Origin of the sequence: Streptomyces sp. NPDC051020, assembly GCF_040683105.1 — a bacterium.
Taxonomy (GTDB): Bacteria; Actinomycetota; Actinomycetes; order Streptomycetales; family Streptomycetaceae; genus Streptomyces.
In genome coordinates, this window is the sequence record NZ_JBFBCG010000067.1 from 1 (window position 1) to 41124 (window position 41124).

A 41124-nucleotide genomic window follows, 5' to 3' on the forward strand; every position below is an offset into this window, starting at 1 on the left:
CACACCCGCACCCCGCTACCCAGTCGGCAAGAAACAGCGCAAAACGGATATGCCTAGACGCGGCGGGGCCGAGCAGCAGCCTTAAAGATCAAGCTTAGCTCCCGACGGCCACGCCGAACACCATGCCCAGCCCGTACGTGACCGCCGCAGCCGTACCGCCGAGCACCAGCTGCCGCAGCCCGCTGAACCACCAGCTGCGCGCCGTCACCCTGGCCACCACCGCGCCGCAGCCGAAGAGCCCGATGAGCGCCAGCAGCACCGCGGGCCACAGGGCGTGCGCTCCGAGCAGATACGGCAGTACGGGCAGCAGCGCACCCAGCGCGAACGCACCGAACGACGACACAGCGGCGACGAGCGGCGACGGCAGATCGCTCGGGTCGACGCCGAGCTCCTCGCGGGCGTGTATTTCCAGGGCCTGCTCAGGATCGCGGGACAGCTGCCGGGCGACCTCGCGGGCAAGTCCGGGCTCGACGCCGCGGGACTCGTACAGCGCGGCGAGCTCTTCCATCTCGTCCACCGGGTGCTTGCGCAATTCGCGGCGCTCGACATCGAGTTCGGCCTCGACGAGCTCTCGTTGCGAAGCGACGGAGGTGTACTCGCCCGCCGCCATGGAGAACGCGCCGGCGGCCAGGCCCGCCAGACCGGTGATCACGAGCGTCTGCTGGGACACCGAGCCGCCCGCGACGCCAGTCATCAGCGCGAGGTTGGAGACGAGCCCGTCCATCGCACCGAAGACCGCCGGGCGCAGCCAGCCGCCGTTCACATCACGGTGGGTGTGGTTGTCACGATGCGCCTCGTGCAGGACGGCGTCGGTCTCGATGATGGACACAGTTCTCCCCTTCTCCGGCAGCGGGATTCACTCGCTCCGCCCCCTCAACACCATCGAAAGTACGCACGAAAACAGCCCCCCGCCAGCAAGCCAGGCCGTACTTACCTGCCCTCTGACCAGGTAAGTACGGCCTGCCTCAGGAGAGGGATCCCGTCATCCGACTGGACCTTTTGTCACGCTTATCGGCCTTTGTCGGGCCTCCGTGTGGCACAGATCGGACAGGTACGAGAACTGGCTCGGTACGAGCGAAGGGTCGACGCGATGGAGTCGATTGCGGGTAATCCTGCAGAGCGGCGGACGGGCCGTACGAGCGCGGGCGGAACGAACGCGGGCAGTGCGGGCGCAGGCGGTGCGGCGGAGGCCGTACGGTACGACGCGGACACACCCGGCACGTGCCGATCGGCCCATGCGGACGATGCCGAGCGCCTCAACCGGGCCGACCGGGCCCGCGGCGCGCTCCTGGGGCTCGCCGTGGGTGACGCCCTGGGTGCACCGGCGGAGAACCTGCGGCCGTCCGAGATCCGGCGCCGCTGGGGCCGGATCGAGGGCTTCGTCAGCGACGACCCGGCAGGCACCGATGACACGGAGTACGCGATCTTCTCCGGGCTGCTGCTCGCCCGGCACGGTTCGGCGCTGACCGTCACGCATGTCGAGCGGGCCTGGCACCTGTGGATCGCGGACCTGGACGAGGGGCCGTTCCGCGGCGCCGGGTTCAGCGAGCGCGGCACGCTGGAGAACCTGCGCCGGGGTCTCGCCGCCCCGATCTCCGCCCAGCACCGGCACGCCTGGAGCGACGGACTCGCGATGCGGGCGGCGCCGTTCGGCGTGTTCGCGGCAGGCCGGCCCGCGGAGGCAGCGCGCCTGGTCGCGGTCGACGGCCGGGTCAGCCACGACGGCGAGGGCATCTACGGCGGCCAGGCGGTGGCGGCCGGAGTGGCCGCCGCGATGGTCGGTGCGGGGGTCGCGTCCGTGATCGCGGCCGCGCTGTCCGTCGTACCGATGGACTCCTGGACGGCGCGCTCGCTGCGCCGCGCGGTGGCGGCCGCCCAGCGCGCGTATCCCGACCGCCTCACCACGGAGCGGGCCGTGCGCTCCGCGGTGGTGGTCGGCGGATATCCATGGACGGATCTGGCTCCGGAGGCGGTCGGCCTGGCGTTCGGCGCGTTCGCGGCGGCGCGCGGCGATTTCCGTACGGCGGTGCTGACCGCGGTCAACATGGGCCGCGACGCGGACACGACGGCGGCCGTGGCGGGAGCGCTGGCCGGGGCACTGCACGGGGTGTCCGCGATCCCACGGATCTGGGGCGAGGCGATCGGGCCGGTCCGGGGCAGCTGTCTGCCGTCGATGCGGGGCTACCACGTCCTGGACATCGCGGAGCTGCTCACCCCGGACGAGACGGACGAGGCGGACGAGGCGGACCCGATGGGCGGGACCGGCGAGGCGGGCGGGGCAGTCGGCGGCGCAGGCGAACCGGCGGTGGTGGTGTCATGACCATTGCACGCAACACTCGCCGCACCAGCGACCCCGCCTCCCTCCCTGCCCAGCCCCTGCCGGGGCGCCGCGCCCGCATCGAGGGGCTGCTCCTCGGGCTCGCCTCGGGGGATGCCGCGGGGTGGCCGGCCGCGCGCCACCGGGCGGCCCGGATGCCGGAGTGGACCCGGCGCCTCACCCGGGAGCTCGACACCTTCGCCGAGCAGAACGCCACCACCACCCTGCCCGTGCCGATCGCCCTCAACCAGCCACCCGAGCCGCTGCGGCTCGGGCCGTCGGACGATGCCGAATGGGCCGCGTTCGCCGCCGGGACCGTGCTCGCCTCGAAGGGAGGGTCGCTGCACCACCTCCCCCCGGAGCGCCGGATGCAGGCCGCCATCGACCTCTCCTGGAACGCACTGGCCGCTGAGGTCGCCGCGGCTGCCGCGCAGGCGCCGGAGGTCGAGTCGGCGGTCCTCCCCCTGCGCGCCCGGATCTCGGTCCGGGCGGGGCTCGGCAATCTCGCCGCCGGGCTGCGGCCGCCCGCCACCGGCCACGACAACCCGCACTATTTCGACGACGCGGCCTGTGTCCGGGCCGCCGTGCTGGCGGTCGTCCACCCCGGCGAGCCCGGACCCGCCGCTGAACTCGCCGAGTTCGATGCCCGATACACCCAGGACGGCGACGGTGTGCACGGTGCCCGCGCGATGGCCGCCGCGATCGCCGAGGCGCTGGGCGGGGCCGATGTCGACGCCGTGGTGAACGCCGCACTCGCCCAGCTCCCCGACGGCACCGAAATCGCCCGCAATGCCGCCCACGCCGTCCGGATCGCCCGGGACTTCGTCGGCGAGGCGGCGGGCGCCTTCGCGCTCGTACCGGTGCTGGAGCATCAGATCGTCGATCATGTGTACAGCTATGGGATCGCCGCCGCCGAGACCGTGCCGGTCGCGCTCGCCCTCGCCACCGCCGCCCGGGGCGAGATCGCCCAGGCCATTCCGGCGGCGGCCTGTCTGTCGCGGGTCGCGGACTCGGCGCCCGCCCTGGCCGGTGCGCTGACCGGCGCGCTCGGCGGTATCGCCGCCGTCCCGGACGGCTGGCGCGAGGCCTGCCGCACGCTCGCCGGGTGTGCGCTGCCCCGACTCGCGGGCACGGATCTCATCGAACTCGCCGGGCTGCTGACAGACACGGAACCAACCCCTCCGGGTGGACAATTCGGGCATGACGCCCATGAAGCTCATGCCGCCTCCAGGGAACAGACCACCCACCGCGCTCGCCCTCGATGAACGAATCAGCGGCGCCCTCGTCGGCGCCGCCGTCGGCGACGCGCTCGGCGGCCCGGTCGAGGGCCGGTCCGCCGAGCAGATCGTCGAACGCCACGGCGGCCGGGTCACCGGTATCGTCGGCCCGTGGGACGGCGACGACTGGCGCACCGCCCGCCCCATCGCCCCGTACTACAAGGGCGACGGGCACGTCACCGACGACACCTTGATGACCCATGCGCTGGTACGGGTGTACGACGCCGTACGGGACCACCTCGACGCGTACTCCGTGGCCGACCACCTCGTACCGGAGCTGATCGCGAACCCCCGCTGGATTCCGGAGCTGCAGGCCGAGGCGCTGCCCCTGCAACGGGTCTTCCTCGCCGAGAAGTGGATCGTCGCCCGGCTCCACTACGGCCATGTCGATCCGCGCGAGGCGGGCTCCGGAAACATCGTGAACTGTGGTGCGGCGATGTACATGGCGCCGGTGGGACTGGTCAACGCCACGCATCCGCGGGCCGCGTACGCCGAGGCGCTGGACCTCGCGGGCGCCCATCAGTCGTCGTACGGAAGGGAGGCGGCCGGGGTCTTCGCGGCGGCCGTCGCCGCCGCCTGCGCCCCGGACGCGACGCCCGCCACCGTCGTCGACACCTGCCTGTCGCTCTCCAAGGACGGAACCCGGGCCGCCATCGAGGCCGTGTGCGAAGTGGCCGTCCAGCACCAGGACTTCGAGACGGCGCTGGCACCGCTGCGCGCAGCGGTGGCCCCCTTCGACACCGTCGGACCCGACTACCGCGCCCCGTCCCTCGGCGCCCGCCGACCGTCCCGGCTGCACGCCATCGAGGAACTCCCGATCGCCCTCGGAATGCTGCTCGTCGCGGACGGCGACTACCGGCACGCAGTGCTCGGATCGGTGAACTACGGCCGCGACTGCGACTCGATCGCCACGATGAGCGGCGCGCTCGCGGGCGCGCTGCACGGCGAAGCGGCGATCCCCGCCACCTGGGTGAAAACGGTGGCGGAGGCCAGCCGCCTCGATCTGCACGCACCGGCGCGGACGCTGACGGACGTCGCCCGCGAGGTGTTCGTACGGGACACCGCCCGGCGGCGTGCGCACGAGGCGGCGTTCGCGGCACTGGCAGGCACGCCATGACCGTGCGGGTCACCTGGGTGCAGCCCGAGGACCTGATCGGGCACGAACTGCGCCAGGCGGCCGAGGACGGCCGGGACGCGCGGCACATCGAGCGCCGGTGGTACGCGGCGGGCGGCGCACCCGCCCCGGAGCGCGGGGGCGCATCGAAATCCCCCGCGCCACCCGCCCTGCGCGCGCTCGCCGAGCGCCTGCTCGACGAACTCGCCGGGCTCACCTCGCCGCTGCATGTCGACGAGCCGACGGATCTCGCCGCGATCCGGGCGGCCTGCCCGGACTGGCCGGCGCCCCGCACGGACCCTCCACCGGCCGGTACGGCCCTGCTGGAGGCGGCGTGGCTGGGGCGTGCGGCCGGCTGCCTGCTCGGCAAACCCGTCGAGAAGCTGCCCCTCGCGGGGATCCGTGCGCTGGCCCGGGCCACCGGGAACTGGCCGCTCACCACCTGGTTCACCGCGAAGGGCCTGCCCGCCGCACTGGCAGCCGCCCACCCCTGGAACCGTCGCTCCGCACCCACCTCGCTCGCCGAGAACATCGACGGGATGCCGGAGGACGACGACCTCAACCACCCGCTCCTGACCGTGCTGTTGATCCAGCGGTACGGGCCTTCGTTCGGTACCGCCGATCTCGCCCGGCTCTGGCTCGACGAACTCCCCGCCGGCCGTACGTTCACCGCCGAGCGGGTCGCCTACCGCAATCTGCTCGACGGCATCGAACCGCCGGAAACCGCCCGGCACCGCAACCCGTTCCGGGAGTGGATCGGCGCCCGGATCCGCGCCGACGTGCACGGCTGGACCCACCCCGGCGATCCGGCGGCCGCCGCCGAGCAGGCACACCGGGACGCGGTCCTCACACACACCGGCAACGGTGTGTACGGAGCGATGTTCACCGCCGCGGCGCTCGCCGAGGCAGCCGGCGGCGACGCGGACGTGCACGGCTGTCTGACGGCCGGTCTGCGCGTCGTGCCGCCCCGCTCGCGGTTTGCGCACGCGGTCCGCACCGGGATCGACGCGGCCCGTGGTGAGGAGGACTTCGACGAGGTCGTCGACCGGCTGCACGCCGAGTTCGGCGCGTACCACTGGGTCCATGAACTGCCCAACGCCGCACTGCTCGCCGCCGCCCTCACCCACGCCGACGGCGACTTCTCCGGCTCCATCTGCCGTGCGGTGGCGGGTGGTTGGGACACCGACTCGAACGGTGCGACCGCCGGTTCACTGACCGGTCTGCTGGCCGGCCGGCCCGAGGCGCTGCCCGGACGATGGACCACCCCACTGGGGAACCGGCTCGCCACGTCCGTCCCCGGATTCGACTCCATCGGCTTCGACGCACTCGCCGACATGACCCACCGGCTCATCCACGAGGAGGCACGCCGCCCATGACCGGCATCGCGGTGCTCGGCAGCACCAATATGGACCTTGTCGCCTATGTCGCACGGGCTCCGCAGCGCGGAGAGACCGTCACCGGACGGGAGTTCCGCACCGTCCCCGGCGGCAAGGGCGCGAACCAGGCCGTCGCCGCCGCCCGCGCGGGCGGCGACGCGATGATGATCGGCGCGGTCGGTGACGACGCGTACGGGGCGCAGCTGCGGTCCGGACTGGAGCACGCGGGCGTGGACACCGACCTGCTGCACACCGCGGAGGGCCCCAGCGGCACCGCGCACATCGTCGTCGACGACGCGGGCGGCAACTCGATCGTGGTGATCCCCGGCGCCAACGGCACCGTCACCTCCCTCGGCCCCGGCGAGAAGGCCGCCATCGCGGGTGCCGACCTGCTGCTCCTGCAACTGGAACTGCCGCTGTCCACTGTGCTGGAAGGGGCGCGGGTCGCCCATGCGCAGGGTGTGCGGACGATTCTCACCCCCTCCCCCGTGCAATCGCTGCCGGACGAACTCTTCGACGCCGTCGATCTCCTGATTCCCAATGAGCACGAGGCCGCCGCGCTCTCCGGGCGCTCCGAACCCCACGCGGCGGCGGACGTCCTGCTTCGGCAGGTCCCCGAGGTCGTCATCACGCTCGGCGCGAGGGGCTGCCTGTACGCGTCCCGGGGCACCGAAAAGATCCACTTCCCCGCGCCCGAGGTCACCGCCGTGGACACCACCGGTGCCGGGGACACCTTCGTCGGCACGCTCGCCGTGGCGCTCGGCGAGGGGCGTGCCGTGCCGGAAGCACTGGCCTGGGCGTCGTCGGCCGCCGCGCTCTGTGTGCAGAAGCCGGGTGCCTCGACCTCCATGCCGTACCGCAGCGAGATCGACGCCGCATGACCGCGCCCGGGGTAGCGCCCCTCACCGGTCTGCGGGTCCTCGACCTCGCCACGCTCTTCGCAGGCCCCCTCGCGGCCACCATGCTCGGCGACTTCGGCGCCGAGGTGATCAAGGTCGAACATCCGCGCCGGCCCGATCCGTCGCGCGGGCACGGCCCGGCGAAGGACGGCATCGGCCTGTGGTGGAAGCTGCTCGGCCGCAACAAACGCAATCTGACCCTCGACCTCTCCGCTCCCGGCGGGCGCGACGTCCTGCTGCGGCTGGCCGCGTCCACCGATGTGATCATCGAGAACTTCCGGCCGGGGACGCTGGAACGGTGGGGCATCGGCTGGGAGGAGCTGCACGCCGTCAACCCGCGGCTGGTGCTCACCCGGGTCACCGGCTTCGGCCAGTTCGGCCCGTACGCGCACCGCGCCGGCTTCGGCACCCTCGCCGAGGCCATGAGCGGGTTCGCCGCGATGACCGGGGAGCCCGACGGGCCGCCGACCCTGCCGCCCTTCGGGCTTGCCGACTCGATCGCGGCACTCGCCACCGCGTACGCCGTGATGGCGGCGCTGGCCGGGCGGGACCGCACCGGGAAGGGGCAGGTCGTCGATATGGCGATCATCGAGCCGATCCTGACCGTGCTCGGCCCGCAGCCGATCTGGTACGACCAGCTCGGATACGTCCAGGAACGCACCGGCAACCGCTCGCGCAACAACGCCCCGCGCAATACGTACCGCACATCCGACGGTCACTGGGTCGCCGTGTCCACGTCCGCCCAGTCGATCGCCGAACGGGTGATGCATCTGGTCGGCCGCGCGGAACTGATCGACGAGCCGTGGTTCGCCTCCGGCGCCACCCGCGCCGACCACTCCGACGAACTCGACGAGGCGGTCGGCAGCTGGATCGCCCGGCACACTCGCGATGACGCGATCTCCGCGTTCGAGAAGGCGGAGGCAGCCATCGCGCCGATCCATGACATCCGGGACGTGATGGATGACCCGCAGTACCGCGCCCTGGACTCCGTCACCGAGGTCCCCGACCCGGAGCTGGGCCTGCTGCGTATGCAGAACGTCCTCTTCCGGCTGTCCAGGACCCCGGGGGCGATCCGCTGGGCGGGCCGGCCGCACGGCGCGGACACCGACGAAATCCTCACCGAGCTCGGTCTGACCGATCCGGAAATCGCCGCACTGCGAGCGGGGAGCGTGCTGTGACGGCGACGGCAACGGTGCCTCTGACCTGGCTGTATGCCCCCGGGGACCGGCCGGACGTGGTGCGCAAGGCGCGCGAGTCGGGCGCAGACGTGGTGATCGTCGACCTGGAGGACGCGGTCGCGCCGGACCGCAAGGCGTATGCACGGTCCGCCACCGCCGAACTCCTCGCCGAACCGCTCGCCGTCACGGACGGGGTGCCGATGCACGTCCGGGTCCAGACCGAAACCGACATCCTGGCCCTGGCCGGACTGCCCGGCCTGGCCGAACTGCGGCTCCCCAAGATCACGCATGCCGCGACCGTCCATCACATCGCGGCTCTGGCGCCCGGCGTCGCGCTCTGTCCGCTGCTGGAGTCGGCGCTCGGCATCGAGCACGCGTACACGATCGCGGCGTCCCACCCCCAGATCCGCTCCATCGGCATCGGCGAGATCGATCTCCGGGCCGATCTGGGCGTACGGGACGACATGGGCCTGGACTGGTCGCGCAGCCGGGTGGTGGTTGCCGCCCGCGCGGCGGGGCTCGCCCCGCCGACCCAGTCGGTGTTCCCGGACGTCCTGGACCTGGACGGGCTGTGGCAGTCCTGCGTGCACGGGAGGGCGCTGGGGTTCGTCGGCCGGGCGGCGATCCACCCCCGGCAGCTGCCGGTCATCGAACGGGCATTCCGGCCGACGGCGGAGGAGATCGAGGCGGCGCAGGAGATCGTGGCGGCGGCACTGACGGACGCGGGTGCGCTGGCGCTGCCGGACGGCCGCTTCGTGGACGCGGCGGTGGTGGCCTCGGCCCGCCGGACGCTGGCGCTGGCGGAACGGGTGGGGTGACGGCGGAGAATCCAGCCCCTCCGGCGATGGAGGAGCGGGGGTCCGGGCGCACAGACCCTGGTGGGAAACAGCGAAAGGCCCCGAGCCGTTTCTGGTTCGGGGCCTTTCGTACAGATGGGTGGCGTCAGGCTTTCTTCGCTGCCTCTGCGGTGCCGTTCTTCTCCGGCACCTCGGCACCGGGCGCCTTCGCATCGGGCGCTTCCGCATCGGGCGCTTCCGCATCGCCGGCGCCGTCGCCGTCACGGTCCGCGTCACCGGCGGCATCCACGGCGGGCGCCGCGTCCTCGACGCCCTCGGCGTCCTCGGCCGCTCCCGGCTCGACGACCTCCTCGCGCCCTGGCCGTACCTTCGCCGAGATCACCATGTACGTCACCGCCAGCACGAACATGATGAGCGCGGTCCACACGTTCAGGCGCAGGCCCAGGATGTGGTGCGCCTCGTCGACCCGCATGTACTCGATCCAGGCACGACCCGCGCAGTAGGCCGCGACGTACAGCGCGAACGCCCGCCCGTGTCCGAGCTTGAAGCGGCGGTCCGCCCAGATCACCAGCAGGGCGACGCCCACGCACCACAACGACTCGTACAGGAACGTCGGGTGGTACGTTCCGGCGACCCGGTTGGGACCCTCGCTGATCTTCAGTGCCCACGGCAGATCCGTCGGCTTCCCGTACAGCTCCTGGTTGAACCAGTTGCCCCAGCGGCCGAACGCCTGGGCGATGGCGATGCAGGGGGCGAGCGCGTCGGCCCAGGCGGGCAGCGGGATCCCTCGACGGCGGCAGCCGATCCAGGCGCCGACCGCCCCGAGCGCGATCGCCCCCCAGATACCGAGGCCTCCCTGCCAGATCTTGAAGGCGTCGACCCAGTTCTGGCCGTCGCCGAAGTACAGCTGGTAGTCGGTGATGACGTGGTAGAGCCGGCCGCCGACGAGACCGAAGGGCACGGCCCAGACGGCGATGTCGGCCACCGTGCCGGCTCTGCCGCCCCGGGCGATCCAGCGCTTGTTGCCGAGCCAGACGGCGACAAACACACCGATGATGATGCAGAACGCGTAGCCGCGCAGCGGGATCGGGCCAAGATTGATCACGCCGGTCGACGGGCTGGGAATGTAGGCAAGGTCCATGGCAGGGTCGACGCTACCTTGCCGGGCGGGAGGTGCGGCAACCCGCCCGACAACTTCTGGGTAACGAGCCGGTCATCCATTCCCCACCCGTCCGACCCGGAGCCCACGTCCGCGGGGTGCCTCAGGAAACGGACGGCGACGGGGTGACCTTCGCCGGCTGCTTGCCCTTGTTCGCCTCGGCGACCCACTTCTTCAGGTTCGCCACGGTGATCGGTTCGTTCCCCTTCTTCGGGAAGATCGATTCACCGTTGAGGAGCGCTGTCGGCGTGCCTGTGAATCCACCCTTCTGGAACGCGGCGTTGGACTTCTGGACCCAGGTGTTGTGCGTGCCGTCCTCCACGCAACTGCGGAAGGCCGGCGTGTCGAGGCCCGGGACCTTGCCCGCCAGGTCGATCAGCTTGCTGCTCTTGCCGAAGGCATCGTCGGTCTCCGGCGGCTGATTGCGGTAGAGGACGTCGTGGTACGCGGAGAACTTCCCGACGTCCTGTGCGCAGGCGGCCGCATTGGCCGCGTCCAACGATCCGGTGCCGCCGAGGTTGCCGTCGATGAGCGTGGCCAGGTGGTACTGGACCTTGATCTGTCCGGTGTTTTCCAGCTCGTGGATCGTTTCCCGGAACGCATTCTCGAACTGGGCACAGACCGGGCAGCGGAAGTCCTCCCAGACCGTGAGCGTGGACGGGGCGTCGTCCACACCCACCTGGATGACCAGGCTGTCCTTGCCGGTCGCCCCCGACGGTGCGACCGCGGGCCCCGACTCGCTCGCCTTGTTGCCCTTGCCTCCCGAATTCGCGGCGATCACGCCGATGACCGCGGCCAGCGCCAGCACACCCACCACGGCGGCCGAGACGATCAGCGTGCGTCGGCGGCGCTCGCGCGCCTTCTCCTGCTCGCGCCGCTGGACGAGCTGGTCGCGCGCGGTCCTTTTTCCCTCTTGGTTCTTCTCGCTCACACCCGCAGCAACGAACCGGGGAGGCACGTGCGTGCCTCCCCGGCCCCAGGTCCACCCGTATGGATTACACCCGATATCAGCGCTTTCGAACGCCTTCGGCCAATTCGCCCGCCAATGAGCGGACCGCGGCGAGACCGGACGCCTCGTCGGGGGCGTCCAGGATCCGCTTGACGAAGGCTGAGCCGACGATCACCCCGTCGGCGAAGACGGCGACCTCGGCGGCCTGCTGGGCGTTCGAGACGCCGAGGCCGACGCAGACCGGGAGCTCGGTCGTGGCGCGGGTGCGCCGGACCACGTCCTGAGCCTGCTCGCCGACCGATTCGCGGGTGCCGGTGACCCCCATCAGCGAGGCCGCGTAGACGAAGCCGGAGCCGGCCGCGGTGATGGCGGTGAGGCGCTCGTCCTTGCTGCTCGGTGCGACGACGAAGACGGTCGCAAGACCGTGCTTGTCGGCGTGCTCGCGCCACACCGAGGACTCCTGGACCGGCAGGTCGGGCAGGATGCACCCGGCGCCGCCCGCCTCGGCGAGCTCGGCGGTGAACCGCTCGATGCCGTACCGGTCGATGGGGTTCCAGTACGTCATGACAAGGATCGGGACGCCGGTCGCCTCGTACGCCTCGCGGACCGTACGCATCACGTCGGCGATCTTCACGCCGCCGCGCAGAGCGATGTCGTCGGCGGTCTGGATGACCGGCCCGTCGAGCACGGGGTCGCTGTGCGGCAGGCCCACCTCGACGACATCGGCGCCACCGGCGACGACGGCCTTGACGGCCTCGATGCCGCCGTCGACCGTCGGGAACCCGGCCGGCAGGTAGGCGATGAGCGCGGCACGGTCCTCCGCCTTGGCGGCGGCGAGGGCGGCACTCAACAGCTTGATGTTGCCATTCACCTGGCGTCCTCCTCGATCTCGGCGTCGCCGTTCCCCGCGTCCGCCTCGACGGTCGCGTCCGCTTCGTACAGCCCGAAGTAGCGAGCCGCCGTGTCCATGTCCTTGTCGCCGCGGCCGGACAGGTTGACCACGAGGAGCCCGTCCTTGCCGAACTCCTTGCCGACCTCCAGGGCTCCGGCCAACGCGTGGGCGCTCTCGATGGCCGGGATGATCCCTTCGGCGCGGGAGAGCAGCAGCAGCGCCTGCATGGCGGCGCCGTCGGTGACCGCGCGGTACTCGCCGCGGCCGATGTCCTTGAGGTACGCGTGCTCGGGGCCGATGCCCGGGTAGTCCAGACCGGCCGAGATGGAGTACGGCTCGGTGATCTGGCCCTCGTCGTCCTGGAGGACGTAACTGCGCGACCCGTGCAGGATGCCGGGCTCGCCCGCGGTCAGCGTCGCCGCGTGCTCGCCGGTCTCCACGCCGTGTCCGGCGGGCTCGCAGCCGATCAGCCGGACGTGCGCGTCCGGGATGAAGGCGTGGAACAGGCCGATGGCGTTGGAGCCGCCGCCGACACAGGCGATCGCGGCGTCCGGCAGCCGGCCGGTCCGTTCCAGGACCTGCCGTCGGGCCTCGACGCCGATGACGCGGTGGAAGTCGCGGACCATCGCCGGGAAGGGGTGCGGGCCCGCGACCGTCCCGAAGAGGTAGTGGGTGCGGTCCACATTGGCGACCCAGTCGCGGAACGCCTCGTTGATGGCGTCCTTGAGCGTGCGGGAGCCGGATTTCACGGCGACGACCTCAGCGCCGAGCATCCGCATCCGCGCCACGTTCAGCGCCTGCCGCTCGGTGTCGATCTCGCCCATGTAGATGGTGCATTCGAGGCCGAAGAGGGCGCACGCGGTCGCGGTGGCGACGCCGTGCTGGCCGGCGCCGGTCTCGGCGATGACCCGGGTCTTGCCCATGCGCTTGGTGAGCAGCGCCTGGCCCAGCACGTTGTTGATCTTGTGCGAGCCGGTGTGGTTCAGGTCCTCGCGCTTGAGGAAGATCCGGGCGCCGCCCGCGTGCTCGGCGAAGCGCGGCACCTCGGTCAGCGCACTGGGCCGGCCGGTGTAGTTGACCATGAGCTCATTGAGCTCGGCGGCGAAGGCCGGGTCGGCCTTGGCCTTGTCGTACTCGACGGCGACCTCGTCCACGGCGGCGACGAGCGCCTCCGGGATGAACTTGCCGCCGAACGCGCCGAAGTAGCCCTCAGCGCTGGGAATCAGACCCTCGGGGTCCGGAATGAAGAAGTCAGATGACATCCGACGTGCTCCTCGTCATGGCAACGGGTGGGTTCACCGTATGCGCCGTCGGCAGAGCGCCGCCGCGACCGGAACGGTCGGACGGTTCGGTCGTACGTACGAGAGGGTGGTGGGAGTACGTCGGCCGGGGCTCGCTACAGCGCGGTCCCCGTGCGCCATCGCATGCCGTTGACCTGGCCGGGCTCGTCGCCGATCACGTACCGCACCCGCCGTCCGTGCACACGGCGCGCGGGGGCGCGACAGCCGCGGGGGCGGCAACCGCGCGCCAGCGGTGCGTGCGGGTCCCGGGCAGCCGTCACCATGGCCAGGCGCAGGCGCGGCCGGGTGCGGGGCAGGGGACGGTCGGCGGACATGGTGCGGGTCAGCCCCGTCCGTGCCGCAGGGCCGGGTGGGCGCCCGCGGCGACCAGGTCGGCGACTGCGGTCCGCGGGTCACGGCCGGTGACCAGGGACTCGCCGACGAGTACGGCGTCGGCGCCTGCGTTGGCGTAGGCGATGAGGTCGTGCGGGCCGCGGACACCGGACTCGGCGACCTTGACGATGCCCGCCGGGATCTCGGGGGCGACACGCTCGAAGGTGGAGCGGTCAACCTTGAGGTCCTTCAAATTGCGCGCGTTGACACCGATGATCTTCGCTCCGGCGTCGACGGCGCGCTCCGCCTCCTCCTCGTCGTGCGCCTCGACCAGCGGCGTGAGGCCGATGGACTCGGCGCGCTCGATCAGGGAGACGAGGGCCTCCTGGTCGAGGGCGGCGACGATCAGCAGGGCGAGGTCGGCGCCGTAGGCGCGGGCCTCCCAGAGCTGGTAGGAGGTGACGATGAAGTCCTTGCGCAGGATCGGGATGTCGACCTTGGCGCGGACGGCCTCCAGGTCGGCGAGCGAACCGCCGAAGCGGCGCTCCTCGGTGAGGACGGAGATGACGGACGCGCCACCGGCCTCGTAGTCCGCGGCAAGTGCGGCCGGGTCGGCGATCGCCGCGAGGGCTCCCTTGGAGGGGCTGGAGCGCTTGACCTCGCAGATGACGGTCACGCCCTCGCCGCGCAGGGCGGCGACTCCGTCCTTGGCCGCCGGAGCGCGCGCCGCGCGTTCCTTGAGCTCGTCGAGGCTGACACGCGCCTGCCGCTCTGCGAGGTCGGCGCGGACGCCGTCGATGATCTCGTCGAGCACACTCACGCGAGCGGCCCCCTTCCAGGACGGTGATGAGGGAACAGGATCAGCCATCTCGATGGTATCCGCAGGAGGGCCGAGGGCCCGCATCCGGCCGCCGAATGTCCCACTGGCTGGGCGTTCACGGCGCCAGTGCTGATCCGAACGGCAGATTCCGAACAACGGTGAAGATCAGCAGCACGGCGCCGATGCCCCACCAATAGGCCGGTGCGAGGTTGATCCGTACGGGCCTTCCTCTGCTCGCGCGGACGATCCAGACCACCCAGACGGCGGCGAAGATCGCGTAGCCGACGACGGCGAGAGCATTGGAGCCGAAGGCGGCGGCGATATCGCCGTGGGCAACGGCGTGGGCGCTGCGCAGCCCGCCGCAGCCGGGGCAGAACAGGCCGGTGACCTGCAGCATCGGGCAGACCGGGTAGTGGCCCGGCTGGTTGGGGTCGACGGCGCCGACATAGCCGAAGGCGGCGATGACGGCGCCCATGACCGCCACCGGGGTGGCGATCCGTCGGAAGGGTGATGCGGGCACGGGCGCCGGCGGGAAGGCCGGCGCCGGCTGACCGGGCGCCGGCACGAAGTCCGGCGCGGGCTGTCGACCGGACGGGCCCGGTGCGGCTGCGGGAGAAGGCGAGGCGTCCACCCGGCGATTGTCCCCGCTCACGCGGAAAGGCGCAGCCCGGCCCGGGCTGCGCCTTTCACCATGTTCCGGCCGGCGTCAGGAAGAAATCTGGGCCTGCCCGGCGCGCGCCCGGGCGGCGGCCATCTCGGGCGACTCCTTCGGCATGCCGAGGCCGGCGGCCTTCATCGCGAAACCGACGATTGCGCCGATGAGAATGATCGCGAAACCGGCCCAGAAGCCGAGCGGGTTGGCCGCGACCATGAAGACGCCTGCGACGCAGAAGCCGATGAACGAGATGATGACACCGGTCCAGGCGGCCGGGGTGTGTCCGTGGCTGCTGCCCGCCATGAGTTGCTCCTCGTTGGTGTTGCGCTGTGGGTATCGCTTGTATCGCTGTACGCAAAGCTGGTGGCGCTGTGCTGCTGTGCAGAAAGCTCAGGACCATTGTCCCGTACGCACGGGTACGGCGTGTGCTGGGGGTCGCACCCGGGGTGTGTCCCCCGGTCACGCCCCGCTCGCGCCGGGAGGTCCTTCAGTGCGTCGGGTCCTCGCCGCGGTCCAGGGCCTTCCACAGGTCCTCGGGCCGGTCCGGGTCCGGGGCGGTGCGGGGGGCCTTGCGGGGGCGCGGAGTGCCGTCGCGTTCGTACCGGCCCGACATGGTCGGCCAGAGCTTCCCGTACCGCAGGGCGAGCAGCCCTGCGATGAGGATCAGCAGTCCGCCGGCGGCGGTGACGTACGGCCAGGCGGTGTGGCTGAGGGCGTCGATGGTGGCGGACGTGTCGCCGGTGGTCTGCGCCGCCTTCTCGTCGAGGGCCGCACTGTCGGATGCGCCGAGGTAGGCGCTCAGTCCGGCACCGAGGCCGCTGAGGGCGAGCAGCCCGGCGACGAGCAGCCGGCCGGCGCTGCGGACGGCGAAGACGGCGACGAGGGCGGCCAGGCCGACGATGGCGAGTGCCGCCGGGAGTCCGGTGACGTCCTGGCCGTCGGCGGTCAGAGGCAGGGTGCCGCCGCCGACGGCGGCCTTGCCCTCGGCCCAGGTCTGGCCGGAGGCGAGAAGGACGACGGCGGCTCCGACCGCCCCGAGAAGCAGGCCGGCGGCCAGGCTGCGGCGGCTTCCCGTGGCGTCGGGTGCGGTGGCGGCCTGGGCACGGGGCTGGGGTACGGGGACAGCACTCACGTGCCCCACTATCCCTTACGGGTTCAGCCCGGGCAGCACATGGGGGGTGGGTGAAGGAGCGGGGTCTGGTGCGTGCAGCTGCAAGGCGGAGGAGGGAGGCAACGCGAAGGGGGCCCCTCCCATGCCTTTCGGGCCAAGGGGGAGTTGTCGACTGACGACAACGCCGCAGATGTGCGCACCAGGGCACGCGACGCCGCCCCCCATGTGCCGCTCGGGCTTCACCGTGCGTGGAGGCGGTTCGCCGTATGCACGGCGCGCAGGACCGCGGCGGCCTTGTTGCGGCATTCGGTGTCCTCGGCGACCGGGTCGGAGTCGGCGACGATTCCCGCTCCGGCCTGGACGTACGCGGTGCCCTCGCGCAGCAGAGCCGTACGGATCGCGATCGCGGTGTCGGAGTCCCCGGCGAAGTCGAGGTAGCCGACGCAGCCTCCGTACAGTCCGCGGCGGGTGGGTTCGAGCTCCTCGATGATCTGCATGGCCCGCGGCTTGGGGGCGCCGGAGAGCGTCCCGGCCGGGAAGCATGCGGTCAGGACGTCGAAGGCGGTACGGCCTTCGGCGACGCGGCCGGTGACCGTGGAGACGATGTGCATCACGTGCGAGTACCGCTCGATCGACATGAAATCGACGACCTCGACACTGCCGGGCACGCAGACCCGTCCCAGGTCGTTGCGGCCGAGGTCGACGAGCATCAGGTGCTCGGCGCGTTCCTTCGGGTCGGCGAGGAGCTCGTCGGCGAGCGCCTGGTCCTCCTGCGGGATGGCGCCGCGGGGCCTGGTCCCGGCGATCGGGTGGACCATCGCCCGCCCGTCCTCGACCTTGACGAGGGCTTCGGGACTGGAGCCCGCGACATCGAAGCCGTCGAACCGGAAGAGGTACATGTACGGCGACGGGTTGGTCGCGCGCAGCACTCGGTAGACGTCCAACGCGCTTGCCGTGCACGGGGTTTCGAAGCGCTGTGACGGGACGACCTGGAACGCCTCGCCGGCCCTGATGCGCTCCTTCACGTCGACGACGGCGTCCTGGAAGGCCTGGCCGCCCCAGAGCGCGGTGTACGGCGGGAGCTCGGACGGCGGAAGGGCCGCGGGGGTGCTCTCGACCGGGCGGGAGAGGTCCGCCTCCATGGCGTCGAGCCGGGCGACGGCGTCGGCGTACGCCTCGTCGACCCCGGTCTCCAGGTCGTTGTGGTTGATCGCGTTGGCGATCAGCAGGACGCTGCCGTCCCAGTGGTCGAGGACGGCGAGGTCCGAGGTGAGGAGCATGGTCAGCTCGGGGAGCTGCAGGTCGTCGCCTCCGTGCTCACCGATCCGCTCCAGTCGGCGCACGATGTCGTAACCGAGATAGCCGACCATGCCGCCGGTGAACGGCGGCATGCCGGAGTGCAGGTCGCGCGGGGTGTGCAGGGCCTCGACAGTGGCGCGCAGGGCGTCCAGGGGATCCCCGTCGACGGGGACGCCGACGGGCGGGGTGCCGAGCCAGTGCGCCTGCCCGTCGCGGACGGTGAGGGTGGCGGCGCTGCGGACGCCGATGAAGGAGTAGCGGGACCAGGTGCGGCCGTTCTCCGCGGATTCGAGGAGGAACGTGCCGGTGCGCTCGCCCGCGAGCTTGCGGTAGAGCGCGACCGGGGTGTCGCCGTCCGCGAGGAGTCGGCGGCTGACGGGGATGACACGCCGGTCGGCGGCCAGCTTGCGGAAGGTCTCGAGATCCATGGCGGCTGACCCTACTGTCCCAGCGGGAGTACGTCTGCGTCGAAGCAGGTCCGGTCACCGGTGTGACAGGCGGCACCCGTCTGGTCGACCTTGACGAGGACGGTGTCCGCGTCGCAGTCGAGGGCGACGGACTTGACCACCTGGATGTGGCCCGAGGTGTCGCCCTTGACCCAGTACTCCTGGCGGCTGCGCGACCAGTAGGTGCAGCGGCCGGTGGTCAGGGTGCGGTGCAGGGCCTCGTCGTCCATCCAGCCGAGCATGAGCACCTCACCGGTGTCGTACTGCTGGGCGATGGCCGGGACGAGGCCGTCGGCGCCGCGCTTGAGGCGGGCGGCGACGGCGGGGTCCAGGCTGCTGGCGGGCGGGGTGCTGGGCGCGGGCATGCTGGTCATGGGTCCCATTCTGCCGTGGCCGCGAGGGCGGTTCCGTGAGGCGTCCACTGGGCGGACTGCGGGACACGGTCGTACGCTGGCGGGCATGTCGACCCATGCGAAGCGCGAACGACTTCTGCTTGCCGACCTGTTGGAGGCGGCCGGTCCCGAAGCCGCCACCCTGTGCCACGGCTGGACGTCCCGGGACCTGGCGGCCCACGTCGTGGTGCGCGAGCGCCGACCGGACGCGGCGGCCGGGCTAGTGCTGAGCCCGCTGAAGATCCGGCTCGAACGGGTGCAGGCCGAGTTCGCCGAGAAGCCGTACGAGGAACTCATCCAGCTGATCCGTACGGGGCCGCCCCGGATGTCGCCGTTCGGGCTGAAGCAGCTGGACGAGGCGGCCAACACGGTGGAGTTCTACATCCACGCCGAGGACGTGCGCCGGGCGCAGCCCGACTGGTCGCAGCGGGAGCTGGACCCGGTCTTCGCCGATGCGCTCTGGTCGCGTATGGAGAAGGCGGCGCGGCTGATGGGGCGCAAGGCGCCGGTGGGTCTTGTGCTGCGCCGCCCGGACGGGCAGACCGTGGTGGCGCACAAGGGCACTCCGGTGGTGACGGTCACCGGCGAGCCGGGCGAACTGCTGCTCTTCGCGTCCGGGCGGCAGGACGCGGCCCGGGTGGAGGTCGAGGGCGACAAGGAGGCGGTGGCCCGGCTGCGGACGGCGGAGCTCGGCATGTAGGACGACGGTTCGCACGGCCGCCGGTGCCCGGCGGCGTGCCGTACGCGGCCCACCCCCCAATTGCCGGTCGGTCTCAGTGCGGCAGTTCCGCGCGGCGCAGTCGGGTGAACAGCAGGCCGACCACGGCCCCCGCCCCGCACAGCGCCGCGCTGACGACGAAGACCGGGCCGGTGCCCCAGGCGGCGACGGCCGCGCCGGTCACCGGGTAACTGAGCGGTGCGACGGCGTGGGTGAAGAGCGTCGAGACCGAGGTGACCCTCCCCAGATAGGCGGGGTCGGTGGCGGACTGCATCAGGGCCCCGCACAGCGACCCGCCCAGCCCGGCGAACAGTCCGACGAGGACGCCGACGGCGGCGGCGAGGGCCACCGACGGCACGTAGGCGAGCGCCCCGATGGCGACCGCCCCCACCAGCACGGTCAGGCACATGATGAGCCCGGCGCGGGGCAGTCGCCCGCGGACCGCGAGCAGCAGGGCCGCGGCGCCGGCGCCGATACCGAAGGCGGCGACGATCCAGCCCATGCCGGAGGCGCCCCAGCCGCGCTCTTTCGCAAGCAGGATCAGCCCGAGGTTGAGCGGGCCCGCGAAACCCAGCTCGCTGGTGGCGAGGCAGAGCACGAGCGGCCCGAGCAGTGGATGGCGCCGGATGTGGCGCACCCCATCAGCCAGTTCGCGCCATGCGGTGCCGGGAGATTCGGCACCGTCCTGGTCGGGCAGGGGCGCGATCCGTACGAAGACGAGCAGGGGCAGTGAGACGGCGAAGAGCACCCCGGCCGCGGCGAATGCGAGCACGGGTCCGCCGAGCGCCACCGCGACCCCGCCCAGCGGTGCGCCGACCACATTGGCGGTACGGGTGGCGAGTCCGCGCAGTCCCTGGATCCGGGCCAGCTGTCCGGCGGTCGTGATCCTGGGCGGCAGAGCTCCCACGGCGGGCAGGAAGAGCGCGTCGACCGCGCCGAAGACGAGTGCGACGGCGATCAGCATCCACAGGGCGGGCGAGGTGAACAGCAGGACGCCGGCCAGGCCCAGGACGACCAGGCAGCGCGTGGCGTCGCTGCCGATGACGAGACGACGGGGCCCGAACCGGTCTGCCAGGACTCCCCCGCCGAGCATCAGCACGGCCCGGGGTACGGATCCGGCGGCGAGGACGAATCCGGCCTGCGAGGCGGTGCCGGTGCGGGTGGCCGCCCAGGCGAGCGCCATGTAGTAGACGCTGTCGCCGACCATCGACGCGGTGTACGCGCCGAGCCAGCGCAGGACGTTGCCGTCGCGGTGGGCGGGGCGTTCGGGAGCGCTCGTGGCCGTGACGGTGACAGTCATGAGGGGCGTCCTCTCGGGTGGCAGGCTCAGGTCCGGAACGGGAATGAGTACAGGTGCATGGCGACGTTCTCGCGCCCTTCGGTGTCCCCCGCCTCGTCGCGGGCCCGGCCGGCCTCCTCGTACCGGTCGATCACCTCGTGCACCTCTCGGTTGAGCGCGGCCAGTTCGTCGGCGGTGAGCCGGGCCAGGTACTCGGAGCTGGAGGCGGCGCTGCGCCACTTCGGCGACCAGCTCTGGGCCGAGTCGAGGTAACGGCGGTACAGCTCGATGTGCTGGTCGAAGGAGAGCCTGCCGACAGCGGCATGCGTGGCGACCTTCTCGGGCGCGTCGCTGAAGTCTTCGTCGTGGAAGTTCAGCCCCTTCGATGCGGGCTGCCACCAGCGCTCGCGGCCGTCCTTGCCCTGCTGCTCGGCCTCCTCGATCAGGCCGTGGTCGGCGAGCTTGCGCAGGTGATAGCTGACCAGTGAGACGGCCTCGTCGACCTGCTCGGCGAGCTGGGAGGCGGTGGCTCTCCGGGAGATGTAGAGCGCTCGGTACAGCTTCATCCGCAGGGGGTGCCCGAACGCCTTCAAGGTCTCCAGATCCGAGACCCGGCGCGGTTCATTGCTTGCCATGCCCCACACCGTAGACAGGAAAGAAAACTTGCACAATATTTATTGCGCAATAAAAGTTGCATTGTTTCGTGCATGACTGCCACGATCGGACAGGTGACGGACCGCAGAACGCCGATCGCCGGACGGAACCGCATATCGGCTCCGTCCGGCGATCGATGACTCCGCGGTCAGCGGACCGGGAGTCCGGCTTCCCTGAGCGCGCCCTTGACCTCGGAGATCCGCAGGTCACCGAAGTGGAAGACGGACGCGGCGAGCACCGCGTCGGCGCCCGCCGCGATGGCCGGCGCGAAGTCCGCGAGCCGGCCCGCGCCGCCGGAGGCGATGACGGGGACGGTGACGTGTGTGCGGACCGCCGCGATCATCTCGGTGTCGTAGCCGTCCTTCGTGCCGTCGGCGTCCATCGAGTTGAGCAGGATCTCGCCCGCGCCCAGCTCGGCGGCCCGGTGCGCCCACTCGACGGCGTCGATACCGGTGCCCTTGCGGCCGCCGTGCGTGGTGACCTCGAAGGTGCCCGCGGGGGTACGCCGGGCGTCGACGGACAGGACGAGGACCTGCCGGCCGAACCGCTCGGCGATCTCACGGATGAGGTCCGGGCGGGCGATCGCCGCGGTGTTGACACCGACCTTGTCGGCGCCGGCCCGCAGCAGTTTGTCGACGTCGTCGGCCGTACGGACACCGCCGCCGACGGTGAGCGGGATGAAGACCTGCTCCGCGGTGCGGCGCACCACGTCGTAGGTCGTCTCCCGGTCGCCGCTGGACGCGGTGATGTCGAGGAAGGTCAGCTCGTCGGCGCCCTCGGCGTCGTACAGCTTGGCCATCTCGACGGGGTCACCCGCGTCGCGCAGGTTCTGAAAGTTGACACCCTTGACGACCCGGCCGTTGTCGACGTCCAGGCACGGGATGACACGTACCGCGAGACTCATTGCGCACCTTCCCGGTAGGCCTCGATCTCGACTTCGACGACCAGGCTGGGGTCGACGAAACCGGAGACGATGATCATGGAAGCGGCGGGACGGACGTCATCGAACAGCTCCTTGTGGGCGCGGCCGACCTCGTCCACGTCCCGGGCATGCGTGAGGTACATCCGGGTACGGACGACGTCCTCGCGGCCCAGCCCCACCTGCTTCAGCGCGTCGAAGGCGACCTTGAAGGAGGCGACGGCCTGCTCGTACGGGCCGCCCGCGGAGATCTGTCCGTTGACGATCGACGTGCAGCCGGCGACCAGGACCAGCCCGTTCGGCAGCTGCACCGCGCGGGAGTAGCCGAACTTGTCCTCCCAGGGGGCGCCGGAGGAGATGCGGTTGACGGAGTCGGTCATCCGGAGACCACCTGCAGCGCCTCTTCGAGGGTGAACGCCTTCGCATACAGCGCCTTGCCGACGATCGCGCCCTCGACACCGTCCGGCACGAGCGAGGCGATCGCCCGCAGGTCGTCCAGCGAGGAGACGCCGCCGGAGGCGACGACGGGCTTGTCGGTGGCGGCGCAGACGTTCTTCAGGAGCTCCAGATTGGGGCCCTGGAGCGTGCCGTCCTTGGCGATGTCGGTGACGACGTAGCGGGCACAGCCCTCGGAGTCGAGGCGCGCGAGGGTCTCGTAGAGGTCGCCGCCGTCGCGGGTCCAGCCGCGGCCGCGGAGCGTCGTACCGCGGACGTCGAGGCCGACGGCGATCTTGTCGCCGTGCTCGGCGATGACCTTGGCGACCCACTCGGGGGTCTCCAGCGCGGCGGTGCCGAGGTTGACCCGGGTGCAGCCGGTGGCAAGAGCGGCGGCGAGCGAGGCGTCGTCACGGATGCCGCCGGACAGCTCGACCTTGATGTCCATGGAGCGGGCGACCTCGGCGATCTGCGCCCGGTTGTCACCGGTGCCGAACGCGGCGTCCAGGTCGACGAGGTGCAGCCACTCGGCGCCCGCCCTCTGCCAGGCGAGGGCGGCCTGCAGGGGGTCCCCGTACGAGGTCTCGGAGCCGGACTCGCCGTGCACGAGCCGGACGGCCTGGCCGTCGCGGACGTCGACGGCGGGGAGGAGCTCAAGCGTGGTGGACATCAGAGTGTTCCGATCCAGTTGGTCAGCAGCTGGGCGCCGGCATCGCCGGACTTCTCGGGGTGGAACTGGGTGGCCCACAGGGCGCCGTTCTCCACGGCGGCGACGAACGGCTCGCCGTGGGTGGCCCAGGTGACCCGGGGGGCGCGGATTCTGGCGTTCGTGACTTCGAGGCTCCAGTCGTGCACCGCGTACGAGTGCACGAAGTAGAACCGGGCCTCGGGGTCGAGACCCGCGAAGAGCTCGGAGTCCTCGGGGGACCGCACGGTGTTCCAGCCCATGTGCGGGACGACCGGGGCCTTCAGCGGGGCGACGGTGCCGGGCCACTCGTCGAGGCCCTCCGTCTCCACGCCGTGCTCGATGCCGCGCTCGAAGAGGATCTGCATGCCGACGCAGATGCCCATCACAGGCCGGCCGCCGGAGAGCCTGCGGCCGATGATCCATTCACCGCGGGCCTTCTTCAGCCCCTCCATGCAGGCGGAGAACGCGCCGACGCCGGGCACCAGCAGCCCGTCGGCGTTCATCGCCCGGTCGAAGTCGCGGGTGATCTCGACGTCCGCGCCGACGTGGGCGAGGGCGCGCTCGGCGGAACGGACGTTGCCGAAGCCGTAGTCGAAGACGACGACCTTCTTCTTCTCACTCACAGGTCGCTCCCTCAGTCCCAGAGACCCTGGATCCGCATGACACCTGCGACCAGGCTCATCACGGATGCGAACCCGAGCAGCACGATGACGCCCTTGGGCATCTTCTGCTTCGAGAAGGAGTAGACGCCACCGGCCAGGAAGAGGCCGAGGACGATCAGAATGGTGTTGAGGCCGGTCACAGCGCGCCCTTCGTGGAAGGAAGAATTCCGGCAGCACGCGGATCGTGCTCACAGGCATACCGCAGGGCGCGGGCGAGCGCCTTGAACTGACACTCCACGATGTGGTGGGCGTTACGGCCGTACGGGACGTGGACGTGCAGGGCGATCTGCGCCTGGGCGACGAACGACTCCAGGATGTGCCGGGTCATCGTGGTGTCGTACGAGCCGATCATCGGCGCGATGTTCTCCGGCTCGGTGTGCACCAGGTAGGGGCGGCCGGAGAGGTCGACGGTGACCTGGGCGAGCGACTCGTCCAGCGGGACGGTGCAGTTACCGAAGCGGTAGATGCCGACCTTGTCGCCGAGCGCCTCCTTGAAGGCGGCGCCGAGGGCGAGGGCGGTGTCCTCGATCGTGTGGTGCGTGTCGATGTGCAGGTCGCCGTCGGTCTTGACCGTGAGGTCGAAGAGGCCGTGGCGGCCGAGCTGGTCGAGCATGTGGTCGTAGAAGCCGACCCCGGTCGACACGTCGACCTTTCCGGTGCCGTCGAGGTTGACCTCGACGAGCACGGACGTTTCCTTGGTGGTGCGTTCCACGCGGCCTACGCGGGGGCTCATCCGTCGTGCTCCTTCTTGGCGAACTCATTTACAAGCGTGCGTACCGCGTCGAGGAACGCGTCGTTCTCTGCCGGGGTTCCTGCGGAGACCCGCAGCCATCCCGGTACGCCGTTGTCCCGGACCAGGACGCCCCGGTCGAGGATCTGCTGCCAGGCGGTGTGGCTGTCGGCGAAGCGGCCGAACTGGACGAAGTTGGCGTCCGAGTCCGTCACGTCGAAGCCGAGGGCGCGCAGTTCGGTGACGATCCGGTCGCGCTCGCTCTTGAGCTGCGCGACGTATCCGAGGAGCGTGTCGGTGTGCTCCAGGGCGGCGAGCGCTGTGGCCTGGGTGACGGAGGACAGGTGGTACGGCAGCCGCACCAGCTGGACGGCGTCCACGACGGCCGGGTCGGCGGCGAGGTAGCCGAGCCGCAGACCGGCGGCGCCGAACGCCTTCGACATGGTGCGCGAGAGCACCAGGTTGGGCCGGCCCTCGATCAGCGGGAGCAGCGAGGGGTGGTGGCTGAATTCGCCGTACGCCTCGTCGACGACGACCATCGAGGGCCTGGCGGCCTGGGCGGCGTCGTACAGCGCGAGGACGGTGTCGGCGTCGACGGCGGTGCCCGTGGGGTTGTTGGGCGAGGTGATGAAGACGATGTCCGGCCGCTGCTCGGCGATGGCCTCGCAGGCCGCGTCGACATCGATCGTGAAGTCGTCCTTGCGCGGTCCGGAGATCCAGCCGGTGCCGGTGCCGCGCGCGATGAGGCCGTGCATCGAGTACGAGGGCTCGAAGCCGATCGCGGTGCGTCCGGGTCCGCCGAAGGTCTGCAACAGCTGCTGCAGCACCTCGTTGGAGCCGTTGGCCGCCCAGACGTTGGCGAGACCGACCTCGTGCCCGGCGGTGCGGGTGAGGTAGCGGGCCAGTTCGGTACGGAGTTCGACGGCGTCCCGGTCGGGGTAGCGATTGAGGTCGCGGGCGGCCTCGCGGACGCGCTCGGCGATGCGGTCGACGAGCGCCTCGGGGAGCGGGTACGGGTTCTCGTTGGTGTTCAGCCGTACGGCCACGTCGAGCTGGGGCGCGCCGTACGGGGACTGACCGCGGAGCTCGTCCCGGATCGGCAGGTCGTCGATACGGGTGGTGTTGCTGTTCGTCACTGCTGCGGAACCTTCCAGCCGCTGCGCTCGTCGAGTTCGCCTTCGGCGAAACGGGCCTTGAGAGCGGCGCCGTGGGCGGGGAGGTCCTCCGCCTCGGCGAGGGTCACGACATGGTGGGTGACCTCGGCGAGCGCGTCGCGCGTGTAGTCGACGATGTGGATACCGCGCAGGAAGGACTGCACGGACAGGCCCGAGGAGTGGCAGGCGCAGCCACCGGTGGGCAGGACGTGGTTGGAGCCGGCGCAGTAGTCGCCGAGCGAGACCGGGGCCCACGGGCCGACGAAGATCGCTCCGGCGTTGCGGACCCGGTCGGCGACGGCGGCGGCGTCGGCGGTCTGGATCTCCAGGTGCTCGGCGGCGTACGCGTCGACGACCTTGAGACCGTCCTCCAGATCGTTGACCAGGACGATCGCGGACTGGCGGCCGGCCAGTGCGGGCTCGATCCGGTCGGTGACGTGCTTGGTCGCGGCGATCTGCGGCTTCAGCTCGGCCTCGGTGGCGGCGGCCAGTTCCTCGGAGTCGGTGACGAGGACGGCGGCGGCCATCGGGTCGTGCTCGGCCTGGCTGATCAGGTCGGCGGCGACGTGCACCGGGTCGGCGGTGGAGTCGGCGAGGATCGCGATCTCGGTGGGTCCGGCCTCGGCGTCGATGCCGATGCGGCCCTTGAGGAGGCGCTTGGCGGCGGCGACGTAGATGTTGCCGGGACCGGTGACGAGGTTCACCGGGAGACATTCGGCCGTTCCGTACGCAAACATCGCGATGGCCTGGGCGCCACCGGCGGCGTACACCTCATCGACGCCGAGCAGGGCGCAGGCGGCGAGGATGGTGGGGTGCGGCAGGCCGCCGAACCCCTTCTGCGGCGGGGAGGCGACGGCGATGCCCTCGACACCCGCCTCCTGCGCCGGTACGACGTTCATCACCACGGAGGACGGGTAGACGGAGCGCCCGCCCGGCACATACAGCCCGACGCGCTCGACGGGAACCCACTTCTCGGTGACGGTACCGCCGGGGACGACCTGCGTGGTGTGCGTGGTGCGGCGCTGCTCGTGGTGGACGAGGCGGGCGCGGCGGATCGACTCCTCCAGGGCAGCCCGTACGGCGGGGTCGAGCCGGTCCAGCGCCTCGGACAGGGCCGCGGCCGGGACCCGGGTCGAGTCGACCCGTACGCCGTCGAATTTCTCTCCCCACTCGATCACTGCCGCTGAGCCACGATGGCGTACGTCCTCGCAGATGGGGCGCACCGTCTCCAGAGCGGCTTCCACGTCGAACTCGGCTCGGGGCAGCAGGTCGCGCAGGTCGCCGCCCTCGGGAAGGGCATTGCCGCGCAGATCGATTCGAGAGATCACACCCCAATTCTCTCAGACCGCCTCCGACGGCAGTTCGCCCGTATCACTGGCTGATACATGCCCCGGCCGTCACGGCCGACTACTCCCGGCCACTCCTGACCGCCGGCGTTCACACCGTCACCCAGAGGGAACACACAGGGAATAAGACCGACCGGCATGCCGGTCGGTCTCACAGCTGCAAGCGGAAGGGGCCCCGGTGACCGAACCGCAGGACAGCGAGATCCCGGACAGCCTCGGCGTGGCGGAACTGGGCATGTGGCGGGCGTTCCGGAACGGCAGCACCTACGATTTGCGCGCCCGCGACCCGATGCGGGACGACCCGTTCGCGCCGACGGCCTGGGGCGCCGAGCGCAGTGTGGACGCCCGTGTGGTCGCCCGGCTGCTGCTGAGCGGGCCGCCCGCCCGGCCGGGACGGGTCGCCGCGCTGAAGCTCCGGGGCATACGGATCACCGGGACCCTCGATCTCGCGGGCGGACGTGTCGCTCCGTACGTGGAGCTGACGGGCTGCCGCTTCGAGGAGGAGGTGGTGCTGCCGGAGTGTCACTTCACGACGTTGCGGATGGTCGGCTGCGCGATGCCGCGGCTGGAGGCAGCGCGGCTGCGCACCGAGGGCGATCTGCATCTGCCACGCTGCCGGATCGAGCGCGGGATCCGGCTCACCGACGCTCATATCGGCACCGACCTGCTGTTGAACCAGATCGAGCTCGGGGCCGACCGGCAGGGCCGGGCGCTCGCCGGGGACGGTCTGACGGTCGCGCAGGACCTGCAGGCGGAGATGGTCGAGACACGTGGCGAGCTGAGTCTGCGTGGTGCGAAGGTCGGCGGTTCGCTGAGTCTGCGCGGCAGCCGGCTGCGGGCGGGGCGTGGCCGGCGCGCACTCAACGCCCCGCAGCTGACGGTGGAGCGGACGCTGTACATGACCGAGGCGTGGGTCAGCGTCGACACGGGGAACCTGGGCACCACTCCCCCGTACGGCATCGTCATGGCCCAGGCCCCGGCGCACGGCACCCGAGCGCAGGTCTTCGAGTGCCGCGGCGGGGTACGGCTGGACGACGGGCGGTTCGGTGACGCGGTCGACCTGCACAAGGCCAGGTTCGTGCTGGCGCCCCCCGAGGAACTGTCGCTGCGCCGGATCGTCACCCCGGAGCTGCGGTTCAACGCGGAGCGCCCGGAGGAGGGCCGGGTCGTGCTCAACGGCGCGAAGGTCGTCACGCTGATCGACGTGTCGACCAGCTGGCCGGGGCCGGGCGGGCTCGCGATGGGCGGTTTCGTCTACGAGAACCTCGTCCCGTACGGGCACTTCCCGCTCTCCCGCCGCCTGGATTGGCTGGCGGCGGCGACCCCCGAGTACGTACCGGAGCCGTACGAACGGCTGGCGACGGTGCTGCGCAACTGCGGGGAGGACGCGGACGCCCGCGAGGTGCTGCTCGCCAAGCAGCGGCGCCGGCGCGAGACGCTGCCGCCCGCCGCGAAGCTGTGGGGGATCCTGCAGGACTGGACGGTGGCGTACGGCTACCGGCCCGGGCGGGCCGCGGTGTGGATGGCGGTGCTGTGGGCGGCCGGGACGGTGGCCTTCTCGCAGTACGAGCCGGCGGCGATCAAGCGGGACGAGCACCCGAAGTGGAACGCGGCGCTGTACGCGCTGGATCTGCTGGTGCCCGTGATCAACCTCGGGCAGGACGGGTACTGGCGGATGGAGGGCGGCTGGCAGTGGGCGGCGGCCGCGCTGGTGCTGCTGGGGTGGATATTGGCCACGACGGTGGCGGCGGGCGCGTCCCGGCTGCTGCGCCGCGGCTGACCGGGCACGGCCGGGACGGGCCGCCCTCGGCCCGCAGACAAGGGCCCGGCGGACACTCCGACGACCGGTCTCCCCCGGCCGACCAGCACGGACACCAATCCGGAGCGGAATAATCAAGCCAGATTCCACCCCATCCTTTACATTTTATTGACCCCGCTCAGAGCAACCCAGGCACTCGGCACCAAAGCTTCACAGTGCCCCTCTGGCGCCGCCTCGACCAGCGCTTTTCAATGATCTGCACCATGTCATTCCTTCGCGCCCTGCTCCGTACCGCGCGCATGATCAGGCACGCGCCACAGCTGTCCGCCGGACTGCCCGCGGACGATGAGGTGCTGCTCGACGCCCCCGACGAGCGGCTCTCCCCCGCGCTCGTCGCCGCCGCCCTCGGAGAGTACGAGCCGGCCGCCAAGCTTCTCGCCACCACCCGGGACGCCGCCGAATGGGAGAACCGCGACCGTTACCTCGGCCGGCTCGTCACCTTCGCCCGCCACCGCGACAGCTGGCTGACCGACTGGCTCGCCGCCGCCCCGCACGACCCGGACGCACTGCTCGTCAAGGCCGAACTGGCGGTCCGGCGGGCCTGGGAGTCGCCGGCCCGCGCCGAGCAGCTGCGCGGCGTGGCACCACAGATCACCGCGGCGGCCGAGAGCGATCCGCGCGACCCGGTGCCCTGGCGGCTCGCGCTCGACCACGCCCGCGGCACACATGCTCCGCACACCGCCTTCGAGGCGCTGTGGGAGCAGGCCGTCCGGCGCTCCTCGCACCACTACGGATGCCATGTCGCGGCGCTGCAGTACCTCTCCGCCGCCTGGTTCGGCTCGCACCGCGAGTGCTTCGACTTCGCCGAACAGGCCGCCGAGGACTCGCTGCCCAGCTCGCTGGTGCAGGCGCTGCCGGTGCGGGCCGCGTTCGCGCTGCTGAGCGCCGGCTCCGAGGCGCGGACCACATCGATGCTGGAGGAGCGGATCGACAGGGCCGCGGATCTGGCGATCGCGCTGTCCGCCACGTACGAGCCGGGGGATCCGTGGCCGGCCGAGGTCCGCAATCTGCTGGCGTACGTACTGATCGTCCGGGGTCGCTGGGAAGAGGCGCTGGAACAGTTCCGGCTGATCGGACCCCATGCGACGTCGTTCCCGTGGTCGCCGGTCTCCGACGATCCGCTCGGCCAGTTCCTGGACGCGCGGGACGGGGTACGCCTCCAGGTGGCATCCGGGATGCCTTTGCGGTACCGGGCCGACCACGGCGGGTCGCGCGGCCATTACGCTTGACCGTTGTGACCACCGCTCGTCTGCCCCTCTTCCCGCTGAACGCGGTGCTGTTCCCCGGCCTCGTGCTGCCGCTCAACGTCTTCGAGGAGCGGTATCGCGCCATGATGCGCGAGTTGCTGAAGTCCGATGAGGACGAACCGCGCCGCTTCGCCGTCGTGGCGATCCGCGACGGCCGCGAGATCGCTCCCACCGCCGCCGGAATGCCGGACGCCACCACGGTGCCCTCCGCCATCGAGCGCGGTCCCGCGGACGGCTTCGGCCCCGACCCGATCCAGACGTTTCACCGGGTCGGCTGTGTCGCCGACGCGGCAAAGATCCGGGAACGCGCGGACGGCAGCTTCGAGGTCCTGGCGACCGGCACCACCCGGGTCAAGCTGCTCTCGGTCGACGCGAGCGGCCCCTACCTGACGGCCGAGGTCGAAGAGCTCGCCGAGGACGCCGGCGACGAGGCGGGCGCGCTCGCCGAGGGCGTACTGCGGGCATTCCGCAGCTACCAGAAGCGACTGGCCGGAGCGAGCGAGCGTTCCCTGACGACGGGCGCGGAACTGCCGGACGACCCGTCGGTCGTCTCGTACCTGGTGGCCGCCGCCGCGGTCCTCGACATCCCGTCGAAGCAGCGACTGCTGCAGGCCCCGGACACGGCGACGCGCCTGCGCGAGGAACTGATGCTCCTGCGCTCCGAGACGGCCGTCCTCCGGCATCTCCCGTCCCTGCCCGCAGTCGACCTGACCCGGGCACCGACCCACCCCAACTGATGCGAGGACCCTGCCCCGTGGCAAAGAAGCCGAAGAAGCACCAGCAGTCCGGCTCCGGCGGCACTCCGGCGACGGTCGCCCTGACTGCGGCGGGCACCCCCTTCACGACCCACTCCTACGAGCACGACCCGGCCTCCCCTTCGTACGGTGAGGAGGCGGCGGAGGCGCTGGGCGTCTCCCCCGACCGGGTCTTCAAAACCCTGGTGGCCGACGTGGACGGCACCCTGACCGTGGCGGTCGTCCCGGTGGCCGGCTCCCTGGACCTGAAGGCCCTGGCAGCGGCGGTCGGCGGCAAGCGGGCCGCGATGGCGGACCCGGCGGCGGCGGAACGCACGACGGGCTATGTACGGGGCGGCATCTCCCCCCTGGGCCAGCGGAAGCGGCTGCCGACGGTGCTGGACGAGTCGGCGCAGTCCCACGAGACGATCTGCGTATCGGCGGGCCGCCGCGGCCTGGAGGTGGAACTGGCCCCGACGGATCTGGCTTCGCTGACGGGGGCGGTGTTCGCGGCCATCGCCCGGGCGTAGCCCACGCGGCCCCGGGGCACTCTCAGCCCAGGGGCAAGCGCGGCCCGGGGGCGCTTCCCATCCCAGGGGCGTTCGCAACCCCAGGTCACTTCCGGCCCGACGTCACATCCAGCCCCGGGGGCGCTTCCAGCTCAGGGTCACATGCAGCCCCGGGGCACCTCCAGCCCGGCGTCCCCTCCAGCCCGTCCTTCGATTGAGGACCGGGGTCCGGGGCAGAGCCCCAGCAGCGGGAAGGGGCGGGGTGGGCTGAGGCCCCGCGCAGCGGCCCTACCCCCGTAGCCCCACCCGCCCCGCTCCCTACGGCTCCGTCGGAGGCGGCGGCGAGGACGAAGGCGAGGACGGAGACGGCCCCGCCGAACCCGCACCCCCCGGCCCAGCCCCCGGCACCTCCCAGACTCCCCACTCCGGCTCCGGATCCCGCGGCCCGAACGCCGCGGTCAGCGCCAGATGAACGACCATCGCCGCCACCGACCAGGCCAGCAACGCACCCTTCGCATGCAGGTCGAGCGGCGCATCGAACACCACGCCCTTGCCGACCTCCCGTGCATGGGCGACCACATCACGTTCCGGTCCGAGCCAGACGCCCACCCCCCAGGCCACCAGCGACCCGAGCAGCCCGCCCAGGGCGAGCCCCACGACCAGCGCGATCCCGCCACGCCGGCGGAACCAGAAGGCCAGCGCCGCGGACACCGCCCCGAACGCGAGCGCGAGCAGCACAAACGTCCCGTCGCTCCCGATCGCCTCCTCGCCCTCGCTGTCCTTGAGGAAGACCGCTTGACTGTCGGAGATCAGCGGCACCCGCGGCGAGAGCCACAGCCACAGCAGTCCGAGCCCGAGGCCGGCCACCGTCAGCAGGACGACGACGACGGCCGCCCGCCGCAGATCCGCCCGCGGATCGCGCTCCTCCTGAGACCCCAGGAGAGTCCCGGGACCGGAGCCACCGCCCTTCGGCGGCGTCTGCCAGGAGTCATGGGGCGAAGGCTGGTCGGGCGGTGTCAGAGGTGCGCTCACCGTGCCATCGTGCCAGGCGCCCCCGTGCCGCGCCTCACCGGACCGCTGCCCTGCGGTACGCCCAGGTCGCCACGGCCAGTGAGAGGACACCGACGACGGCGCAGACGGCAAGATCGAGGACGACGACCGCCCAGTCGGGATGCGCGTCGAACGACCGCGACAGGGCCTCGACCCCGTACGTCGAGGGCAGCAGATCGCGCGCCCAGCCGATCGGCGCGGGCATCCGGGCGGCCGGCAGCACCCCCAGCAGCAGCGCCGCCGACATGCCGAGCTGTCCCAGCAGTGTGGCGAGCTCCTGCCGGGGCGCGAGCAGTCCGAGCGCGGCGCCCAGCCCGGACAGCGCTGCCCCGGCGAGCGGAATGACGGCGACGAGCACCCACAGATGGGCCATCGGCAGTTGGAAGAGCACGCTCCCGGTGACCGCGGTGACGATCGTGCCGGGCACCGTGAAGGAGGCGTATGCCCCCGCTGCACCGAGCACCACGGCGGCGGGCGGTACCGGCAGAGTGGCGTAGTGATCGAGCCCGCCGCCGGCCCGTAGCTGCCCGAAGTACTGGGCGAGCAGATTGAGCGCGACGAAGGCGACGACGAGAACGCTGGATCCGGCTACGACGGCCCGTGCCTCGGAGCCGCCGTCGACGACCCCGCGCATCAGGATCATGATCCCGACGGACTGGAAGGTCGCCACGAAGAGCAGCGGGATCCGGGCGACCCTGGCCCGGGACAGCTGGGCGCGGTACACGGCCGCGAGCGAGGGAATCAGCCGGGCCCGCGGCGCCAGCGGCGCGACAGCGCCATCGAGGCGGTCCTCGGTCCCGGCCTCGGCGGGAGAACCGCTTCCGGCCGTCGTTCGAGCACCGGCCGCGTCCGCAGGAACAATGCTCGTCACCGTGTGCTGCCCCCGTTCGGTCCCCGCCCGGCCGTACATCCGTACCCGATCGCCGTGGTCATGCCTTCACCAGTCCCTGCGTAGCGTCCCCGCCGAGCGCCAGGTAGACGTCCTCCAGACTCGGTGTCGCCAGAGTGAAGTCGTCAAGTGCGGCGAACGCGGCCCCGCCGGTCACCGTGGCGACCGCCGCCCGCGCCTCGTCCGGCCCGAGTCGCAGCACCCAACGGCGCCCCGACTCCTGCGCGGACTCCCGCAGCGCGGCCACCTCGGGAACGTCCAGCGGCGCGCGGTCGCGCCACACCAGTTCGACCCGGACCTCGCCCGCCACCCGTTCCTTGAGGCCGGTGGGCGTGTCGCAGGCGATGACCTTGCCGCGTTCGAGGACAGCGACCCGGTCGAGGACGGTCTCGGCCTCGATGACGTTGTGGGTGACCAGCAGCACCGTCGTACCGTGCTCGGCGCGGCGCCGGTCGACGGCGGCCCAGACGGCGCGCCGGGCGACGGGGTCCATCCCGGTGGTCGGCTCGTCCAGGATGAGGACCGGCCGCTCCCCGACCAGGGTGGCGGCGAAGCAGGCGAGCCGCCGCTGCCCGCCGGAGAGCTTCTTCAGGGGGCGCGCCGCGATGTCGGTGAGGCCGAGTTCTTCCAGTACGGCGTCGCGCCCGGCGCGGGCCTCCGGTACCGCGAGCCCGCGCAGCCGCCCGGTGGTCTCGGCGGCGAGCGAAACGGTCAGCTCGTCGAGGGCCGTGGACTCCTGCCCGAGGTAGCCGATCAGCCGGGAGGCCCGCTCGGGGTGGCGCACGAGGTCGTGCCCGAGCATCTCGACGCTGCCGGAGTCGGGCCGCATCAGCCCGGTGAGCTGGCGTACGAGGGTGGACTTGCCCGCGCCGTTGGGACCGAGAAGTCCGAAGATCTCACCGCGTCGGACGTCGAGGCTGATCCCGTCGGTCGCGCGCACTTCGGGCGTGGCGGGTGTGCCGCGGCGGCCGCGGGCGGCGGGATAGGTCTTGACCAGATCACGCACCGCGCACACGGTCCCGGTCGCCGTCTGCGCCTGTGCTGTGCCCGTACTCACGAGGTACGAGGGTACGGGGTCGGATGCCTCTTATTGCGCCCGGGCTGCCGGACTACTCCACCGCGGGGGCGTGTTCGGCTGCCGCGCGTACGTCGATCTCGCGCCAGAAACCCGCCCGGATCGCGTATCGGTCGTGTTCGTCGATCTGGTCGTCCTTGTGGGCGAGCAGGCCGAACCGCGCCGCGTACCGCAGCAGCTCGCCGTCGATGCGGTGGGGGATCCGCGGGTACATGGTGGACAGCTTCTGCAGATGGACGGTGTCCGGCAGCCGTTCCATCCAGCGCCGGGCGAAGACCTGACCCACCTCGAACGGGTCACCGCCGACCGTGGTGATGTCCTCCTCACGGTCCGCCCAGCGCTGCTCGGCGGACGTGAGCTGGGCGAGAGTGGGCAGCGAGGCGGTCTCGGCGGGTTCGCCGAGCGGTCCGCCGCGCTCCATCCAGCCCTTGTCTGAGGACCAGCGCAGGGTCGCGGTCGCCGGGGGCTGCGCCACGGGCTGCGCGGCGGCGATCGGGGCGCCGGGGCCGCGCAGGGTGCCCGCCAGATCCTTGGGGGTGGGTACACCCTTGCCGCCGTGCGCGGCCGGGGCCTGCGCGGTGTCCTCGCCGGCGGCTGCCGCCGCGCCGTTGCGGGCCGCGGCCGCCTGGGCCTCCGAGGCGCGTTCGGCGGAGGCGGCGAGCGCTGCCTCGGGCAGCGGCGCGGAGAGGATCGCGGCGATCTCGGGGCGGGGTGCGGGGGGCGGGGCGCAGCTGCCGCCGTTGTCCTTGGCCCGCACGGCCTGGGTGATCCAGGCCCGGTCGAGCACCCGGCGTTCGTCAGCCTCGGCGACCAGATCCTCGGACTGGTTGTAGTCGCCGTCGGCGGCCTGCACGGCCCAGAGATGGACAGCCACGCCGTGTTCCTTCGCGGACATCAGTCCGGGCAGCAGATCGCCGTCGCCGGTCACCAGGACGACATCGGAGCAGGCGCGGTTCCTGGCCAGTTCGGTGAGTTCGGCATGCATGGCGGCGTCGACGCCTTTCTGCGCCCAGCGCCCGTCGCTGCGTGTGAGCGCACCGAGCCTTACGGTCACCCTGGGCATGACGCGCAATCTGCGGTGTTCGGGCTGCGGTACGCGGTCGGGGGCACCGTCGAACCAGTAGATCCGCAGCAGCGGCTGCTCCGTATCGGCTTCGGCTCGCTCGCGCAGGCCCTGAATCAGTGCCGCATGGTCGACGGTGATGCGGGAACGGGCGGGCTCTCCCGCCAGCAGACTCGCGGCTGCGCCCAGCAAGTAGCCGGCGTCCACCAGGACGACGCAACGGTCCACGCGTTCCACCCTCTTCCGGAATTCGGGAATGGGTTCTGCTCAGGGTTTCCTCGAAGTCTGCCCGACGGCGCGAGGGTTGACGGCCGGAACTCGATCATCGGCGTGGCGGAAGCGGAAAACGGCGCATGATACCCCTTCATTACGCACGGTAATGATCCAACATGCGCTGTATATGCCGGTATGTGAATCTGACAGCGGTCCTGGCCCCGAGATTCCGCACAGGAGGAACACCATGGCCAAGAACAAGAACCGCAAGCAGGGCAACCAGCAGAACCGCGCGTCCATACCGGAGCGCGGCTCGGAGGAGACGAAGTCGACGGAGTCGCAGACCCAGTCCCAGTCGCAAGCCCAGGGCAGCCCTGCTGATGTTGCCCGTAAGCAGCAGCGGCGCTTCGGCCACAACTGACCGGCCAACTCCGGCCCGGCCACAGGCCGGTAGCCGAGAGAGGCGCTCCCGCATCGCGGGGCGCCTCTCTCGTGCGGGCAGCCGCTCAGCCGGCCAGGCAGGACGGGCCGAGCAGCACCTTCAGGTCACCGAAGAGCGCCGGGTCGGGCTGGACCCGGTGCCGGTCGAGCCGGAGGACGGTGGTCTTGCGGGGGCCCTGGAGCTTGATCCGTACCTCGGTGTTGCCACGGTGATTGCTGAGCACCTCGCCGAGGCGGGCGACCATCGGCGGGGTGACCCTGACCGTCGGGATGGTGAGCACCACCGGTGCGTTGGTCCCGGTCGACGAGAGGTCGGGGACCTGCATCTCCATGGCGACCAGCCGCGGAATGTCCTCGCGCTTGTCGAGCCGCCCCTTGACGAAGACGACGGTGTCCTCGACGAGCTGGGTGGAGACCAGCTGGTACGTGGCCGGGAAGAACATGCACTCGATGGAACCGGCCAGGTCCTCGACGGTGGCGATGGCCCAGGCGTTGCCCTGCTTGGTCATCTTCCGCTGGAGTCCGGAGATGATGCCGCCGATGGTGACGATCGCCCCGTCGGCGTGTTCGCCGCCCGTGAGCTGGGAGATCGCCGCGTCGGACTTGTCGGTCAGCACGTGCTCGATACCGAAGAGCGGGTGGTCGGAGACGTACAGCCCGAGCATTTCGCGCTCCTGGGCCAGCAGGTACGACTTCTCCCACTCGATGTCGGAGAACTCGACGTCGAGCCCGAAGCCCGGCTCGTCGCTGTCCTCCTCGCCGCCGCCGAAGAGGTCGAACTGTCCCTCGGCCTCCTTGCGCTTGACCTGCACCACGTTGTCGATCATCGGCTCGTGGTGGGCAACGAGGCCCTTGCGGGTGTGGCCCATCTCGTCGAAGGCGCCGGCCTTGATCAGTGATTCGACGGTCCGCTTGTTGCAGACCACCGCCTCGACCTTGTCGAGGAAGTCGGGGAAGCTGCTGTACTTTCCCTTCGCCTTGCGGCACCGGATGATCGAGTCGACGACGTTCTGTCCGACGTTACGGATGGCCGTCAGCCCGAAGAGAATGACGTCGTCGCCCTGGGCGGCGAAGTTCGACTCGGACTCGTTGACGTTGGGCGGGAGCACCTTGATGCCCATGCGGCGGCACTCGTTGAGGTAGACCGCGGACTTGTCCTTGTCGTCCTTGACCGAGGTCAGCAGCGCCGCCATGTACTCGGCGGGGTAGTTCGCCTTGAGGTACGCGGTCCAGTACGTGACCAGTCCGTACGCGGAGGAGTGCGCCTTGTTGAACGCGTACCCGGCGAACGGGACCAGTACGTCCCACAGTGCCTGGATCGCCGCGTCGGAGAAGCCGTTCTTCTTGGCGCCCGCCTGGAAGAGCACGAAGTTCTTCGCCAGTTCGTCGGGCTTCTTCTTGCCCATCACGCGGCGCAGGATGTCGGCCTCGCCGAGCGAGTACCCGGCGATGATCTGGGCGGCCTTCTGCACCTGCTCCTGGTAGACGATCAGGCCGTAGGTCAGGCCGAGCGTCTCCTTGAGCGGCTCCTCCAGCTCCGGGTGGATCGGGGTGATCTCCTGGCGGCCGTTCTTGCGCTCGGCGTAGTTCGTGTGCGAGTTCATGCCCATCGGGCCCGGCCGGTACAGGGCCGAGACGGCGGAAATGTCCTCGAAGTTGTCGGGCTGCATCTGGCGCAGCAGCGAACGCATCGGGCCGCCGTCGAACTGGAAGACGCCGAGCGTGTCACCGCGGCAGAGCAGCTCGTACGTCTTGGGGTCGTCCAGCGGAAGGGCGAGCATCTCCAGGTCGATGCCCTTGTTGGCCTTCACCATCTTGATGGCGTCGTCCATGATCGTGAGGTTGCGCAGGCCGAGGAAGTCCATCTTCAGCAGGCCGAGCGACTCGCACTGCGGGTAGTCCCACTGCGTGATGGTGACGCCGTCGGTGTGCCGCACCCAGACCGGGGCGTGGTCGACGATGGGCTCGCTGGACATGATCACACCGGCGGCGTGCACACCCATCTGCCGGACCAGCCCCTCGACACCCTTGGCGGTGTCGATGACCTTCTTGACGTCCGGCTCGTTCTCGTACATCCCCCGGATCTCGCCCGCCTCGCTGTACCGCGGGTGCTTGGGGTCGGTGATTCCGGAGAGGTCGATGCCCTTGCCGAGGACGTCGGCGGGCATGGCCTTGGTGAGCCGGTCGCCCATCGCGTACGGATAGCCGAGGACGCGGGCGGAGTCCTTGATCGCGTTCTTGGCCTTGATCTTGCCGTACGTACCGATCATGGCGACCTTGTCGGCGCCGTACTTCTCCGTCACGTACCTGATCACTTCGACGCGCCGACGCTCGTCGAAGTCGATGTCGACATCGGGCATGGAGACACGCTCGGGGTTGAGGAACCGCTCGAAGATCAGTCCGTGCTCGATCGGGTCGAGGTCGGTGATGCCCATCGCGTACGCGACGATCGAACCGGCCGCGGAGCCACGCCCGGGGCCCACCGCGATGCCGTTGTTCTTGGCCCACATGATGAAGTCGGCGACAACGAGGAAGTACCCCGGGAACCCCATCTGGATGATGACGTCCATCTCGTACTCGGCCTGCTTCTGCCGGTCCTCGGGGACGCCGCCGGGGAAGCGCCGGTTCATACCGGTCCGGACCTCCTCCTGGAACCAGGTGACCTCGGTGAAGCCGTCCGGGATGTCGAACTTCGGCATCAGGTCGCGCTTCTCGAACATCCCGCTGGTGTCGATCTGCTCGGCGACCAGCAGGGTGTTGGCGCACCCCTGCTGCCAGGCGTCGGAGGAATCGACGGCGTACATCTCGTCCGTCGTCTTGAGGTAGTAGCCCGTGCCGTCGAACCGGAAACGGTCGGGGTCGGAGAGGTTCTTGCCGGTCTGGATGCAGAGCAGCGCGTCGTGCGCGGCGGCCTCGCCGGCGTACGTGTAGTGCGAGTCGTTCGTCACGAGCGGCGGGATGCCGAGCTTCCTGCCGATTTCGAGGAGTCCGTCACGGACCCGGCGCTCGATCTCGATGCCGTGGTCCATCAGCTCCAGGAAGTACTTGCCCTCGCCGAAGATGTCCTTGTAGTCGGAGGCCGCCTGGACCGCCTCGTCGAACTGGCCGAGCCGCAGCCGCGTCTGCACCTCACCGGACGGACAGCCGGTGGACGCGATCAGCCCCTCGGACCACTGGGCGATGGTCTCCTTGTCCATGCGCGGCCACTTCTGCAGCCAGCCCTCGGCGTACGCGTCCGAGGAGAGCCGGAAGAGGTTGTGCAGACCGGTATTGTTCGCCGCCCAGATCGTCTTGTGGGTGTAGCCACCCGAACCCGAGACGTCGTCGCGCTTCTGGTGGGGCTGGCCCCACTGGATCTTCCGCTTGTGCTTGCGCGACTCCGGGGCGACGTAGGCCTCGATGCCGATGATCGGCGTCACCTCGGCCTTCTTCGCCTGGTGGAAGAAGTCGTACGCCCCGTGCAGGTTGCCGTGGTCCGTCATCGCGATGTGCGACATGCCCATTTCATTGCAGGCAGCGAACATGTCCTTGAGCCGCGCGGCACCGTCCAGCAGCGAGTACTGGGTGTGGACGTGAAGGTGCGTAAAAGGCGGCTTGGTCACGGGTCGGGCCTCCGGGGAAACAAGCAATGACGGACTGGGGCGACAGCGTGGAAGTCTACGTCTCCGGTCTGACAACCGAGGGGCACTCCCGGGTAGCGTCGCGCGTTGAGGGGACGGAGACGCCCGTCCCTTTTGTCATGCACGCCAGGTACCAGGAGGCACCCAGAAATGTCGGAGGCGCAGTCCGGCGCAGCGCAGCGCGGGGAGCAGATTCTCGAGGTTTTCGACACCGCCTTCGGCCAGCTCCTGGCCGCCGATCCGGCTGCCTTCCGGGTCAAGTTCCGCAAGATGGCGGGCTCGGCGTTCGCCTTCTACCGGGGCACGGCATGCCTGTTCTACAACGACCTGGAGCGGGAGCGGCACGGCGGGCCGTACCTGGACGACCAGACCGGCCGGGTGTGGATCCACGGCGATCTGCACGCGGAGAACTTCGGCACGTACATGGACGCGAACGGCCGGCTGATCTTCAATGTGAACGACTTCGATGAGGCGTACATCGGCCCGTTCACCTGGGACCTCAAGAGGTTCGCCGCCTCCGTCGCCCTGATCGGGTACGCGAAGGCGCTGGGCGACGACCAGATCAGTGAGCTCGTCCGGGTCTACGCGGCGGCCTACCGCGAGCGGATCCAAGCGCTCGCAACAGGCGCGAAGAACGACGAGGTGCCCCCGTTCACCCTGGACACCGCCGAGGGGCCGCTGCTGGCCGCGCTGCGCGACGCCCGGTCGCTGACCCGGTTCTCGCTGCTCGACTCGATGACGGAGATCCGGGACTTCGAGCGCCGGTTCGCGGACGGCGGCGGCGCGATCGATCTGGACGCGGCGACGCGCTACAAGGTGCTGGCGGCGTTCGACGGCTATCTGGAGACGCTGCCCGAGTCGAGCCTGACCCGCCCCGACTCGTACCGGGTGAAGGACGTCGTCGGCCGGCGCGGCATCGGTATCGGCTCGGCCGGGCTGCCCTCGTACAACATCCTTCTGGAGGGCAACAGCGACGCCCTGGAGAACGATGTGGTGATCTATCTCAAGCAGGCGCAGACCCCGGCGGTCTCCCGGCACATCACCGACGCGGCCGTGCGCGACTACTTCCAGCACGAAGGGCACCGCACGGTCATCTCCCAGCGCGCCCTGCAGGCGCACGCCGACCCGTGGCTGGGATGGACCGAGCTGGACGGTGCCGGTCAGCTGGTCGCCGAGGTCTCGCCGTACGCGGTGGACCTGGACTGGTCCGACATCGATGAGCCCGACGAGATCGCGGCGGTCGTCGCCGACCTCGGCCGGGCGACGGCGACGATGCACTCCGCCGCTGACGACGAGAGCGGCCACTCGCTGGTGCCGTTCTCCACGGAGCGGGCCATCGACGCGGCGATCGCGGCGGACGAGGAGGGCTTCGCCGGACTGCTGGTGGACTTCGCGCACAGCTACGGGGCTCGGGCGCGGGCCGACCACCAGATCTTCGTGGACCTCTTCCGCAACGGCCGCATCCCGGGGCTGTAGGGCGTGTTTCGAAAGTAGCGTCGTCCGCCCGTAGGGCGGGCCGGGCGGCGTCTGGTGCGTGCGATCGCAAGGCGGAGGGTCGCCCCGATACCGGTCGTATCGGGGCGAC

41 protein-coding genes are annotated in these 41124 nt (G+C 71.0%); 14 read left to right on the forward strand and 27 right to left on the reverse strand.

Annotated features, from left to right (window positions below):
* Positions 1-94: 94 nt before the first annotated feature.
* Positions 95-829 carry a VIT1/CCC1 transporter family protein gene (locus AB0N06_RS28765; protein WP_366137591.1) on the reverse strand — a complete coding sequence of 245 codons (735 nt, stop codon included), beginning with the start codon at positions 827-829 and terminating at the stop codon, positions 95-97.
* Between the two features lie 261 nt (positions 830-1090).
* Here AB0N06_RS28765 and AB0N06_RS28770 point away from each other — a divergent pair, with 261 nt between their 5' ends.
* The 7 genes from AB0N06_RS28770 to AB0N06_RS28800 are packed head-to-tail and all read left to right on the forward strand — an operon-like array spanning position 1091 to position 8979.
* Positions 1091-2320, forward strand: a complete 1230-nt coding sequence (locus AB0N06_RS28770; protein WP_366137592.1) for an ADP-ribosylglycohydrolase family protein — start codon at positions 1091-1093, stop codon at positions 2318-2320.
* Positions 2317-3582 (forward strand): ADP-ribosylglycohydrolase family protein, encoded by a 1266-nt coding sequence (locus tag AB0N06_RS28775; RefSeq protein ID WP_366137593.1) that lies wholly within the window; start codon positions 2317-2319, stop codon positions 3580-3582. The genes AB0N06_RS28770 and AB0N06_RS28775 overlap by 4 nt, the downstream gene beginning before the upstream one ends.
* Complete coding sequence (locus tag AB0N06_RS28780; protein WP_366137594.1) at positions 3518-4711, forward strand: ADP-ribosylglycohydrolase family protein; 1194 nt, start codon at positions 3518-3520, stop codon at positions 4709-4711. Before AB0N06_RS28775 ends, AB0N06_RS28780 begins: the two co-directional genes overlap by 65 nt.
* Entirely contained in the window at positions 4708-6084 is a 1377-nt protein-coding gene (locus tag AB0N06_RS28785) for an ADP-ribosylglycohydrolase family protein (protein ID WP_366137595.1), read from the forward strand. The genes AB0N06_RS28780 and AB0N06_RS28785 overlap by 4 nt, the downstream gene beginning before the upstream one ends.
* Entirely contained in the window at positions 6081-6965 is an 885-nt protein-coding gene (gene rbsK, locus AB0N06_RS28790) for a ribokinase (protein ID WP_366137596.1), read from the forward strand. The genes AB0N06_RS28785 and rbsK overlap by 4 nt, the downstream gene beginning before the upstream one ends.
* Entirely contained in the window at positions 6962-8161 is a 1200-nt protein-coding gene (locus AB0N06_RS28795) for a CoA transferase (protein WP_366137597.1), read from the forward strand. Before rbsK ends, AB0N06_RS28795 begins: the two co-directional genes overlap by 4 nt.
* Positions 8158-8979, forward strand: a complete 822-nt coding sequence (locus AB0N06_RS28800) for a CoA ester lyase (RefSeq protein ID WP_366137599.1) — start codon at positions 8158-8160, stop codon at positions 8977-8979. The genes AB0N06_RS28795 and AB0N06_RS28800 overlap by 4 nt, the downstream gene beginning before the upstream one ends.
* 124 nt (positions 8980-9103) lie before the next feature.
* Here AB0N06_RS28800 and lgt read toward each other — a convergent pair whose 3' ends face one another.
* The 11 genes from lgt to hisI all read right to left on the reverse strand — a co-directional run bounded on the left by lgt (position 9104) and on the right by hisI (position 18276).
* Complete coding sequence (lgt, locus tag AB0N06_RS28805) at positions 9104-10099, reverse strand: prolipoprotein diacylglyceryl transferase (protein ID WP_366137600.1); 996 nt, start codon at positions 10097-10099, stop codon at positions 9104-9106.
* A 121-nt stretch (positions 10100-10220) separates the two neighbouring features.
* Positions 10221-11048 carry a thioredoxin domain-containing protein gene (locus tag AB0N06_RS28810; protein ID WP_366137601.1) on the reverse strand — a complete coding sequence of 276 codons (828 nt, stop codon included), beginning with the start codon at positions 11046-11048 and terminating at the stop codon, positions 10221-10223.
* A gap of 76 nt (positions 11049-11124) precedes the next feature.
* Positions 11125-11937: a tryptophan synthase subunit alpha gene (gene trpA / locus AB0N06_RS28815; RefSeq protein ID WP_366137602.1), complete on the reverse strand. Its 813-nt coding sequence runs from the start codon at positions 11935-11937 to the stop codon at positions 11125-11127.
* Positions 11934-13220: a tryptophan synthase subunit beta gene (gene trpB, locus AB0N06_RS28820; RefSeq protein ID WP_366137603.1), complete on the reverse strand. Its 1287-nt coding sequence runs from the start codon at positions 13218-13220 to the stop codon at positions 11934-11936. The genes trpA and trpB overlap by 4 nt, the downstream gene beginning before the upstream one ends.
* Before the next feature lie 134 nt (positions 13221-13354).
* A complete protein-coding gene (locus tag AB0N06_RS28825) occupies positions 13355-13573 on the reverse strand; it encodes a tryptophan synthase subunit(beta) (protein ID WP_266986747.1) in 219 nt (72 codons plus the stop codon).
* Positions 13574-13581: 8 nt separating this feature from the next.
* Complete coding sequence (trpC, locus tag AB0N06_RS28830) at positions 13582-14391, reverse strand: indole-3-glycerol phosphate synthase TrpC (protein WP_358857986.1); 810 nt, start codon at positions 14389-14391, stop codon at positions 13582-13584.
* A 115-nt stretch (positions 14392-14506) separates the two neighbouring features.
* The gene (locus AB0N06_RS28835) at positions 14507-14956 is read right to left on the reverse strand and encodes a DUF2752 domain-containing protein (RefSeq protein ID WP_366137628.1); all 450 of its coding nucleotides are present in this window, start codon (positions 14954-14956) and stop codon (positions 14507-14509) included.
* 141 nt (positions 14957-15097) lie between these two features.
* The gene (locus tag AB0N06_RS28840) at positions 15098-15349 is read right to left on the reverse strand and encodes an HGxxPAAW family protein (RefSeq protein WP_366137604.1); all 252 of its coding nucleotides are present in this window, start codon (positions 15347-15349) and stop codon (positions 15098-15100) included.
* A gap of 184 nt (positions 15350-15533) precedes the next feature.
* Positions 15534-16187: a TIGR02234 family membrane protein gene (locus AB0N06_RS28845; protein WP_366137605.1), complete on the reverse strand. Its 654-nt coding sequence runs from the start codon at positions 16185-16187 to the stop codon at positions 15534-15536.
* Positions 16188-16396: 209 nt separating this feature from the next.
* On the reverse strand, positions 16397-17884 hold the full coding sequence (locus AB0N06_RS28850; RefSeq protein WP_366137606.1) for an anthranilate synthase component I: 1488 nt from the start codon (positions 17882-17884) through the stop codon (positions 16397-16399).
* Between the two features lie 11 nt (positions 17885-17895).
* Positions 17896-18276: a phosphoribosyl-AMP cyclohydrolase gene (hisI, locus tag AB0N06_RS28855; RefSeq protein WP_366137607.1), complete on the reverse strand. Its 381-nt coding sequence runs from the start codon at positions 18274-18276 to the stop codon at positions 17896-17898.
* A gap of 85 nt (positions 18277-18361) precedes the next feature.
* Here hisI and AB0N06_RS28860 point away from each other — a divergent pair, with 85 nt between their 5' ends.
* Positions 18362-18994, forward strand: coding sequence for a TIGR03085 family metal-binding protein (locus AB0N06_RS28860; RefSeq protein ID WP_366137608.1), 633 nt, complete (start codon positions 18362-18364; stop codon positions 18992-18994).
* A gap of 73 nt (positions 18995-19067) precedes the next feature.
* On the opposite strand, the gene AB0N06_RS28865 is transcribed toward AB0N06_RS28860, so the two are convergent.
* The 10 genes from AB0N06_RS28865 to hisD form a co-directional block, all read right to left on the reverse strand.
* Positions 19068-20312: an MFS transporter gene (locus tag AB0N06_RS28865; protein ID WP_366137609.1), complete on the reverse strand. Its 1245-nt coding sequence runs from the start codon at positions 20310-20312 to the stop codon at positions 19068-19070.
* Positions 20313-20338: 26 nt separating this feature from the next.
* Positions 20339-20926, reverse strand: a complete 588-nt coding sequence (locus AB0N06_RS28870) for a helix-turn-helix domain-containing protein (protein ID WP_366137610.1) — start codon at positions 20924-20926, stop codon at positions 20339-20341.
* 167 nt (positions 20927-21093) lie between these two features.
* Positions 21094-21849, reverse strand: a complete 756-nt coding sequence (gene hisF / locus AB0N06_RS28875; RefSeq protein ID WP_366137611.1) for an imidazole glycerol phosphate synthase subunit HisF — start codon at positions 21847-21849, stop codon at positions 21094-21096.
* Positions 21846-22244, reverse strand: coding sequence for a RidA family protein (locus tag AB0N06_RS28880; protein ID WP_358857995.1), 399 nt, complete (start codon positions 22242-22244; stop codon positions 21846-21848). Before AB0N06_RS28880 ends, hisF begins: the two co-directional genes overlap by 4 nt.
* Positions 22241-22969, reverse strand: coding sequence for a bifunctional 1-(5-phosphoribosyl)-5-((5-phosphoribosylamino)methylideneamino)imidazole-4-carboxamide isomerase/phosphoribosylanthranilate isomerase PriA (gene priA, locus AB0N06_RS28885; RefSeq protein ID WP_037699035.1), 729 nt, complete (start codon positions 22967-22969; stop codon positions 22241-22243). The genes AB0N06_RS28880 and priA overlap by 4 nt, the downstream gene beginning before the upstream one ends.
* Positions 22969-23610: an imidazole glycerol phosphate synthase subunit HisH gene (hisH, locus tag AB0N06_RS28890; RefSeq protein WP_366137612.1), complete on the reverse strand. Its 642-nt coding sequence runs from the start codon at positions 23608-23610 to the stop codon at positions 22969-22971. Before hisH ends, priA begins: the two co-directional genes overlap by 1 nt.
* An 11-nt stretch (positions 23611-23621) precedes the next feature.
* Entirely contained in the window at positions 23622-23789 is a 168-nt protein-coding gene (locus AB0N06_RS28895) for a hypothetical protein (protein WP_366137613.1), read from the reverse strand.
* Entirely contained in the window at positions 23786-24382 is a 597-nt protein-coding gene (gene hisB / locus AB0N06_RS28900; RefSeq protein ID WP_366137614.1) for an imidazoleglycerol-phosphate dehydratase HisB, read from the reverse strand. Before hisB ends, AB0N06_RS28895 begins: the two co-directional genes overlap by 4 nt.
* On the reverse strand, positions 24379-25515 hold the full coding sequence (locus AB0N06_RS28905) for a histidinol-phosphate transaminase (protein WP_366137616.1): 1137 nt from the start codon (positions 25513-25515) through the stop codon (positions 24379-24381). Before AB0N06_RS28905 ends, hisB begins: the two co-directional genes overlap by 4 nt.
* Positions 25512-26861: a histidinol dehydrogenase gene (hisD, locus tag AB0N06_RS28910; protein ID WP_366137617.1), complete on the reverse strand. Its 1350-nt coding sequence runs from the start codon at positions 26859-26861 to the stop codon at positions 25512-25514. Before hisD ends, AB0N06_RS28905 begins: the two co-directional genes overlap by 4 nt.
* 196 nt (positions 26862-27057) lie before the next feature.
* Here hisD and AB0N06_RS28915 point away from each other — a divergent pair, with 196 nt between their 5' ends.
* From AB0N06_RS28915 to ybaK, 4 genes are all read left to right on the forward strand, one after another.
* Positions 27058-28659, forward strand: coding sequence for an oxidoreductase (locus AB0N06_RS28915; RefSeq protein ID WP_366137618.1), 1602 nt, complete (start codon positions 27058-27060; stop codon positions 28657-28659).
* A 230-nt stretch (positions 28660-28889) separates the two neighbouring features.
* Entirely contained in the window at positions 28890-29927 is a 1038-nt protein-coding gene (locus AB0N06_RS28920; RefSeq protein ID WP_366137619.1) for a hypothetical protein, read from the forward strand.
* 5 nt (positions 29928-29932) lie between these two features.
* Positions 29933-30682, forward strand: a complete 750-nt coding sequence (locus tag AB0N06_RS28925) for an LON peptidase substrate-binding domain-containing protein (protein WP_366137620.1) — start codon at positions 29933-29935, stop codon at positions 30680-30682.
* Positions 30683-30699: 17 nt separating this feature from the next.
* Entirely contained in the window at positions 30700-31209 is a 510-nt protein-coding gene (ybaK, locus tag AB0N06_RS28930) for a Cys-tRNA(Pro) deacylase (protein WP_366137621.1), read from the forward strand.
* A 297-nt stretch (positions 31210-31506) separates the two neighbouring features.
* Here the strand turns inward: ybaK and AB0N06_RS28935 are convergent, their stop codons facing one another.
* From AB0N06_RS28935 to AB0N06_RS28950, 4 genes are all read right to left on the reverse strand, one after another.
* Positions 31507-32220: an ABC transporter permease gene (locus tag AB0N06_RS28935; protein WP_366137622.1), complete on the reverse strand. Its 714-nt coding sequence runs from the start codon at positions 32218-32220 to the stop codon at positions 31507-31509.
* A gap of 34 nt (positions 32221-32254) precedes the next feature.
* Complete coding sequence (locus AB0N06_RS28940) at positions 32255-33001, reverse strand: ABC transporter permease (RefSeq protein WP_366137629.1); 747 nt, start codon at positions 32999-33001, stop codon at positions 32255-32257.
* A gap of 166 nt (positions 33002-33167) precedes the next feature.
* Positions 33168-34142, reverse strand: coding sequence for an ABC transporter ATP-binding protein (locus AB0N06_RS28945; protein ID WP_366137630.1), 975 nt, complete (start codon positions 34140-34142; stop codon positions 33168-33170).
* Positions 34143-34236: 94 nt separating this feature from the next.
* Positions 34237-35502 (reverse strand): NYN domain-containing protein, encoded by a 1266-nt coding sequence (locus AB0N06_RS28950; RefSeq protein ID WP_366137623.1) that lies wholly within the window; start codon positions 35500-35502, stop codon positions 34237-34239.
* A 223-nt stretch (positions 35503-35725) separates the two neighbouring features.
* On the opposite strand from AB0N06_RS28950, the gene AB0N06_RS28955 reads away from it, so the two are divergent.
* A complete protein-coding gene (locus AB0N06_RS28955; protein WP_366137625.1) occupies positions 35726-35899 on the forward strand; it encodes a hypothetical protein in 174 nt (57 codons plus the stop codon).
* A gap of 85 nt (positions 35900-35984) precedes the next feature.
* On the opposite strand, the gene dnaE is transcribed toward AB0N06_RS28955, so the two are convergent.
* Positions 35985-39521 (reverse strand): DNA polymerase III subunit alpha, encoded by a 3537-nt coding sequence (dnaE, locus tag AB0N06_RS28960; protein ID WP_366137626.1) that lies wholly within the window; start codon positions 39519-39521, stop codon positions 35985-35987.
* Between the two features lie 168 nt (positions 39522-39689).
* Between dnaE and AB0N06_RS28965 the strand changes: the two genes are divergently transcribed.
* Positions 39690-41015, forward strand: a complete 1326-nt coding sequence (locus tag AB0N06_RS28965) for a DUF2252 domain-containing protein (RefSeq protein ID WP_366137627.1) — start codon at positions 39690-39692, stop codon at positions 41013-41015.
* The last annotated feature ends 109 nt before the right edge of the window (positions 41016-41124 follow it).

What these genes read in the sequence shown, in the direction of transcription:
- AB0N06_RS28770 (WP_366137592.1), top strand. Translation starts at nt 1,091, where the DNA reads ATGGAGTCGATTGCGGGTAATCCTGCAGAGCGGCGGACGGGCCGTACG.
- AB0N06_RS28775 (WP_366137593.1), top strand. Translation starts at nt 2,317, where the DNA reads ATGACCATTGCACGCAACACTCGCCGCACCAGCGACCCCGCCTCCCTC.
- AB0N06_RS28780 (WP_366137594.1), top strand. Translation starts at nt 3,518, where the DNA reads ATGACGCCCATGAAGCTCATGCCGCCTCCAGGGAACAGACCACCCACC.
- AB0N06_RS28785 (WP_366137595.1), top strand. Translation starts at nt 4,708, where the DNA reads ATGACCGTGCGGGTCACCTGGGTGCAGCCCGAGGACCTGATCGGGCAC.
- rbsK (WP_366137596.1), top strand. Translation starts at nt 6,081, where the DNA reads ATGACCGGCATCGCGGTGCTCGGCAGCACCAATATGGACCTTGTCGCC.
- AB0N06_RS28795 (WP_366137597.1), top strand. Translation starts at nt 6,962, where the DNA reads ATGACCGCGCCCGGGGTAGCGCCCCTCACCGGTCTGCGGGTCCTCGAC.
- lgt (WP_366137600.1), bottom strand. Translation starts at nt 10,099, where the DNA reads ATGGACCTTGCCTACATTCCCAGCCCGTCGACCGGCGTGATCAATCTT.
- trpB (WP_366137603.1), bottom strand. Translation starts at nt 13,220, where the DNA reads ATGTCATCTGACTTCTTCATTCCGGACCCCGAGGGTCTGATTCCCAGC.
- AB0N06_RS28825 (WP_266986747.1), bottom strand. Translation starts at nt 13,573, where the DNA reads ATGTCCGCCGACCGTCCCCTGCCCCGCACCCGGCCGCGCCTGCGCCTG.
- AB0N06_RS28840 (WP_366137604.1), bottom strand. Translation starts at nt 15,349, where the DNA reads ATGGCGGGCAGCAGCCACGGACACACCCCGGCCGCCTGGACCGGTGTC.
- AB0N06_RS28850 (WP_366137606.1), bottom strand. Translation starts at nt 17,884, where the DNA reads ATGGATCTCGAGACCTTCCGCAAGCTGGCCGCCGACCGGCGTGTCATC.
- hisI (WP_366137607.1), bottom strand. Translation starts at nt 18,276, where the DNA reads ATGACCAGCATGCCCGCGCCCAGCACCCCGCCCGCCAGCAGCCTGGAC.
- AB0N06_RS28860 (WP_366137608.1), top strand. Translation starts at nt 18,362, where the DNA reads ATGTCGACCCATGCGAAGCGCGAACGACTTCTGCTTGCCGACCTGTTG.
- AB0N06_RS28865 (WP_366137609.1), bottom strand. Translation starts at nt 20,312, where the DNA reads ATGACTGTCACCGTCACGGCCACGAGCGCTCCCGAACGCCCCGCCCAC.
- AB0N06_RS28870 (WP_366137610.1), bottom strand. Translation starts at nt 20,926, where the DNA reads ATGGCAAGCAATGAACCGCGCCGGGTCTCGGATCTGGAGACCTTGAAG.
- hisF (WP_366137611.1), bottom strand. Translation starts at nt 21,849, where the DNA reads ATGAGTCTCGCGGTACGTGTCATCCCGTGCCTGGACGTCGACAACGGC.
- AB0N06_RS28880 (WP_358857995.1), bottom strand. Translation starts at nt 22,244, where the DNA reads ATGACCGACTCCGTCAACCGCATCTCCTCCGGCGCCCCCTGGGAGGAC.
- priA (WP_037699035.1), bottom strand. Translation starts at nt 22,969, where the DNA reads ATGTCCACCACGCTTGAGCTCCTCCCCGCCGTCGACGTCCGCGACGGC.
- hisB (WP_366137614.1), bottom strand. Translation starts at nt 24,382, where the DNA reads ATGAGCCCCCGCGTAGGCCGCGTGGAACGCACCACCAAGGAAACGTCC.
- AB0N06_RS28920 (WP_366137619.1), top strand. Translation starts at nt 28,890, where the DNA reads ATGATCTGCACCATGTCATTCCTTCGCGCCCTGCTCCGTACCGCGCGC.
- AB0N06_RS28955 (WP_366137625.1), top strand. Translation starts at nt 35,726, where the DNA reads ATGGCCAAGAACAAGAACCGCAAGCAGGGCAACCAGCAGAACCGCGCG.
- AB0N06_RS28965 (WP_366137627.1), top strand. Translation starts at nt 39,690, where the DNA reads ATGTCGGAGGCGCAGTCCGGCGCAGCGCAGCGCGGGGAGCAGATTCTC.